The organism is Pseudoalteromonas luteoviolacea DSM 6061 (genome assembly GCF_001625655.1).
Lineage (GTDB): Bacteria > Pseudomonadota > Gammaproteobacteria > Enterobacterales > Alteromonadaceae > Pseudoalteromonas > Pseudoalteromonas luteoviolacea.
In genome coordinates, this window is the sequence record NZ_AUYB01000079.1 from 1 (window position 1) to 57671 (window position 57671).

The 57671-nt window shown below is 43.3% G+C and carries 58 protein-coding genes (1 of these 58 running past the window's edge); 12 read left to right on the top strand and 46 right to left on the bottom strand.

Translation table 11 applies throughout. The annotated features are described in order from the left end of the window. The first annotated feature begins 413 nt into the window (after positions 1–413). Positions 414–1007, top strand: a complete 594-nt coding sequence (locus tag N475_RS03460; RefSeq protein ID WP_063355765.1) for an outer membrane beta-barrel protein — start codon at positions 414–416, stop codon at positions 1005–1007. An 88-nt stretch (positions 1008–1095) separates the two neighbouring features. On the opposite strand, the gene rplQ is transcribed toward N475_RS03460, so the two are convergent. From rplQ to N475_RS03620, 32 genes are all read right to left on the bottom strand, one after another. After that, positions 1096–1497 (bottom strand): 50S ribosomal protein L17, encoded by a 402-nt coding sequence (gene rplQ, locus N475_RS03465; protein ID WP_010386932.1) that lies wholly within the window; start codon positions 1495–1497, stop codon positions 1096–1098. 38 nt (positions 1498–1535) lie between these two features. Next, on the bottom strand, positions 1536–2522 hold the full coding sequence (locus N475_RS03470; protein WP_063355766.1) for a DNA-directed RNA polymerase subunit alpha: 987 nt from the start codon (positions 2520–2522) through the stop codon (positions 1536–1538). A 24-nt stretch (positions 2523–2546) separates the two neighbouring features. Further along, complete coding sequence (rpsD, locus tag N475_RS03475) at positions 2547–3167, bottom strand: 30S ribosomal protein S4 (protein WP_039611418.1); 621 nt, start codon at positions 3165–3167, stop codon at positions 2547–2549. A gap of 22 nt (positions 3168–3189) precedes the next feature. Continuing rightward, positions 3190–3576: a 30S ribosomal protein S11 gene (gene rpsK, locus N475_RS03480; RefSeq protein ID WP_010386935.1), complete on the bottom strand. Its 387-nt coding sequence runs from the start codon at positions 3574–3576 to the stop codon at positions 3190–3192. Between the two features lie 13 nt (positions 3577–3589). Then, positions 3590–3946 carry a 30S ribosomal protein S13 gene (rpsM, locus tag N475_RS03485; RefSeq protein WP_010386936.1) on the bottom strand — a complete coding sequence of 119 codons (357 nt, stop codon included), beginning with the start codon at positions 3944–3946 and terminating at the stop codon, positions 3590–3592. Positions 3947–4075: 129 nt separating this feature from the next. Next, positions 4076–4189, bottom strand: a complete 114-nt coding sequence (gene rpmJ, locus N475_RS03490) for a 50S ribosomal protein L36 (protein ID WP_002959476.1) — start codon at positions 4187–4189, stop codon at positions 4076–4078. Between the two features lie 21 nt (positions 4190–4210). Beyond that, positions 4211–5539: a preprotein translocase subunit SecY gene (gene secY, locus N475_RS03495; RefSeq protein ID WP_063355767.1), complete on the bottom strand. Its 1329-nt coding sequence runs from the start codon at positions 5537–5539 to the stop codon at positions 4211–4213. Between the two features lie 11 nt (positions 5540–5550). Then, the gene (rplO, locus tag N475_RS03500) at positions 5551–5985 is read right to left on the bottom strand and encodes a 50S ribosomal protein L15 (RefSeq protein WP_063355768.1); all 435 of its coding nucleotides are present in this window, start codon (positions 5983–5985) and stop codon (positions 5551–5553) included. A gap of 4 nt (positions 5986–5989) precedes the next feature. After that, positions 5990–6169 (bottom strand): 50S ribosomal protein L30, encoded by a 180-nt coding sequence (gene rpmD, locus N475_RS03505; RefSeq protein WP_010378276.1) that lies wholly within the window; start codon positions 6167–6169, stop codon positions 5990–5992. Positions 6170–6175: 6 nt separating this feature from the next. Next, positions 6176–6682, bottom strand: coding sequence for a 30S ribosomal protein S5 (rpsE, locus tag N475_RS03510; RefSeq protein WP_063355769.1), 507 nt, complete (start codon positions 6680–6682; stop codon positions 6176–6178). Positions 6683–6691: 9 nt separating this feature from the next. Then, a complete protein-coding gene (gene rplR / locus N475_RS03515) occupies positions 6692–7042 on the bottom strand; it encodes a 50S ribosomal protein L18 (protein WP_063355770.1) in 351 nt (116 codons plus the stop codon). A gap of 9 nt (positions 7043–7051) precedes the next feature. Further along, a complete protein-coding gene (gene rplF / locus N475_RS03520; RefSeq protein ID WP_023401266.1) occupies positions 7052–7582 on the bottom strand; it encodes a 50S ribosomal protein L6 in 531 nt (176 codons plus the stop codon). Between the two features lie 13 nt (positions 7583–7595). Then, the gene (gene rpsH / locus N475_RS03525) at positions 7596–7988 is read right to left on the bottom strand and encodes a 30S ribosomal protein S8 (protein ID WP_063355771.1); all 393 of its coding nucleotides are present in this window, start codon (positions 7986–7988) and stop codon (positions 7596–7598) included. A gap of 20 nt (positions 7989–8008) precedes the next feature. Beyond that, the gene (gene rpsN / locus N475_RS03530; RefSeq protein WP_063355772.1) at positions 8009–8314 is read right to left on the bottom strand and encodes a 30S ribosomal protein S14; all 306 of its coding nucleotides are present in this window, start codon (positions 8312–8314) and stop codon (positions 8009–8011) included. Between the two features lie 10 nt (positions 8315–8324). Then, entirely contained in the window at positions 8325–8864 is a 540-nt protein-coding gene (rplE, locus tag N475_RS03535; RefSeq protein ID WP_063355773.1) for a 50S ribosomal protein L5, read from the bottom strand. Between the two features lie 15 nt (positions 8865–8879). Continuing rightward, positions 8880–9194: a 50S ribosomal protein L24 gene (rplX, locus tag N475_RS03540; protein ID WP_063355774.1), complete on the bottom strand. Its 315-nt coding sequence runs from the start codon at positions 9192–9194 to the stop codon at positions 8880–8882. Positions 9195–9204: 10 nt separating this feature from the next. Beyond that, the gene (gene rplN, locus N475_RS03545; protein WP_039611414.1) at positions 9205–9573 is read right to left on the bottom strand and encodes a 50S ribosomal protein L14; all 369 of its coding nucleotides are present in this window, start codon (positions 9571–9573) and stop codon (positions 9205–9207) included. Between the two features lie 270 nt (positions 9574–9843). Further along, a complete protein-coding gene (locus N475_RS03550) occupies positions 9844–10752 on the bottom strand; it encodes a polysaccharide deacetylase family protein (RefSeq protein ID WP_405127444.1) in 909 nt (302 codons plus the stop codon). Between the two features lie 75 nt (positions 10753–10827). Then, entirely contained in the window at positions 10828–14277 is a 3450-nt protein-coding gene (locus tag N475_RS03555; protein WP_063364698.1) for a glycosyltransferase, read from the bottom strand. After that, on the bottom strand, positions 14274–15356 hold the full coding sequence (locus tag N475_RS03560; protein WP_063355776.1) for a hypothetical protein: 1083 nt from the start codon (positions 15354–15356) through the stop codon (positions 14274–14276). Before N475_RS03560 ends, N475_RS03555 begins: the two co-directional genes overlap by 4 nt. Positions 15357–15469: 113 nt before the next feature. After that, positions 15470–18133, bottom strand: a complete 2664-nt coding sequence (locus tag N475_RS03565; protein WP_063355777.1) for a family 20 glycosylhydrolase — start codon at positions 18131–18133, stop codon at positions 15470–15472. Between the two features lie 148 nt (positions 18134–18281). After that, on the bottom strand, positions 18282–19208 hold the full coding sequence (locus N475_RS03570) for a glycosyltransferase (protein ID WP_063355778.1): 927 nt from the start codon (positions 19206–19208) through the stop codon (positions 18282–18284). A gap of 84 nt (positions 19209–19292) precedes the next feature. Then, positions 19293–20096: an ABC transporter permease gene (locus N475_RS03575; protein ID WP_081232366.1), complete on the bottom strand. Its 804-nt coding sequence runs from the start codon at positions 20094–20096 to the stop codon at positions 19293–19295. Between the two features lies 1 nt (position 20097). Next, positions 20098–20898: an ABC transporter permease gene (locus tag N475_RS03580; RefSeq protein WP_063355779.1), complete on the bottom strand. Its 801-nt coding sequence runs from the start codon at positions 20896–20898 to the stop codon at positions 20098–20100. Beyond that, positions 20895–21881: an ABC transporter ATP-binding protein gene (locus N475_RS03585; protein WP_063355780.1), complete on the bottom strand. Its 987-nt coding sequence runs from the start codon at positions 21879–21881 to the stop codon at positions 20895–20897. The genes N475_RS03580 and N475_RS03585 overlap by 4 nt, the downstream gene beginning before the upstream one ends. Before the next feature lie 9 nt (positions 21882–21890). Next, positions 21891–22973, bottom strand: a complete 1083-nt coding sequence (locus N475_RS03590; protein ID WP_081215836.1) for a radical SAM protein — start codon at positions 22971–22973, stop codon at positions 21891–21893. Positions 22974–22978: 5 nt separating this feature from the next. Next, positions 22979–24151: a radical SAM protein gene (locus tag N475_RS03595; protein ID WP_063355781.1), complete on the bottom strand. Its 1173-nt coding sequence runs from the start codon at positions 24149–24151 to the stop codon at positions 22979–22981. Further along, positions 24135–25226, bottom strand: a complete 1092-nt coding sequence (locus N475_RS03600) for a hypothetical protein (protein ID WP_063355782.1) — start codon at positions 25224–25226, stop codon at positions 24135–24137. Before N475_RS03600 ends, N475_RS03595 begins: the two co-directional genes overlap by 17 nt. After that, positions 25223–26524 carry an ATP-grasp domain-containing protein gene (locus N475_RS03605; protein ID WP_063355783.1) on the bottom strand — a complete coding sequence of 434 codons (1302 nt, stop codon included), beginning with the start codon at positions 26522–26524 and terminating at the stop codon, positions 25223–25225. The genes N475_RS03600 and N475_RS03605 overlap by 4 nt, the downstream gene beginning before the upstream one ends. A 4-nt stretch (positions 26525–26528) precedes the next feature. Further along, the gene (locus N475_RS03610) at positions 26529–26798 is read right to left on the bottom strand and encodes a phosphopantetheine-binding protein (protein WP_063355784.1); all 270 of its coding nucleotides are present in this window, start codon (positions 26796–26798) and stop codon (positions 26529–26531) included. A gap of 227 nt (positions 26799–27025) precedes the next feature. Continuing rightward, complete coding sequence (locus tag N475_RS03615) at positions 27026–27790, bottom strand: SDR family NAD(P)-dependent oxidoreductase (RefSeq protein ID WP_063355785.1); 765 nt, start codon at positions 27788–27790, stop codon at positions 27026–27028. Between the two features lie 212 nt (positions 27791–28002). Beyond that, positions 28003–29955, bottom strand: coding sequence for an AsmA family protein (locus N475_RS03620; RefSeq protein WP_063355786.1), 1953 nt, complete (start codon positions 29953–29955; stop codon positions 28003–28005). Between the two features lie 333 nt (positions 29956–30288). Here N475_RS03620 and N475_RS03625 point away from each other — a divergent pair, with 333 nt between their 5' ends. Then, entirely contained in the window at positions 30289–31455 is a 1167-nt protein-coding gene (locus N475_RS03625; protein WP_063355787.1) for a hypothetical protein, read from the top strand. 271 nt (positions 31456–31726) lie between these two features. Continuing rightward, positions 31727–32413: a TorF family putative porin gene (locus tag N475_RS03630; protein ID WP_063364699.1), complete on the top strand. Its 687-nt coding sequence runs from the start codon at positions 31727–31729 to the stop codon at positions 32411–32413. Positions 32414–32458: 45 nt separating this feature from the next. Here the strand turns inward: N475_RS03630 and purT are convergent, their stop codons facing one another. Continuing rightward, positions 32459–33646, bottom strand: a complete 1188-nt coding sequence (gene purT, locus N475_RS03635) for a formate-dependent phosphoribosylglycinamide formyltransferase (protein ID WP_063364700.1) — start codon at positions 33644–33646, stop codon at positions 32459–32461. Between the two features lie 91 nt (positions 33647–33737). Next, complete coding sequence (locus N475_RS03640) at positions 33738–34406, bottom strand: fumarylacetoacetate hydrolase family protein (RefSeq protein WP_063364701.1); 669 nt, start codon at positions 34404–34406, stop codon at positions 33738–33740. Between the two features lie 240 nt (positions 34407–34646). Between N475_RS03640 and N475_RS03645 the strand changes: the two genes are divergently transcribed. Further along, the gene (locus N475_RS03645) at positions 34647–35324 is read left to right on the top strand and encodes a nitroreductase family protein (protein WP_063355790.1); all 678 of its coding nucleotides are present in this window, start codon (positions 34647–34649) and stop codon (positions 35322–35324) included. 18 nt (positions 35325–35342) lie between these two features. On the opposite strand, the gene N475_RS03650 is transcribed toward N475_RS03645, so the two are convergent. The 3 genes from N475_RS03650 to N475_RS03660 are packed head-to-tail and all read right to left on the bottom strand — an operon-like array spanning position 35343 to position 39949. Further along, positions 35343–36386 (bottom strand): efflux RND transporter periplasmic adaptor subunit, encoded by a 1044-nt coding sequence (locus N475_RS03650; protein ID WP_063355791.1) that lies wholly within the window; start codon positions 36384–36386, stop codon positions 35343–35345. After that, the gene (locus N475_RS03655) at positions 36370–39651 is read right to left on the bottom strand and encodes an efflux RND transporter permease subunit (RefSeq protein WP_063364702.1); all 3282 of its coding nucleotides are present in this window, start codon (positions 39649–39651) and stop codon (positions 36370–36372) included. Before N475_RS03655 ends, N475_RS03650 begins: the two co-directional genes overlap by 17 nt. A gap of 16 nt (positions 39652–39667) precedes the next feature. Then, positions 39668–39949: an ArsR/SmtB family transcription factor gene (locus N475_RS03660; protein ID WP_081215839.1), complete on the bottom strand. Its 282-nt coding sequence runs from the start codon at positions 39947–39949 to the stop codon at positions 39668–39670. 113 nt (positions 39950–40062) lie between these two features. Here N475_RS03660 and N475_RS03665 point away from each other — a divergent pair, with 113 nt between their 5' ends. Further along, positions 40063–40413 (top strand): rhodanese-like domain-containing protein, encoded by a 351-nt coding sequence (locus N475_RS03665; protein WP_063355793.1) that lies wholly within the window; start codon positions 40063–40065, stop codon positions 40411–40413. A 1-nt stretch (position 40414) separates the two neighbouring features. On the opposite strand, the gene N475_RS03670 is transcribed toward N475_RS03665, so the two are convergent. Next, positions 40415–40897, bottom strand: coding sequence for a DUF6653 family protein (locus N475_RS03670; RefSeq protein ID WP_063364703.1), 483 nt, complete (start codon positions 40895–40897; stop codon positions 40415–40417). A gap of 194 nt (positions 40898–41091) precedes the next feature. On the opposite strand from N475_RS03670, the gene N475_RS03675 reads away from it, so the two are divergent. Then, positions 41092–43518, top strand: coding sequence for a serine hydrolase (locus N475_RS03675; protein ID WP_063364704.1), 2427 nt, complete (start codon positions 41092–41094; stop codon positions 43516–43518). Here the strand turns inward: N475_RS03675 and N475_RS03680 are convergent. The 5 genes from N475_RS03680 to speA form a co-directional block, all read right to left on the bottom strand. Beyond that, a complete protein-coding gene (locus N475_RS03680) occupies positions 43504–44325 on the bottom strand; it encodes a substrate-binding periplasmic protein (protein WP_081215840.1) in 822 nt (273 codons plus the stop codon). The two genes, N475_RS03675 and N475_RS03680, sit on opposite strands and share 15 nt — an antisense overlap. Before the next feature lie 243 nt (positions 44326–44568). Next, entirely contained in the window at positions 44569–45744 is a 1176-nt protein-coding gene (locus tag N475_RS03685; protein WP_063355796.1) for a mechanosensitive ion channel family protein, read from the bottom strand. Then, positions 45741–46658, bottom strand: a complete 918-nt coding sequence (locus tag N475_RS03690) for a 1-acylglycerol-3-phosphate O-acyltransferase, YihG family (protein ID WP_063355797.1) — start codon at positions 46656–46658, stop codon at positions 45741–45743. Before N475_RS03690 ends, N475_RS03685 begins: the two co-directional genes overlap by 4 nt. Positions 46659–46709: 51 nt before the next feature. Continuing rightward, positions 46710–47588, bottom strand: coding sequence for a 1-acylglycerol-3-phosphate O-acyltransferase, YihG family (locus N475_RS03695; RefSeq protein ID WP_063355798.1), 879 nt, complete (start codon positions 47586–47588; stop codon positions 46710–46712). Between the two features lie 119 nt (positions 47589–47707). Continuing rightward, positions 47708–49588, bottom strand: coding sequence for a biosynthetic arginine decarboxylase (speA, locus tag N475_RS03700; protein WP_063355799.1), 1881 nt, complete (start codon positions 49586–49588; stop codon positions 47708–47710). A 218-nt stretch (positions 49589–49806) separates the two neighbouring features. Here speA and speE point away from each other — a divergent pair, with 218 nt between their 5' ends. Next, positions 49807–50670, top strand: coding sequence for a polyamine aminopropyltransferase (speE, locus tag N475_RS03705; protein ID WP_063355800.1), 864 nt, complete (start codon positions 49807–49809; stop codon positions 50668–50670). A gap of 54 nt (positions 50671–50724) precedes the next feature. Here speE and hemE read toward each other — a convergent pair whose 3' ends face one another. Next, positions 50725–51792, bottom strand: a complete 1068-nt coding sequence (gene hemE / locus N475_RS03710) for a uroporphyrinogen decarboxylase (RefSeq protein WP_063355801.1) — start codon at positions 51790–51792, stop codon at positions 50725–50727. 677 nt (positions 51793–52469) lie between these two features. On the opposite strand from hemE, the gene N475_RS03715 reads away from it, so the two are divergent. Then, the gene (locus tag N475_RS03715; RefSeq protein ID WP_063355802.1) at positions 52470–52940 is read left to right on the top strand and encodes an Rsd/AlgQ family anti-sigma factor; all 471 of its coding nucleotides are present in this window, start codon (positions 52470–52472) and stop codon (positions 52938–52940) included. Between the two features lie 45 nt (positions 52941–52985). Here N475_RS03715 and fkpA read toward each other — a convergent pair whose 3' ends face one another. Beyond that, positions 52986–53741 (bottom strand): FKBP-type peptidyl-prolyl cis-trans isomerase, encoded by a 756-nt coding sequence (gene fkpA / locus N475_RS03720; RefSeq protein ID WP_063355803.1) that lies wholly within the window; start codon positions 53739–53741, stop codon positions 52986–52988. A 293-nt stretch (positions 53742–54034) separates the two neighbouring features. Between fkpA and N475_RS03725 the strand changes: the two genes are divergently transcribed. Both N475_RS03725 and N475_RS03730 read left to right on the top strand, forming a co-directional pair. Then, on the top strand, positions 54035–55015 hold the full coding sequence (locus tag N475_RS03725; RefSeq protein ID WP_063355827.1) for a WD40 repeat domain-containing protein: 981 nt from the start codon (positions 54035–54037) through the stop codon (positions 55013–55015). Next, positions 55015–55227, top strand: coding sequence for a SlyX family protein (locus tag N475_RS03730; protein ID WP_063355804.1), 213 nt, complete (start codon positions 55015–55017; stop codon positions 55225–55227). Before N475_RS03725 ends, N475_RS03730 begins: the two co-directional genes overlap by 1 nt. A gap of 39 nt (positions 55228–55266) precedes the next feature. On the opposite strand, the gene N475_RS03735 is transcribed toward N475_RS03730, so the two are convergent. Beyond that, positions 55267–55467 (bottom strand): YheV family putative zinc ribbon protein, encoded by a 201-nt coding sequence (locus N475_RS03735; RefSeq protein WP_063355805.1) that lies wholly within the window; start codon positions 55465–55467, stop codon positions 55267–55269. A 123-nt stretch (positions 55468–55590) separates the two neighbouring features. Between N475_RS03735 and N475_RS03740 the strand changes: the two genes are divergently transcribed. Beyond that, the gene (locus tag N475_RS03740; RefSeq protein WP_063364705.1) at positions 55591–57513 is read left to right on the top strand and encodes an ATP-binding cassette domain-containing protein; all 1923 of its coding nucleotides are present in this window, start codon (positions 55591–55593) and stop codon (positions 57511–57513) included. Beyond that, a protein-coding gene (locus N475_RS03745) for a TIGR02444 family protein (RefSeq protein WP_063355807.1) crosses the window boundary here: on the top strand, positions 57507–57671 show its beginning. The gene runs 282 nt beyond the window's last position; 165 of the gene's 447 nt are visible here — the first part of the coding sequence; its start codon is at positions 57507–57509; its stop codon lies off the right edge, out of view. The genes N475_RS03740 and N475_RS03745 overlap by 7 nt, the downstream gene beginning before the upstream one ends.

Genomic DNA, 57671 nt, shown 5'->3' on the forward strand with positions numbered 1-57671 from the left:
GCTTCATATTTTTAAAGAACAATGTAACTAACCTTGGTTAGTTACCGCAGCGTTGCTGCGAAGTGGAGCGCCATATTAACCGCTTCACTTTTAAAGTCAACTAGAAAATTTAATTTTCTTTCTTTCGAAAAAAGTTAAGCTTTCCGTTTGGCTTTACCCTTCACTTTGGTTTGCGCTTTTCGTTGCATCCCGCCGTGTCAGTGGGTGCGCATTATAGGGAGCTCCCAAAATAGTGCAAGTACTTTTTTAAGAAAGTTATAAAAAAACGCTCAACAGTACAATATACAATCAAAAACGTGTTTCCATTTACAAAATTGATCTTTATTTATACTTTCAACAGTTTTAATGATTCAAGTTTCATTCAATTAAGTCTAGAATACGGCGATTTTTTATATAATAGGAACATTGATTCAATGAAGAAATCAATCTTAGCACTTACCTTACTAACGAGCTTAAATGCTTTTGCAACGGAAGATGAACAAAGCAACGTAACCTTTTCTTTAACGGCAGGTTATGTGTTTGGTGGTGACACAGTTGGAGAACTGATATATGAAGATAATGACTCGGAAAGCATTAAAGCGGGTCAGGGTATCATTCTAGGTGGTGGGCTCTCATATGAGTTCAATTCAAAGTGGGCCGTTGACGTAAGCGCCAATTATCATACTGATACCGCTACAGCAAAGAATGGTGATTTGTCTTTCGAGCGACTTGCATTCAACGTAATTCCTTACTACGGCATTAACGATTCTTTTTCTGTTGGCTTGGGTCTTGGCCTACACACCAATGTTGAATTAAGCAATGACTTTGGCTCGGATGTTGAATTTAGTAATGAAACTGCATTTATCAGTAGTCTCCGCTATCACTTTGAAACCATCTCTGCAGACTTAGAATTAAGACATACACGTGTTGAATATTCTGTAGACCGTATTGGTAGTTCAAGCTTCTCGTCATACGATGTAACAGTAGACGGAAATAATACTGGTTTACTTTTCCATTGGAAATTCTAAGCAAATTGCGCTCACTCGTATCAATAAGTTACGATGTAAAAACAAAAAAGCCGAGCTAATGCTCGGCTTTTTCGTGTCTTATAAAGACTTACTCTGCAGACTGCGCGTCTTCTTGAACTTCTTCAGTCGCTACTGGGCGATCAAGTAGTTCAATGTAAGCCATTGGCGCATTGTCACCTGCACGGAAGCCACACTTAAGAATACGAGTGTAACCACCTGGACGATCCGCGAAACGAGGACCGATCTCAGAGAACAATTTACCAACTACTTCTTTATCACGCGTGCGAGCAAACGCTAAACGGCGGTTTGCTACGCTGTCAGTCTTAGCCAGTGTGATTAAAGGCTCAATTACACGGCGCAACTCTTTCGCTTTAGGCAAAGTTGTTTTGATGATTTCGTGCTTCACCAAAGAACCAGCCATGTTGCTGAACATCGCTTTGCGATGGCTGCTGTTACGGTTTAATTGACGACCACTCTTACGATGGCGCATGACCCTATCCTTCTAACTAAACTAATATAGTAATCTGATTATTCTGCTAAGCTTGCTGGCGGCCAGTTTTCTAGGCGCATGCCTAGAGATAGACCACGAGAAGCTAGCACGTCTTTAATCTCTGTTAGAGATTTCTTACCAAGGTTAGGCGTCTTAAGAAGCTCAACCTCAGTACGCTGTACCAGATCACCGATATATTGAATTTGCTCGGCTTTCAGACAGTTTGCAGAACGTACAGTTAGCTCTAAATCATCAACAGGACGAAGTAGAATCGGATCAAACTCCGGCTTCTCTTCTTTTTCTTCTGGCTCAGAAACATCACGCAAATCTACAAATGCTTCTAGCTGTTCAGCTAGGATTGTAGATGCACGACGGATCGCTTCTTCAGGATCTAGTGTGCCATTAGTTTCCATATCGATAATTAGTTTATCTAAATCTGTACGCTGCTCAACACGGGCTGATTCAACCGAGTACGCAATACGCTCAACTGGACTGAATGAAGCATCAAGCAACAGACGACCAATTGGGCGCTCATCGTCATCAGAGGATAAACGACTTGACGCCGGAACATAACCACGACCGCGTTCAACACGGATACGCATGCTGATTTCGCTATTGTCAGCAGTTAAGTGACAAATAACGTGCTCAGGATTAGCGATTGTTACATCGCCGTCGTGCTGGATGTCAGCCGCAGTCACAGGGCCTACACCAGACTTAGTCAGGGTAAGGAAAACTTCATCTTTACCTTCTAGAGACACTGCTAGACCTTTTAGGTTTAACAGAATTTCAATGATGTCTTCTTGTACGCCTTCTTTCGCGCTGTACTCATGTAATACACCGTCGATCTCTACCTCAGTCACTGCACAACCCGGCATAGACGAAAGAAGAATACGACGTAAAGCATTACCTAAAGTGTGACCAAAGCCACGCTCTAGAGGCTCTAAAACTACTTTAGAACGGGTTGAGTTGATAGCGTCGATATCGACTAATCTTGGTTTTAGGAATTCGGTTACAGAACCCTGCATTTTATCCTCTCTTAACTCTTAACTTTACTTCGAGTAAAGTTCGACGATTAGTTGTTCATTAATGTCCGCAGACAGATCAGAACGCTCAGGTAGGCGCTTAAAAGTACCTTCCATTTTCTTACCGTCAACTTCAATCCAAGTTGGCTTTTCGCGTTGCTCAGCCAACTCTAGAGCAGCGATGATACGCGCTTGCTTTTTAGACTTCTCACGGATTACTACTACATCTTCTGGAGTAATAACGAAAGAAGGGATATTTACAACACGACCATTAACCATAATCGCTTTGTGGCTAACTAGCTGACGTGCTTCAGCACGTGTGCTTGCAAAACCCATGCGATATACAACATTGTCTAGACGTTGCTCTAGAAGCTGTAACAAGTTTTCACCTGTGTTACCTTTAAGGCGAGCAGCTTCTTTGTAGTAGTTGCGGAATTGCTTTTCTAGCACACCGTAGATACGACGTACTTTTTGCTTTTCACGTAACTGTAAACCGTAGTCAGATAGACGACCTTTACGTGCGCCGTGCTGACCAGGTGCTGTTTCTAGTTTACACTTAGAGTCAATTGCTCTTACGCCGCTTTTAAGGAACAGGTCAGTACCTTCACGACGACTCAGCTTGAGCTTAGGGCCCAAATATCTTGCCATGTTCTTTCTCCTAACCTATTAATTATACGCGACGTTTCTTCGGTGGACGACAACCATTATGTGGGATTGGCGTCACGTCAGTGATGTTTGTGATACGGAAACCAGCAGCATTCAATGCACGTACAGCAGACTCACGGCCTGGACCTGGACCTTTGATGAATACTTCTAGGTTCTTAAGACCGTACTCTTGTGCAGCAGTACCTGCGCGCTCAGCAGCAACCTGTGCAGCGAACGGAGTAGACTTACGAGAACCACGGAAACCTGAACCACCCGCAGTCGCCCAAGAAAGAGCATTACCTTGACGGTCAGTGATGGTCACAATAGTGTTGTTGAAAGAAGCATGAACGTGAGCCATACCGTCAACAACTTGCTTTTTGACCTTTTTACGACGAATTGGTGCTTTTGCCATAACTTACCCCACCTTATTTCTTGATAGGCTTGCGAGGACCCTTACGAGTACGCGCGTTAGTCTTAGTACGTTGACCACGTAGTGGTAACGAACGACGGTGACGTAAGCCACGGAAACAACCAAGGTCCATAAGACGCTTGATGTTTAGTGTTACTTCACGACGAAGATCACCTTCAACAGTGTACTTGCCAACTTCTTCACGAAGGATGTCAAGAGTTTCGTCATTTAAATCGCCGATTTTAGTAGTTTCAGCGATACCTGTCGCAGCTAAGATCGCCTTAGCGCGAGTTTTACCTACACCATAGATGCTTGTTAAACCGATAACAGCATGCTTATGGTCAGGAACGTTAATGCCTGCGATACGGGCCACTAACATATCTCCTATAAATAAACCTGATTATCATCTTGCTGGAAAGCCCGTATAGGATACCCAACCGACACTCAAGTTTTACCAATGAAACAGGCTAAGTAAACTACTTAGCCTGCACGACTAGATTTCTTAGCCTTGCCTTTGCTTGTGCTTAGGCTCACTGCAAATCACACGTACTACACCAGCACGTTTGATAACTTTACAGTTACGGCAAATTTTCTTAACGGAAGCACGTACTTTCATAACTCAACTCCGTAACAGACCCTATCGGCCGTAGCCTTTAAGGTTTGCTTTTTTCAGCACAGAATCATATTGATGAGACATCAAATGAGTCTGTACTTGTGCCATAAAGTCCATGATAACAACAACGATAATCAAAATTGATGTACCGCCGAAGTAGAATGGCGTTTGCCATGCCATGGTCATAAACTCGGGCACCAGACAGATAAAGGTAATGTACATTGCACCTGCCAATGTCAGGCGTGTCATCACTTTATCAATGTATTTAGACGTCTGCTCACCTGGGCGAATGCCTGGAATAAATGCGCCTGATTTTTTCAAGTTATCTGCTGTCTCACGAGGGTTAAACACCAACGCTGTATAAAAGAAGCAGAAGAAAATAATCGCAGCTGCTAGTACCATTGCATATAGAGGTTGACCCGGGGTCAACACCGCTGAAACTGCTTGTAGAGCATCAGCTAATGGACCTTCACCTTGGCCGAACCAGCTTGCAATTGTACCAGGGAACAGAATGATGCTACTAGCAAATATTGGTGGAATAACCCCTGCCATGTTAACTTTTAATGGTAAATGCGTACTTTGCGCTGCAAACACCTGACGGCCTTGCTGACGTTTAGCATAGTTAACGACGATACGACGTTGACCACGCTCAAAGAATACTACCAAATAAGTTACCGCAACAACGATAAACGCAATAAGTGCTAAGATAAAGACATTCAAATCGCCTTGGCGCGCCATTTCTGCTGTCGAACCGATTGCAGACGGCAGGTTAGCTACAATACCAACAAATATCAGTACAGAGATACCGTTACCGATACCACGTTCTGTAATTTGTTCGCCCAGCCACATTAGGAACATGGTACCAGTTACTAAACTCACAACTGCGGTGAAATAGAAACCGAAACCAGGATTTACAACCAAGCCATCCATCATATTTGGAAGGTTAGTCGCAATACCTACTGACTGAATAGTAGCAAGCACGAGCGTACCGTAACGCGTGTACTGGCTAATTTTCTTACGCCCTTGTTCACCTTCTTTCTTAAGCTCTATCATCGCAGGATGTATGTGCGTTAATAGCTGCATAATAATTGAAGCTGAAATGTAAGGCATAATACCTAGCGCAAGTACAGATGCACGCTCAAGCGCACCACCACTGAACATGTTAAACATGGCAAAGATGGTGCCCTTTTGTTGCTCGAAGAACTCGGCAAGTACAGCGGCGTCAATCCCAGGGATAGGCACGAATGAACCTAAACGGTAAATAATGATGGCACCCAATACAAATAGTAAACGGCGCTTCAACTCCGCAAGCCCACTCTGTGCGCTTTGCATATCTTGACCTGGTTTAGCCATAGTGTACTTCCTTAGTCTTCTACCTTGCCTCCGGCAGCTTCGATAGCTTCGCGAGCACCTTTAGACACTTTAATGCCTTTAACAGTAACTGCGCGTGAAACTTCGCCAGATTTAACAACTTTAACGAACTGAACGTTCTTCTTAACGATACCAGCTGCTTGTAGTGTGCTTAGCTCTACCACGTCGCCTTCAACCTTCGCGATTTCGAAAAGGTTTACTTCAGCAGATACTAATGATTTGCGTGAAGTGAAGCCAAACTTTGGTAGACGGCGTTGCATAGGCATTTGACCGCCTTCAAAACCGACACGTACTTTACCGCCAGAACGCGACTTTTGACCTTTGTGACCACGGCCACCAGTCTTACCAAGACCAGAACCGATACCACGACCAACGCGCTTACCAGCAGTTTTTGAACCTGCAGCAGGAGAAAGTGTATTCAATTGCATCGAATTAGCCCTCAACCTTAACCATGTAAGAAACTTGGTTGATCATACCACGTACTGCTGGCGTATCTTCTAGCTCAACAGTATGGTTGATACGACGTAAACCAAGGCCACGTAATGTAGCTTTATGCTTCGGTAAACGACCGATTGAGCTACGTACTTGTGTTACTTTAACTGTGTTTGCCATGGTTTCTTACCCCAAGATTTCATCTACGCTAAGACCACGTTTCGCAGCGATTCCCTCTGGAGAATTCATGTTCTCTAGAGCAGAAATTGTTGCGCGAACGATGTTGATCGGGTTAGTAGAACCGTATGCTTTTGAAAGTACGTTCTGTACACCAGCAACTTCTAGTACTGCACGCATCGCACCACCGGCGATGATACCTGTACCTTCTGATGCAGGCTGCATGTATACTTTAGAACCCGCGTGGCGACCCTTGATAGGGTGCTGTAGCGTGTGACCGTTAAGGTCAACATTTACCATGTTACGACGCGCTTTTTCCATTGCTTTTTGAATAGCAGCTGGAACTTCACGTGCTTTACCGTAACCAAAACCTACTTTACCTGCGCCATCACCAACTACAGTTAGTGCAGTGAAGCTAAAGATACGACCACCTTTAACCACTTTAGACACACGGTTTACCGCGATTAGCTTTTCAGCCAAATCAGGCTGTTGTTGCTTTGCTTCTACGTTAGCCATTGTCTACTCCTAGAATTGCAGACCGGCTTCACGCGCTGCATCAGCAAGCGCCTTCACACGGCCGTGATATTTAAAGCCACTGCGGTCAAAAGCAAGTTTTTCAATGCCTTTGTCTGCCGCGCGTTCAGCAACTGCTTTACCAACTGCTTGAGCAGCTTCGATGTTGCCAGTGCCTTTAACTGTTTCAGCAATTGCTTTTTCAACAGTAGAAGCAGCAGCCAGTACATTACCCTCAACGTTTACGATTTGAGCGTAGATGTGACGTGGCGTGCGGTGGATAACAAGACGTGTTGTGCCTTGTTCGATAATATTTCTACGAGTGCGCTTAGCACGACGTAGACGAGCTGTTTTCTTATCCATCGTCTTACCTTACTTCTTCTTAGCCTCTTTACGACGCACGTGCTCATCAGCGTAACGTACACCTTTACCTTTATAAGGCTCTGGTTCACGGTATGAGCGGATGTTAGCAGCAGTTTGACCAACAAGCTGCTTGTCTGCGCCTTTAACAACGATTTCAGTTTGGCTTGGAGCTTCGATTGTGATACCCGCTGGGATCTCGAAGTTCACTGGGTGTGAGAAGCCAAGAGTTAAGTCTAATACTTTACCCTTAACTGCAGCACGGTAACCAACACCGACTAGTTGTAGTTTCTTTTCAAAACCTTCGTTAACGCCGATGATCATGTTGTTGATCAGAGCGCGTGCAGTACCAGCTTGAGCCCAAGCATTTGCTACTTCACGAGGTGCTGTAGTGATAACGTTGTCGTTAAGAACAACTTCAACTGCATCGTTAAGAACGCGAGTCAATTCACCGTTTTTACCTTTAACTTTGATTTCCTGGCCGTTAATTGCAACTTCAACACCGGCAGGAACAGCAATAGGAGCCTTCGCAATACGAGACATAGTTCCCCTCCGATTAAGCTACAAAGCCAATGATTTCACCACCAACACCAGCGGTACGCGCAGCGCGGTCTGTCATCAGGCCTTTAGAAGTTGATACGATAGCGATACCTAGACCACCCATTACCTTCGGTAATTCGTCACGTTTCTTGTAGATACGTAGACCAGGGCGGCTAACACGCTGGATGCTTTCGATAACAGCTTTGCCTTCGAAGTACTTAAGTTCGATAGTCAATTCTGCTTTTACGTCGCCTGATACTGAATAACCAGTGATGAAACCTTCGTTTTTCAGTACGTCAGCAACAGCTACTTTCAGCTTTGAAGTTGGCATAGTTACTGATACCTTCTTCGCAGACTGACCGTTACGGATGCGTGTAAACAAATCCGCGATTGGATCTTGCAAGCTCATGTCTTACTCCCGTGATTCTATTACCAAGAAGCCTTTTTAAGGCCAGGAATTTCACCGCGCATAGCTGCTTCGCGAACTTTGATACGGCTTAAGCCGAACTTGCGAAGGTAACCATGTGGGCGGCCCGTAATGTTACAACGATTACGTTGACGTGAAGGGCTAGAATCACGCGGTAAAGACTGAAGCTTTAATACCGCGTCCCAACGCTCATCATCAGATGTGTTAACATCGCTGATGATAGCTTTAAGTGCAGCACGCTTTTCTGCGTACTGTGCAACTAATTTAGCACGTTTTACGTCACGCGCTTTCATTGAATTCTTTGCCATAACCCTACCCTTACTTTTTGAATGGGAAGTTGAACGCTTCTAATAACGCACGGCCTTCATCATCTGTTTTCGCAGAAGTAGTGATTGTGATATCCATACCGCGAACACGGTCTACTTTATCATAATCAATTTCTGGGAAGATGATTTGCTCACGTACGCCCATAGAGTAGTTACCGCGACCGTCAAAAGACTTTGCGCTAACACCGCGGAAGTCACGAATACGTGGCATCGCGATTGAGACTAAACGCTCAAGGAAATCCCACATACGCTCGCCGCGTAGGGTTACTTTACAGCCAATTGGGTAACCTTCACGGATCTTAAAGCCAGCAACTGATTTGCGTGCTTTAGTCACTAGAGGCTTTTGACCAGAGATAGCTTCTAGATCTGCAACAGCATTTTCTAGAATCTTCTTGTCATTTAGGGCTTCGCCCACACCCATGTTAAGTGTGATCTTTTCGATCTGAGGGACTTGCATGACAGAGCTGTAACCGAACTTTTCAAAAAGCTCTTTTACTACTTTGTCTTTGTACACTTCATGCAGTTTCGCCATCGTCTACTCCAACTATTAAATAGTTTTGCCAGTAGACTTGAAGAAACGGACTTTTTTACCGTCTTCAAATCTAAAACCAACACGATCTGCTTTGCCAGTTTCGGCATTGAAAATCGCAATGTTTGATACGTCTACTGACGCTTCTTTCTCAACAATACCGCCAGCTTGCTGTAATTGTGGTACAGGCTTCTGGTGCTTCTTGATGATATTAACGCCTTCAACAAATACACGACCAGTTTCAGTTACAACTGAAAGCACTTTACCGCGCTTACCTTTGTCTTTACCGGCTAGTACGATTACTTCGTCATCACGACGGATTTTTGCTGCCATGATCGACTCCTTATAGTACTTCTGGTGCTAGTGAAACGATCTTCATGAACTTTTCGTTACGAAGTTCACGAGTCACAGGGCCGAAGATACGAGTACCAATTGGCTGATGGCTATCATTTAAGATAACAGCCGCATTGCTATCGAAACGGATTAAAGAGCCGTCTGGACGACGAACGCCTTTCTTAGTACGCACTACTACAGCGTTTTTAACATCACCTTTCTTCACTTTACCGCGAGGAATTGCTTCTTTAACAGAAACTTTAATGATGTCACCAACACGCGCATAGCGACGGTGCGAACCACCAAGGACTTTAATACACTGCACTTTGCGAGCGCCGCTGTTATCAGCAACGTCCAGCTGAGTTTGCATTTGGATCATTGTATATGCTCCGGTGTAGTTAAAATTTACCTAGATTTTGTATAAAACCTAAGCATTTAGATTAATTTCCACTCAAAAAACGAAGCTTTCGTCTTTCAAGGGCGGGGAATTGTAACAGCAAAATCCAGCCAAAGATAGTTCAATTTTTAATTAATTTTATCTACCCAAAGCACTGGGCTTGTTCCCCATACTTCATATGGGGGCAGCTAAATCCAATTCAAGTACGACGTTTAAATCCAACTGCATGACAGCGTTCAAAAAACAGCCAGCTTATTTTTCTCTCTGTGTTTCAATATAGCTAGCAACCTCATTCACGGTGGCCAACCAAAATCCATTTTTAGGGTCTTTCAAATACGCAATAAGCGTATCTAAAGCGTCTTTATCTACTGTATATAGGCCCTTTTCACCAACATCATGACCTGCCAAAATTATCCACTTATTGTCTTCTCTGAGCATTTCTAACAGCGTTTTTATCTCATCGAAGGTCATTCCATCCATTCTGTTCCCGGCCAACTGAGCAAAATCTGTATATGTCGGGTTATTTCCCGTTTCATCTAACCAAGTGCGACCCGTTTTAAACATTTTTGCGACTAAGGGTACATAGCTTTTAACTTGTTCGCCGCGTCCAACAAACGTATTTCCACAGGGGTAAGCAAAAGATTGTGGCGTAATGCCAAACTCAGCCTGCATAAACTTTGTGGTTGATTCAATATCACTGCGTAACCAAGCTAAATCGACCTGCTCAAGCCCCAAGCCTTGTTTGCGCAACCACGCGAAATTGCCAGTACACAGATGGGAGCTCGTGTGATTACCCAATTCATGACCTTGCTTTACTGCCTTTTTCCATCCTTCTAAACGCTTCTTCGCAAACTGAGGGTTCACGTAAAACGTACCTTTAACCCCATGCTTATTTAAAAGTGGTATGGCAATATCTACTTGGCTCTCTCGTGCGTCGTCAAAGCTCAGGGAAATAGCGTTTCGAGCATTATTAGGGTAACTAAACTTGTCATTCGTGCGCCCACTCTCACCCGTATCGCTTAAACTAGCAAATGATAAAGTCATAAATATTGCAGCCACGATCCGACTGCTTAGTTTCATTGTCCACATATTCACTCCGTATTGCTTAGCATCAATATTACTTGGCAAAACAGTTTGCAAGGCACCAGTTTTTTTCGCCATGATTAAACTATGAAGGAAATCTTATTTTCTCTAGAATCAGCATAAATAGCTGATTTAATAGCTTTTTATCATTGTTTAAAAGCGATACCAGACAGACAAACGGTATTCTGCCTTGTGCGTTCTATCAGCTATTTCATGACCCGATTGCAGTCCATCTTGGTAAAATGTTCTCGTACGGATGAAGCGCCCAGTGTTCATATGCGTCACCTCAAATCTCATTTTAATATTGTTGATTAAAGAAGACTCAATGAATCCCTTAACTCTTTTATTCCCTTGAACCAATAAGGTTTCGTGCGCGAAGTAAAATGGCTCAGTATAATCCCCCCAATATTCCACTCCCCAAGAGCTTTTATATTTTGGAATATCATGGCGAAAGTTCATCCAAATCCAATCTGGAATATAGTTACTTAAGCGCTCAGTACGACCATTAGGATTTGTAAAGTCTGAGTTTTTATGTTCATAAGATACTTCAAATAGTGCATTTTCTAAGATAGGTTCAAGTTCAAACGCCACTTCCACATGGCTTCCCCAGAACTTTGCATCCCCGACATTTGCCAGCCCGCCAGCAGAATCAGAAAATGCAATGTGTTCTAAAACATCTTTGCGCCATTGATAGTACAGCTTTACTTTAAAGTTGCCTCGCTTTGAAAAGTACCACTGGTATTGGGTCGATAATTCTGTCGTTTGCTCTGGCTTAAGCTCCGTATTTCCCGATTGATTGCGCCCATCTCCAGCATCCACGCTACGTGCAAAATCTGAAAAATTAAGCTGACTTATCCGATGCTCAGCAAGCCAGTTCAAATTAGTGCTTTTACTAGGGCTCCAACTAGTTTGCCAACGAGGCTTCCAAAATGACAATGATTGACTTGCTCTATTTAACCCTTCCACATCAATTTGAGACGCTTCATAGGTCAAACCAAACTCACTAGATAAGTTTTGAGTATGCGTATAGTTAATGTCTGCAAACACCTCAGCTCTGAGCTCATTGACATCCGTTACCTCTTTGTTCACGGAAGAAGGTATACTGACTGAAGATTGCATTCTATTTTCTGTCATTTCGATACCAAATCGAGGAGTAATATCACCCTCTTGCATCATCTCTATTGTGCTACGCAGTATTAATTCTGTTTTCAATTCCTGTTGTCGCCACAGAGCTACATTGGCAGCTTTATCCACTGTATTAAAGGTCATGTCATCGTTGGCATATTGCTTGTCTTCAACGACAAAAATTCCCATATTTTGCCAACGATAGTCATCTAGATTGCGTGTCCAATCCACGCCCAACTCTGCATTTTTGGTATCATTGTCTACTTTGAGCTCTCGTGTTAGTGCACCCAATTGCATGTCGCTTTCGGACACATTGTAACGAGTGGTATCACCAAGGTAGTTTTCACTACTCAATTTCCCGGTCAGTACAATCTCATTTTGACCTTTTATTTGTTTAAGTTGGCCAGTAAGTTTCAGATTGTCTGTCTTTTCATCAAGTGCCTCGAACTCTTGACTGGAAACGACTTCTTCATTATTTAGCTGTCTGATTTTCGCCGTTCTATAACCTGGAGTGCCATTCGCCTCCAGCCCCACCGATGTAGCCCAACCTTGCCAATGTGTACTTAGTTGTAGTGCAAGCTTTGGTAACACGCTGCCATCATCAAATTGGGTAAGTTGACCTTCTAATACCCCCGTGGTTTTAGACTCAATCAAAATTACATCCGCAACCATAACTTTACCTGATGTCACCAATGGAATTTTACTACCTCGATACACATTAACTTTATGGACTTGTGACGCCCCTATTCGAGATAGGACCTTAGCCAAGGATTCTGATTTTACAGCCGGCCTCGCCCCATTTATCAATACGTTGCCAACATTGCTTCCAAACCCACGCGCCGAATCAGTATTCTCAAACGAGAACCCCGGCAATCGATAAATCATATCTAAAGCATTTTGAGGGTTGTACTGACTAAAAAAGTCAGCTGGAAAAGCTTGTTGTTCCGCCCCTTCTACAACTTGGCTAGCTTCTGTCTGCCAACTCGGAATTAACAACAAACAGGTTGTGACAAAAAATATCATGGCCATAGACACATTTTTTATAAGCTCACCTATGTCCAACTCACTATATAGCTCTCTAATGGCTTTGCTCTGGTAAGGAAACCACTTTGGATCTTTCTCGGTATTAGGAACTGGCTCTTGAGCGTCAGCAAAAGCCAAAAAGTGTTCTAAATGTTGGTGAGGTTGAATATTAAACCCGAGCGCTCGGTTAAAACCCCGATGTTTCTGCAAATAGAACTCTTTTGTACAACATAAAGATTCTGCATGTAACCATGCTGTGATTTGATTATCTGATGCGATGTATTGCCAAAACTCTTGTTGGCTAGGAAAAAAGAAAAAGGGTTGAGACAAACCTGTTGCATCTAGCTGGTGCCTTCTAAGGTAAGCATACTGTATTTCCAACCAACTCCTAGATACCCATGCCTGTGAATTCGGCCAACACATGACGTAGTCGCAGTTAATCTGAGCAGCTAGCTTATCTTCGAACCATTGCGTTGACTGTGTACCTTGCTCATACGCAACAAAAGTAACCCCCTCTAAATCAGTGTTTAAGTATTTAAGTGTTAACTCATCTGGGTGAGAAACTATGACTTCTACTGGTTTAACGGTTTGTTTTTCAAGTAACTCATATGCACGTTTTAACTGGGCCCGATGCGTGACGTGCAGCACACAGCTTATATCCGCTAATTGTTGCAAAACACCATGAGATGATGGTGCATCATCATAATGTGAAAAATGAGTCTCTTTTAAATCAAGATAAAACGGTAGATCATGACCAAACCAGTTGGGCGTAGATACTTTTTGCCACGCACTTGCTTGAATCAATTTGCCACTCACAAAGCTCCAAGTGTTATTTAGATGTCTTAAGTATACAAAATGGAATTGACCATCCACGGCAACTAAATTAGCTCCCGCAGCGATCATACTCTCCATAAAGTCAGCATCTTCTCGCAACGAGCTATCACGATAGTCCAGTGTCCCCTCAGACCAGTATTTACGACTAAACACCAAAGTACCTCCCGCAATACCTCGACGAAACATCGCATCAAATAAGGCCTTTTCAGCCGCCCAGAACTGACCACGCCAAACATCAAAAAACAAGTGATTTTTAAGGCCCGTAATATCTGCTTCATCCTTTAAAAGAGGGGCTAGTTGCACCGCTAAACGTTCACTAGAGTACCAGTCATCGTCATCCCATTGGGCAATGTAAACGCCTTTTGACCATTTGGTGCCTATACTTCGCTTATATCCAATAGATGCATTCACTGGCACTTTGACTAACTTAATGTTGTCTTGTGTCGGCAATAGTTTTGGCAGATCCTCTGCCCGTTCATACACTATCACCAATTCTTTATTGGGATAGCTTTGGCGATTAAAGTACTCAATACTTTGAATAAGGTAATGTGCCCGCCGACAAGTCGGCATGACACAGCTCACTAAAGGCGTGGCTGCAAACTTTTTTGTCAGCGCTGTCATGACGCTCGCCTCTTGGCCAGTAACCACTCTTGGAGATCAAGCCAAACTTGAATGAGTGCTTGTTCAACCTCACATAAATGTAAAATACGCTGATAAACTTGGTGTCCAGTTACGGACTTTGAGCGACAAGATAAACGCATGAGTAATTCAACTTCTTTCCACCCTTTAGAAAGATCGGGTAAAGCCTCTATCATAGGGGCGCAAATACGCTTTAGCTTAGGGTCCGAAAAGTCCTGCTGTAAAGCCATCAGCCAATTCAGTGCGCTTGCACGCTGTAGCGAAAATACCCACACTCCAGGAATAACAAAGGGACGCTCAATTTCATTTAAACAAGAGATGTATTCCAAAAATTCAGATATCGCAGAAGTGCCTATATGGGGTGAATCAGATACAAGACCCGCTATATTTTGCTCAACTTGCTTCAATGCCCATTCAAGGGTCAATGGGCTTTCAGTACCCACTTTCTTTATATGATAAACACGCACACTACCTTCATGCGCCAAAACATCCTCAAAAGAGGATTGGTAGTCTTGCCAACTGATACTCACATCACGTTTGAGCGCATCATCCACCATAAATGCATTGTGTGCTTTGTCGTAGGATTTAAATGTTACTATGTGGTAACCATAATATTTGTGGTAGTCCTCTACACGGTAAGGCACATATTTGCCACTGTATTCACAGATCACACGCTCATTCTTCGCCAGCATGGTAAATAGATATTGATCGAGAGCATTACGATCTGGAAAAGAAAGTGCACTTACTTGCAAACCATATAATGCTTGCAGTTTGTCACCTAAATAGCCGGAAATGGTCTCTTGTTCAAAGCGAAAGTATTGTTTGTCTTCATAGCGACTGAAAATAATGTCTAACCCTTGCTTCTGCTTACAGTCGAAGTGATATGAATGTTCTCCAAACAACCGATCCATGTTTGCAATCGCAAACTTATCTCTCGCTTCAAGCTCAAGCGCCATAAATAAACAGTCAGGTAAACAGGACTGCCAGGTATTTGTAGATTTGTTGACGCCAACTCCCATGGCATCTCTAGTTGTTACTCCTTGCCCCTCTAATTGTTTCATAACTCACCATTTCCTTATTACTCTATTACCTTCTATTTAACCCTCATGCTGATCCGTAATTCATGACTTTAAATTGAGGTGGCACAATTGAGAGCTACCACCTCTGTAACACCTTATAGATTATTAGTACCGCTCACATCAGCCAACTCAGCTCGTCCTGGACGACGCCTGTCTGGAGAAAGCGCGCGCAACTCGATATTTTTACCAGCTTGCACTTCCACTGGTACCGTATAATCTTGCCAGCTTCCATTGCTCACTCGGTACTGAATTGGTAAACCAGGAATAAGGGTTGAAGCATGTAGCTTATTATCTATTACTTTGCTCACAACATTCGGAATGCGGTAAAACACGCCTAGCTTGTCAAATTTTTCCAGCTCTTTGTGACCAACTGCATGGATAAAGTCCTGCCACTGCTTATCACGGAGTGCTTTTTTATCAGCGGTTAAGAAATTAGTGGTGTGGTCATATTTTTCGCCCGCATAGTTATATGGCACTTCCCAACTCGCTTTGTGCCACGCTTTCTCTGCCAGCGCTAGTAGGCGCGGGAATAGCATGTACTCAGCTAAGTGGTCTTTACGGATCACTTCCGACCATAAATGACCTTGGATACCCGTTACACGGAACCCTTCTGGCAATGGTTGATGCACAAACTTCCCATTGTCATCTACTTGTGTGCGATCGTCTGCAACATAGCTTCGGCCAATTGTGTCTTTTTTGAACTCAGCATTAGCGGGTAAGTTATCAGGCATGAATTCGAAGATAGTTTGGCTGTTGGTACGTCTTGATCCCCACTTGTAACCACTTTCTTTCGGGTCTAGCTCATAGGGGAAGTCTAAGTAGGTAACGTCAGGAGTTGCTAAAATGATGTCCCAACCGCGACGAGCATGCGCACTTACTACCTTATGCGCGTTTTGTGGCAAGGTTGCCCATACATAAGAAGCAACTTTATTGGGCATTTTTTCTTGCCTTGTTTCTGATAGACCGTCATTCCAGCCAGCTACTTCAATCCCTTTAGATGCAATCATTCTTGATACTCGCTCGATAAAGTATCCAGTCAATTCTTCAACTTCATGTACATCGTTTGATTGATCGGCAATAAATTGCTTACATGCGGGTGACTCCACCCAAGCACCTGCAGTTTCATCAGCCCCAATGTGATAAATGTTCAGTGGTGAACCAGCTTTTTTGTGCTGGCTAGCTACTTCTGAAATCACCTTTTCCACAAACGTGTAAGTTGACTCCATGCATACATTTAAAGTGTTGTCATTATAGTGCTGAATTGAACGATATTCAGTCGCATCACTTGGGTCGCTAACTAGGTACTGTTTTGCAGCATCATGTTTGCCCTGCTTACTCAATGTATAGTAGCGTTTCTCCATCGCTTTGACAGCTGCGCGAGAATGCCCGGGCATATCCAAAGATGGGATCACTTCAATGTGGTGTTGCTTAGCAAAGTTGAGAATTTCTTGATAGTCAGCCAAAGAGTAATAGCCATCTCGACCTGCATTCAATGCTGAACCTAACTGCGGCTGTAAACAGTCTTTGTCATCTAGGTCTATACAACGATGTGAAGAGAGTTCTGTAAGCTCTGGAAGCCCCGGAATTTCAATACGCCAACCTTCGTCATCAGCTAAATGGAAATGGAGTTTATTAAGTTTATACGCAGACATTTTGCTTAATAAACGCAACACAAATTCTTTTGAGCGGAAATTACGTGCAACATCGAGGTGTAAACCACGGTATTCATACCTTGGCTCATCAACCACTTTGACTGCTGGTACTTCCATTGTGTCTAATGACAGCAAACTCGCCAATGATTGCAGCCCATAAAATGCACCTTCGCTATCATGCGCTTCTATAAAGATCTTGCCTTTTCGTGTATCAAGTACATAGCTGCCTGCCATACCGGTGGCCTTACCAGCAACCTTTACAATCACTTTGACACCATCATGACTTTGCTTTGCACCAAGTTCAGCTAAACGGGTAAATGCCGCTGCAACTTGGCCATACTCAACACCAACAAGATGCACATCGATACCTTTATTAAGGTTCAATGGTGCTGTACGCTCATATACTTCCATTGCATTCGGGGTTGGGACAATGGCATGGCGTACCGAATCAACAGGGTAATTTTCAATAGTGTACTTTTCGAATAGTGCCGCCGAAGTAAACTGTCCATATTGATCTTCTGGGTGCGATTTCATCACACTTTCTTTACTGCTGAGTGCAGCATAAGGTTTTATCTCTAAACCCGTGTCAGCTTCAATATATGACTGCGTGCTTTTGATCACCTTCGGATCTAAACCCTCAGCGGTCAAAATGTAATTTGGCATTAACTCGCCTTCATTTAATAGCGAACTGCCAACCCAAAGCTCTATGACTTGACTCTCTCCCGCCTTAAAACCTGAGAACGAATTATTTGGCGCTATGTGATTTAGGTCACCATTAAAGTGGCGTAACGAGAGCCCGTGGCTCTTGGTTTCTGACGACGGATATACTTGGCTATAGAGAATCTTCCAACCATCAACGTTAGCCGTAAACGGGCTCGTTAACTCTATTTGAGCATGATAACAAAACTCTGCTGTTGAACCAGGACATTGCTCTGGCATGTTGCTAAGCAAGCGATACTTTACATCCAATGTATCGGCTAGCCGGTTTAATTCCTGTTGATTAATTTTGGTCAAGCTGTCGCTTGCCCATACTGGGCTTGCCAACATAATTGAAGGCAACAACATCGCTACAACACGTCCTGTTAATGCTCTTTTCTGTACACGCATAAGTCAGATCCTGCTTTATCATTTTAATTTAAAACATTAAATTGGCTAAAAAATAGCTAAACCAAATCAATCTAGTGCTTTTGTTAGCTTGTTTCAATTTCAAAACATTCAAGTTACTCGGAATAATTTAGTTATTAACAACAGTAAGTTAAGTTACCTCAATCAGAGTGTCTTTCTGGTCTTGTGAATGGCAGGACTTTATTGAATGCGCGCAAATTTCAGACCAGCTCTTGGTCGCCAACATGTTTATCCATTGATCTGAATATTTGTTCATTAAGTAGGCAACATTACCTTTTGCCTGTTGCTCTTTGTTTTCAATGTCTTTTTCGTGAGGATAATGAACAGTTAAAAGTGATTGATGTAAAACGAATTTACACCCTAAATGAAAGAGTCGATAGCCAAGGTCAACGTCTTCCCCTCCCCATGCACAAAAGTTCTCATCAAACTCGCCCGCACGCATAACATCTGAGCGTGAAACACTGATGCAACTGGTCCAAAAAATCACCCAAGGAGCATTTAATAACCCTAAATCAAAGTTCAAGTCGGCGAAAAAGCGTCCTCGACAATCCATCAATTGATGATTTTTTGAGAATAATTCAAACGCTACTTCTATCTCGTTTTCTGCCATAGTGTTTTTGATGAGATCGCAGGCGCTTAACTCAACTGCTTCAATACCATAAGACATGCCAATCAATACCAGATTGTCCGTTTTGCTGTGACATTGAAAGTGACTCGACAACAGTTGAGGATGGGCAACCATGCCGCAATCTAAAAAAAGTATTGTCTCGAAATGTGCTCTGGACAGCCCTTTGTTCCTCGCTTTGGCCACTTGGAAACCATCATCAGGCTGAAAAATATAGTGGATGGCTACGGTACTTTGGTAGTTAGCTACCATCTCTTGAGTGCCATCATTGGAGCCATCATCCACAATAATCACTTCATAGTTTTTGTGCTCTAAAGTTTGTTCACAAAGTGAATCCAGCGTCCTTTTTAGCAGTGCGCAACGATTATAAGTGGGGATAATGACTGATACACCTGTCCCACTTTTAATAGAGCAAATATGATTTTTATTCATTTTTGTACCTACTTCCTTCAAAATTGGTTCAGTTACTTGTTTCTATATCAACCACAAAAACACTCTTTTTAAACTATACATACGCTACCCCCCACCACTTTCATAGGCTCGAATAGCCCTTTTCCAGCCCCAGCAAGTCATCATAAACAGTAAAATTGGCGCAATGCCTCCCCACACCATTTCAACGTTGCTAAGCTCTCCCATTACCGCCAATGGAGAAAAGTTAGTGATCAAAAAAATAGGTAAAAATACTGTGCCGATAATTTGTATTGGTGATGGAAATATCCGATGAGGTAAATTATTAAAATCCCAAACTGCCCAAATAAGGCTATGTAAAGCGGAAATATTGTGTAGCTTAAATGTGAGTAAAAGAGGCAACGTAAAGACACAGTACATAGTGACTATACCCAAAACGCCGTATGCCAAGTAAAGTCCAATGTTTGCAATATTGAAGGCAATACCTGACTCATACCAGCCATAACCCACTAAACCTAGACCAACAACTATATTGGGGATCACCATCCAAGTTTCTACATATTTCAATGTTGCCAAAAACTGGGCCGACACCGGTTTAGTCAGAATAAGGTCGAATTCACCTTCAATAATCTGTCGATCAAAAGCCATGATATTGAACTGCAACATCGCAACAAAAAATACGGTCATCAGAATAAAGGTTCCAATAAAGAGGAAGAGGCTTTGCGGCGCAAACCCAGAAATATGCACACCGGTATCATGGATAATATAGGCATAGAGCAATTTAATTCCCAGATACCCGAGCTCAACAAGTAACCCAAGCGCGATATTCACTCGATACTCCAATTGCCGAATAGCGTTCAGCTTAATCAGCAGCCCATAAATCTTCAGGTGCTTAATAAATTGTCGCCACATATTAACCACCGAGCGCCAAGTATGATCGACTACCACGTCGCCATATTGTGCTGATCACTAACATCAACCCGCCAATCCAGAAAAACTGTAAAAGTAATCCAAAGAAAATTTGCTCGAAACTGAGCACTCCTGTTAGCGTTTGCAATGGAAAGTAAATAAGATATTGGAATGGTAAAAGGCTAAGCCACCACTCTAGCGACTCGCCAAATACACTCAAAGGCACAACCCCACCAGATAAGACCAAGCTTATTACTCGAACAGACTCAAATAGAGCCCATACTTCATGAAGCCAAAATGCAGTCAAACTAAGTAAGTAGAAAAGCATGAACTGCAAAAAAAAAGCACCAATAGCAGAGAGGACAAATAATGCAATATGGGCTAATTCAATCGATAACGTCCAGTACTCAACGGCAACCCATAAGGCCACAGCCATCACAGCGAGAGTCGCAACAAAGTAACCTAAATTCGTGCCAATAAAAACGCTTAAACGGAAGCCAAAGTAAGATAATGGCTGAACGATAAAGCGATTTAACCCGCCACTTTTTATATCTTCTGCCATTTCATACTCAAAGCCTGTACGCAGTGCCTGGGCCATCAAAGCAGCCAACACGACATAACTGAGCATTTCAGAGTATGACAAACCGTATAATTGGTCTGCTTCGGTATAGTTGAAAATTGCTTGCCAAAGTACCCATTGTAGTGCAATTGGAAAGACAGCCGCCATAATGGTGACGGCATAATTAATACGGTAAGCCAACGCTTTTTGTAGCCCCATCCCTAGTAACCACTTGTACTTGCTCACGCAACTTGTCCTTGGTGTGAATATAAACGCTCTAAGCTGTCTTCAAGAGGTGGCGCGCTCACTCTGATATCTTTAATCATAATCTCGTTGAGTAATTGCTGTAATACTTGATTGGCAGCACCATCAGCGACCTCAAGTTCGGCACGATGAATATCGTTATTGATCACTTTTCCATAGCGCCGCAAAAGGTCTGAATGTAATGGTGTTTCACTTTCAATATGAATACGGCGCAAACCACCTAGGGAATTTTGTAAACTGGCTATTCCATCATCAAAAATCAGCTGGCCATTCTGGATAACCAACACGCGCTCGCATAGCGCTGAAATATCTGCCATGTTATGGCTGGTGAGTAAGATAGTGAGGTTGTCCTCTTTGACTAACTGCTGAAGAAACCTCATCACCGCTCGCTGAGACAAAAAATCTAGTCCTATCGTAGGTTCATCTAAAAACAATAGCTCGGGCCCATGTAGCAGCGCAGCAATCAACTCCATTTTCATTCGCTCACCCAAAGACAACCTACGCACTTGAATATCGAGTAAATGGGAGACACTTAAAACTTCGGACAAACGAGCCAATCGTTGCTTGTATAGTGATGTTGGAATTTCATAGATGCGCTGACAGAGCGTAAAGCTATCAATGGCGGGTAAATCTGGCCATAACTGATGTTTTTGACCCATTAAAATGGAGAATCGTTTTTTAAACCGCTCCTCTCTTTCACTCGGCGTATGCCCGAGCACTTTTATTTTCCCTTGTGTCGGGTGCAGGATCCCTGACAACATTTTCATGGTTGTTGTTTTACCCGCCCCGTTTGAACCTAAGAATGCAACAACTTGACCTTGTTCAATACTAAACGACACATCTTTGACAGCTTCTTTGTATTCTATTTGACGCCGCCACAAGTTTTTCAGCGATGCCGATAACCCCTGTGGCTTACGATAAAATTTAAAAGTCTTGCTCAGTCCTTCGACTTCAATTACGTTCACAGCTAGCCCCTAGCGTTTATTTGGATCAGCGTAATAACGCGCACATGAACCACAAATGGGGAACAGACCACCTTCGCCCCTTAAGCCTCGACGCAACTCCTGCATTTTATAGCCTCGCCAAATCTCTTGAACTGATTGCTCGTTCACGTTACCAATCGAGTAATCATAAAATGTATGGCATGGAGTAACGTCACCATTGGCTGCCACTTCCATATAAATCCAAGGGAAATGGCACTTATCTCTGCGGTCTTCTAGGTTTTGATAATCTTTGTTGAAGTAAGCTCGGTAATTATTTGCAGAGATAGTTTTTGGGTAACACACAAAGTAAATCCCACGCTTTTGGCACTCTTTTTCTACCCAAGCAATTTGCGACTCAATGGCTTTAAAATCCATCATCGAGAATTGATGTAACGGCGCAACCATGCCCTCAGCGCAGGCCGTATCAGGTACATCGAATAAGCGTTTAAATAAACGGCGATGTCGCTCATGTTCATCCTCGGTAGCAAACGTTTGAAATTCGATACTGATATGATCCACTTTATCCAGATCTAAACACTGCTCGAAAAAGCCCTGTATATATAAATGTGTTAAAGGCGTGACAATAAATGTATAGCCAATTTTAGGCTCTTTTAATCCACGACTTTCACGCAGTTCAAACAACGTCTCTACACCTTCTTGAACCGCTTCATAAACACCTTCCCCACGTTGCTCATCATTAATGTGCTGTGGCCCATCTAATGACACCCAAATACGGTTTGGTGCTGACTCTAATAGCTTCTCGGCTTTTCGTTTTAAAAACATACCATTGGTTGGTATATCAACCCGCGCTCCCCCTTTTCGAATACGGTGTACCACCTCATCGAACCACGGATACATCATTGGCTCACCACCAAATAGAGCAAAGTAAGGCTTAACAGGCAAGCATTCATCAATCACTCTAAATACAACTTCTTTTTCCAACCTATCGAGTTTTTTGCCGTGGTAGGCGCCATTTTCCCCCCATTCATAGCACATCTTGCAGCGGAGGTTGCACGCATCTGTCAACTGTAAGGTTACCCACAGTGGCAATTGGTTTTGCAGTATATTCGTCATCTTGATCACCCAGTGCTATACAACAGAGTACATTTAGAACAAACAGGCATCAGACCACACTGAACCTTACCCCTAAATGCGTTAAACGCTCGCCCTTGCCATATATCTTTAAGGGGTAGAGCTTGAAGATTACCCACCTCTAATTCAGGAAAAAATTTACAGCTAGAGACCGTACCTCCGGGCAATACGTCGATACGATGCGTAATCGCCGCACAATTATTTTTCCCCTCCGCAGGCTGAGTATCACCCAGTACAAATGGTTCGACCTCATCCATAGTCAGATCTGGATGAAAGCGCACTCGACAAGCCCATGTTTGACCAGTGATCTCCGCCAACTCCTGCTTTAAGAGCGTAATATTTTCTGGAGCAATACGATGGGTGTAGCCGTGCCAGCTCGCTTTACTAAAGTCGTCAATATATTTGGCTCGATAAGGTAGGTTCGTTTGTACCCAAGTATCCATTTGCTCTGCGACGTGTTCTGGCATATACCAAGGGAAAACAATGTAGATGCTGTCTATGCCGAGATCAGAAAAGTATTCGATAAATTGCGCTAATTTACCCACCACGGCGTCGTGCAAAGTTAAACAGATAGAAACTTTTCCCTGATATTCACCGGTTTTTCTCAGATCTAATAAAGTACTCATTCCTCTAACAACTTTTTCAAACACGCCTTTTCCGCGAATTGCATCATTTTCAGCCTCTAAGCCATCCAAGCTTACGAGCATTGCTAACTGCTTAGAAACTTTGAGCAAATGAGGTAAATGTTTTTTAATCAACATGCCATTTGTACATATGGTTAGCCATCTAGGATACTGAGTGAATAAATCTGCCAACTCCGCCATTTTGGTATACATCAATGGCTCTCCCCCCCACAAATAAAATGCGCTTTGACTTGATTCTGTTTGCTTAAGTAGCTTTTCAATGAGTCCGATGTCCACTTCATCACGCACTTGCTGCTTACCCATATGATGATGGTACCCTTCGTCATTCCACTCGAAGCAATGTGCACAGCGCAAGTTGCAAGTGTTATTCATTTTAATGCCAACTTGATCAGGCACCGGCTCAGACAAAAAAACACCGCTGTCATTTTGTCGCTTTAAACGTGCTATATTTTTTGCCCGAAGCTTGAGTCTGGCAAACTCTTCACGGGTAATTTTTTGCTCAGTTGCGGGTCTCATTGGACACTCCAAAAATAGGACTGGCTGACGATTGATTAAGTAAGTTGTTGTGTAATGTATGAAGCAACTCAAGCGAATAGTTACTGCTTTGCCATTGCTCGAATGTCACCGCAAACCCCAGAGATTGCCAAGTCTGTGCATTGTGTACTTCATACTCACCAAAAGCAGGCAATAGGATCAGAGGAGTGGCAAAGTTAAAGCTATCTAGCAAGCTTGCACCACCAGGCTTGGTGATAATCGCGACAGCGCTTGCCGCCAGTTGATCAAAGTCTAAATCAGGCCCTGGGTCGATAAGGTTTTTTGCTGCACACAATTTTAGTTCGGGCAATGCATCAGCACGACTCCATGGCTTAAAATCTGGGTCGGTTTTAAACACCCGCTGGTGTATTGAAGACGATATTGTGGCGTCTGCTGACACTATCATGTCACTACAAATAGCTGCACACTTAAGTGACTCACTCAAGGCTGATAAATTGCCCATTTGCCACCCGCCACCATGGCAAAGTACACGCCCAGATCTTGCCTCCCATTCAATAGGTTTGGCGATAGGAAACAAAGGAAATACATCGTTTCGATTTTCCTTAAACAAATATATATCTCGTACAGAGATCGCCAGTTTTTGCTTTACTCCCTGCGCGTGTAACCAAGAACTTGAAGGCACTGCATCCATATGAATGGCATCAATAGTCGTCACAGGCACAAACTGTGACTGCACTTCAAACAAGACCGACAACCAAAACCCACTGAACACAATACAGCGCGTAAACTTTATTTGTTGCCATAAATGTATCATGGTCGCCAATTTATCTGGGTCAATAACTTGGTTTAAATCCGCCCCCCCATTCTCCACGACTTTTTGCAACAATAAAGCTGTGCGAAAACTTTCTCTGCAGCGACTTTGCGTTACTTGATGTCTGTTAAGCGCATCCTCACAAAATAGCTGCTCCAAACAATAGAGGTGCGTTTCCCCACCTTGAGCACGTAAAAAGGCACTTAATCTCAATGCTGGTGCAAATGACCCTAGCCCGCTTGATGCAGTTAAGATCAATACCTTTTCTCCCCGCCAGCTCATCATTGTAAAGACGCTCCCATTTCTAACAAACAGGATTGCAATATAGTGCGATAGTAGTCGCTACTACGTGAAGCACATTCAAGCTGGATCCATCTCCCTTTTGCCAGACTACTTTGTGGTGAAAGCGCCAAACTAGAGGCTGTCAGAGGAACTATCCCACCTAATTGGCCGCTCTTTAACAATGCGCCTCTCGCCGCCAATTTATTGAGCATAACCTCAAGCTTTAACGGAGACTGATAGTGCACATCATACTGACGAAGGCGAACGGCATTACTTAGTGACAACTTCTCCTGCCAACGCAGTGCGATACTCCCCATTGATTCACGCGCATTAACTTCTATCACCGCATACACAGTACCGTCTTGCAGCAACGCAGAATCAACACAAACGGGTCCAAAGTAACCCCGCTTAAACAACTCAGACAGCAATCTTCGTACATGTGTATCATAGTTTGACTGAGCCACGACATCACACAGCGCTTGGCAGCACAAGTCTATACCGCTGAATCGAAAGCCTTTATTTTCGACTTGGCATAAACCAATAAAAGTGATCTCTCCTTGCTTATCTATATGCCATTGACTGGAAAAATCGATCTCAATATCAAGCCAAGGCTGCGCTACCAGCCCCCCGTACTTGCCACTGGCACTTTGTTTTTGAAAATGACGAACTAAGCGCTCGGTGATACGCTGCTCTTTAACTAAATATGCCCCTTTGCCCGATACCCCAAATGCCTCTTTCAGCACAAATGGACAATCCAATTCGAGCAGTCGATTAATATCATCTTGCTGCTCAATCACAACGCCTAAACCGGGTATTTCTAACTGGTGGCAAAGTTGTGTAATGGTAGACTTGCTATTTGCGTACCTTATGGCACTGAGTTCGGGGGTAGGATGCTCACCAGATGCAGGTGCTCCCGCCAAGTACGCGTAAGATGATTGAATGCTAGAAGATAAAATATCTTGCACGGCAGAAAAAGCGACAGCTTCTTCTCCTGAAGTTTGCATAGATGCAAAAATATCAGGCCAAGCAGGCGTACCTGCCAATTGCCACGCATCCAAACTCTCAAAAACTGACCGTGTAAGATAACGAGCGCCTAGACTGGCATGATAGTCATGTAATGCCGGGCATTTAGGGACTATTGTAAGTGCAATATCATAGTCATTTGCTGGTACGAACATGTCATCCAACAACGCTAATTGCAATGTACTTTTTGCGCCTAGAGGCGTTGGCAATGACAAATTGTTACTGTCACACCAACTGGCTTCAGGATCTAAATGCGCCCAGTATACACAAGTATGCACAGCTTTAAGCCTCGGTGGTGCTGTGAGCCAAGATGTACGCCAGCAAACGCTTAGCGGATGTCAAATTGTCAAAGTCAAAGGCGTCAAAATCCACCTCGATATCAAATTGACTCTCAAGCCCAAGCATAAAGTCAACGATATCCAATGAATCAATACCAAAGTCTTCTATAAAGTTACTTTGCTCTGTCACCTTTCCTGCAAGGCTAGGATCATTTTTTATACTGCACAGTAACTCATTAATTTCAGTGAGATAATTTTCTTTTTGCGCTTCCATCGTTTTTTTCTATTTTCGGTAGACTATTTAATAGACTTAAACGACTACTGCGCAATTTTCAATCAAAAATATTACATGTAGAACACACTGTTTACAATTATAGGACTTCGTTTAGTTTTTAACCTACCAAAACGGGAACTTAAGAATATTCAAAGCCTAAAAAATGCAAAAAAAACAATAAAAAAAATACCGATTAGTGCCATTGGAATACAATTTCAAACCGAATATCAACCAATATGATAGCCGCCATCAATGCGCAACGTATCGCCGGTGTGGTAACTGCCAGCTCCAGACATTAAGTATACAGCTGAGCCAACCATCTCTTCTGCTGATGCCCAACGTTTTAAAGGCACTCTTAGTCTTTTGATCGATTCAAATAGCCTTTTATCCTGCTTTACATCCGCATTCATATCAGTATCCACCCACCCTGGCATGACACAGTTTACTGTGATGTTGTGTGGCGCGAGCTCAATAGCCAGTGCGCGACATAATCCCTCAATACCAGCTTTTGCACTGCTATAGTCAGTGAAAAGGGCGTTTCCATGCAATGCGGCTAGGCTTGATACTGCAATAAGTCGTCCTTCCCCATAGGCCTTTAAGGGCCGAATCGCCGCTTGGAAAGTATTCATTGTCCCTTCTAAATTTGCAGTTAATGTGGCACGCCACGCCATTGCATTAACTTCATCTAGTGCACATCCAGCTCCGCGTACACCAGCGTTAGCAATGCAGCCATATAACCCTCCAGCCCAATTTTCTGCTTGTTCAAATGCATATTCCACACTTTTCGCACAAGTCACATCACATTGAACCGCAAATACTCGCTCAGAATTTGCAGAAATTGCGTCGCACGCCTGCTGATTACGCTGTTGATCTCGCGCTGCAATAATCACTTTTGCACCGAACTGATGGAGCCCTTTTGCCAATGCGAATCCTATGCCACGATTTCCTCCCGTGACCACGACTGCTTTATCATTCAGATCAAATAGTTTCATTTCCTTGGACCTTTTTAATCAAAACTAATGCTATTAGTTCACAGATTAAGCGAATGAGAAAGTGAGAAAATATACATTTTGAACAAATACTTTGAGTATTTCGAAAGTGGGGAAGTGCACTAGACAATGTCAGTTATCGTCGGTCTCTTATTAGGAGCTGAGATGCATTGCCAGCAATTGCAATGCATCTCAGCTCCCTTTCAATGAACAGATTATCCGCCAAACAAACCTTTAAACTTGTCTTTTAACTTATCTTTTATAGCATCTTTAGCTTTGTCTTTTGCAGCGCCGCTAAAGTCAAGACTCGTTTCAACTTGATGGAATGGACCTTTTATACGTGCAGGAATTTTAAAGCCAGTACTCTTATCCTGACTACTTTGCCCTTCAATCGTATCGACTATGCCGGTGACCAGTCGGTAATCAATAAAAGTCTTGGGTAGGTCAACAGTGCCCGAACCCGTTACTCGAATAAGTGGACTGGCCAATAACAAATTCGAATTGGTACCGACACCATTGGTGAAATTAAAACTTCCCGTTAATGCAGAGAAGTCCGTCTTCTGCTCTGGATCAAAGTCTGCATTGATGCCCTCCGATAATCCCGAGAAATTCCCTTTGAGCATTTCTTGGCCTTTGCGCACCATTTCAGCTAAATTTGCACCTTTTACTCCACCATCTTTGAACTCGAACGCCAGCTTGCCACCCAATTTAGAGATAAACTGCTTCTGGCTCATTCCTTGTGTCTGTAGGCTCCAATTAATACTGCCTTTACCCAATACTTTGTCAAAATCAATCGCATCAGATAGCAGTGGTTGGGCATTGATGCCTCGCAGCTTGAAGTTTGTTTCAATTCGATAAGGTTTCGCTACCGCATTTACTGTGATGACACCATTTCCATCACCTTCATAGGCATTAAATTTATCTAATGAAACACGAGCTTTGCCCTGCTGGAGACGAACTGACAATTGGTTTTCACCCAATGTGATTTTGCGTGCTTTAAAGCCAGTCGATCGCACAACCAAGTTCGCATCGAGTTGATTTAAGGCTGAAAGGTCTATTTCACTATCATCCCATACTATCGGCTGGGGTGGTGCATTGTCCTCTGGCACGGGTGGTTGTTCGGTCGTAGTTGCTGGCTCTGGGAGGTATGGATTCACATCTAGCATACCCAAATCTACATCCGCAGAAATCGCGATGCGGCTTTTCAGGTCCACTGTTGCATTGCCCGTAATCTGTAATTCATCTAACGAAGCACTAAAACTATCTAACCTAAATACATTGTCAGCAAATTGCATCGAGCCTTTAACCTCGAATTGATTAAATGCATTCTCTTGTGCTTCCAGCGGCACATTTTGCCACTGCGTCAGCGCTTTCACAGAATCCCCCGCTAGCAGCAAATCACCTTTAAAGCGCTTTGCGCCGTCAACAACTTCACCATTGAAGTCAATATTTACAAGTTGATTTCGAAGTACCTTGGAAAATTTAAAGTCCTCACTTTGAATCGCTTTGGCAGGGTTATCTACTTTCATCTCTATCTCAAACCGCTGAGCTTGATAGGTGATGGCACCATCGATGGTGAGTGCCTGATATAAAGAAGGCAACATAACACTCAGATCTAAATCTGTGATCTCTTCAGTAGTTCCAGATTGTGCATCTTGATAGATAACCGAACCGCCATAAATGGCGACTTCGCCCAATGCAATATCAAACCCTGATGGGAGTTGTGTCGAGCCGCTTGATTTGTCAGTTGAGCTTTGTTCAGCAGGTTGCACCGGCGTGGTCGGGAATAACTGCCAGTTTGGTTTTCCGGCGACATCCACTTCTAGTAGCACTCGGGGGTTGTTAATAACAAATCGCTCTAGCTTAAATTCACCGGACAGTAATGATACCCAAGGAATATTCACCGCCAGTTGTTCCATCGTCAACATATTCGATTGACTACCCGAAGGCATGTTGGCAAATTCAACATTATTTAGCGTGATATTGAGCTTCGGAAACACTGATAACTCGCTGTCGCCCGCTATTCTAAGTGTTCGGCCCGTTGTTTTTTCTACTTGTGATGTGATTTGGGACACTATAGTGTCTGTTGGGATCAGTAGCGGTGCAAGTATTAGTAGAGCAACTAACAGCACTACAATACCTACAACACCTTTCAAAATTGCCTTCATTGACCGTCCTTCCACTGAAATAAACCTATATGCATTATCATAGCGAGGTGAATAAAAAACCACAAAAAAGTCGCCTGTTTGCGTTCAATTTCCCCTTCGCACCGCATCAGCCCTGTACTATATAAGTATGGCAAAAAAGAGTGGCAAAATGACGAAACAGAATAAAACAATAAATTAGATCCCCTGTTTGCGTAGTAAACACAAAAAAGAACCTAAAAAGCACATTGCAACTACGCTGGATCTAGGTATGATCCTCGCCCTTGCCAGTTTAATGATCAGTTCGCTAAACTGAACAGTCTAGATTTTAACCTAACGTTGGAGAACCCCCGCAGCATGAAAAAGTTGCTCATTTCACCGTCAAATATGGCTTTGGGCGAACAAGAAAGTCAGATTTATCAAAATATTTTAAAGCAATCGACTGAGATCAGTCTCAACTTGATGGCTGTAAAGGTAGAAAATCATCCAGATGACTTTCTGGGTTGGTGTTATGAGTTACTCGATGTAGCCAAAAACCGTATCAACTTTGACTTACTGGACGACCACCAGCTACCAACTGTGAAAAAGCTACAGGATTTACTGATTTCAGCTATCAGCTTTTTACAAGTCAAAACATTAAGAATCGCACCGTGGCCAGTGATCAGTGAGTTTATTGCAGACCGTCAAGAGATACTTGCCTTAGAAGAGCAATTTAAACTCATGGACTACATTGCCACGCTACGCGAAACAACACTACAAGAGATGATTGTTGAAGACCGCTTAGCTTTTGCTGGTAAGCACACCGCAAAACACGATGTCAGCGTTTATCAGTTCGATACCGAGTGGTTTGGCTCTACAAAAAGTGCCAAAGGATTCCATCAACAGTTGGCTGACTTGCCTGCTTTATTCGATCAAGCTTTAGCACATATTCCTCTAGAAGGTCCTGTCACTGAAGCTCACTATCAAGCGTTTATGATAGCGTATTTAGGCGCTTTTAACGGCAGTGACGAAAAACCTACTTTAGCCCCTGCAACTCGATTGCTTGCGATGCGTCGCCCCGACGTATTCACACCAATTTCAAACAATCGTTTGGATGCATTGTGCCAAGCTTTTGGCATCGCACGCTTAAATAATCGCGATTTCGAAAGGTATTGGGTCGACATTGTGCAAACAATTGCCAAAATGCCATGGTTTGCAATGGCCACTGAAACCAATGAGCTTGAAGGTCATTTAGTTAAAATAAAAGCTTTGATCCCAACATTTTTCTATTATGCGGATAAAGATACACCGACCTCTTCTAACTACTATAAACTGTTGCATAAACCAAAGCGTGCTAGCACCTCTTCAGGCAGTAGAACCGTCAAACGCAGCAAAGAGTCTGCGGCTACCTTGGTAGATCGAGCACTCAATGATGAGGCAATTCCAGAGCACATCAAAGCCAAACGAGATTCAATTATCTCTGAAGTAGAGAAAGGCCGTAGCGTTGACGAGACTATTCAATTAATGCGTACAATTTTCGGCTAATTGAACTGGGATAACCTGCATGAAAACAGTGCAGGTTATCTATTCACGCACCACCTGAGTGCAGCAATTTCTCCCAAACCACTTGCACCTAGCTATACCCTGCTATAATTATCGTTTTCAATTTCAACTAGATATTAAAATTCTCACGCAGCTTTTTTGTACTGGCGTAAAGATTGCGTTTGCAAGGTACTGTTGACCTTTTTGCTGCGCCTGAAAGTTCAATGGCCCTAAGTTCAAATTACAAATTTTTCTGTGCCACATAGGAACCATTATGACAAATAAAGCTCCACTTATTGCTTGCACCTGCTTTGCTTTACTTAGCTTCGATTTACTTGCAGCCAGCGGACACAGCGTCACAGCTAACGTCGCAGCGAGTTCAAACTACTTTTGGCGAGGTATTACCCAATCAGATGACAGTGCTGCTGTCTCAGGAGGGATTGATTACAGTAACGAATCTGGCTTTTATATAGGGACTTGGGCCTCAAATGTCGATTTTGGTGATGCCGCAAGTACAAGCTATGAATTAGACTTATATTTGGGGTTTAGCGGCGAAATTAAAAAAGTACGCTATGACCTTGGATATATCCATTACGCCTATCCTGATGCCGCGGGAGACATAGATTTTGGTGAAGTATATGCATCACTTGGATGGCGCAATGTTGATTTCAAGGTCAGCTATATGACCCATGCCCAAGATGGCAGTAGTACCGAGGAGGACATGCTATATATTGAGCTAAATGCCAGTTTCCCCGTGTTTAAAGATTCGGAATTAGGAGTGCATATCGGCAATTCTCGTGGAGATACTGTCATGGAGTGGACGGGCGAAGACGATAGCTACATGGATTATGGTGTTAGCTTGAGCAAAGACGGTTATACATTTGGACTTGTAAAAACAGATTTAGATGCTGATGACGATGTCAAAGTGTACGTCAGTTACGCCTTAGATTTTGACCTATAGAGTTAGGTTGCTGCAATACAAAGGGCCGAACGGCCCTTTTTATCTTTATAGGTTAACGCCAATTGTTGAGCTCACCTTTTTAGCTAACTCCACAGCAGTATCAACCTGCTCTGCACGAGCAAGCGCAACCCCCATTCGACGCATACCCTGTACTTCAGGTTTGCCAAACAAACGCAGATCTGTGTTTGGCATTGATAATGCTTCAGCTACTTGAGTAAATTGTAGTTCTTTCGAATCCCCTTCAACCAAAATTACACTAGATGCTGAAGGCCCATTAAAGTGAATATTGGGAATGGGTAAGCCTAAAACTGCACGTGCGTGTAAAGCAAACTCACTTAAGTGCTGTGAGATTAGTGTCACCATTCCCGTATCATGAGGTCTCGGAGAGACTTCACTGAAATAGACATCATCACCTTTGATAAACAACTCAACACCAAACAATCCTCGGCCACCTAATGCATCGGTTATCTTACGTGCAATGTCTTGGCTAAGTTCCAAAGCCTTAGCACTCATCGCCTGTGGTTGCCAGCTTTGTTGATAATCACCATTGGCTTGAACATGTCCGATAGGCTCACAGAAGCTGGTTCCCGCAATATGTCGTATGGTCAGCAAAGTAATTTCATAATCAAAATCTACAAACCCTTCAACAATTACACAACCTTCGCCTGCTCGGCCCCCTTGTTGCGCATACTCCCACGCTGCATCAATATCTTCCGCGTGCTTTATGACACTTTGGCCTTTACCAGAGGAGCTCATAATTGGCTTAACCACACAGGGCATACCTATCTCTGCGATGGCAGCTTTAAAGCCGCTCAGATTATCAACAAATTGATAGGGGGATGTCGCTAGCTCCAGTTCCTCAGCTGCAAGCCGGCGGATACCCTCTCTATTCATTGTCAATTGTGTGGCTTTTGCGGTAGGCACTACCGTAAACCCCTGCGCTTCTAGTTCAACCAATTTATCGGTCGCAATTGCTTCAATCTCAGGCACTATGTAATCTGGCTGCTCTTTTTGAATGACCTCTGCAAGCCTCTCACCATCAAGCATAGATAAAGTGTAACTGCGATCAGCGACCTGCATTGCTGGCGCGTGCTCATATCTGTCGAGCACCACAACTTCGGCACCGAGACGTTTAAATTCAATTACCGTTTCTTTACCCAGCTCCCCGCCACCACAAAATAAGATTTTGCATGCAGTTTTGCTAAATGGTGTCCCCAGCAACTTTGTTTTCATAACTTTTCCTGATAAGCGTAAATTCACTGCAATATAGCCTACTTGCAGCTTCCCTATTCAGTCCAGCACTAATCACTAATCTTTAAATGTGCTAACTAGCTTTGCCATGTACCGAGCTGTGAAATATTTCTCCTGCCCCTAGCTGCAGCTTCAATTGATCGCCAGCACCGAGCGGACCTACACCCTCTGGCGTACCAGTCATTACGATATCTCCTGGATACAAGGTAAAAAACTGCGTGATTTCCTTAAGTAGAGTTTCTAAATTAAAGATCATATTTGCGCTTTTACCTTGCTGCTTAAGTACCTCATTTTGCCAAAATTGATAGGTCATCTCAGTACTCAACATGTCTTCTGAGACAGGAAGAAATGGCGTAATACAACCACTGCCATCAAAGGCTTTCGCAGTCTCCCAAGGATGGCCTTTTTCCTTCAATTGTGTTTGCAATTCCCTGAGTGTTAAGTCTAACCCTAAGCCAACTCCACATACATGACGAAGAGGCTCGGCGCTATCACTGTCAATTAGGTTCCCCACTAGAAGTACTAATTCTGCCTCGTAGTGGTGCTCCCCCTTGCTCTGGTCAATACAGATTTCAGGACCAAAATCACACAGCGCGCTGGCTGGTTTCATAAACAATAATGGGTTGCTTGGAATAGGGTTATTTAGCTCTTTAGCATGGGCAACGTAATTGCGACCAATGCAAACTGCTTTACCCACAGGCAGGGCAATTTCCTCTCCTGATATCCATTTATGTTGGTACATATACACTCCTCAAAACACCATTGACTATGGGAATTCTACGTCAATTCCAATATAAAACAGAGCGTTGTAGTTGCATATTCAATATACATTTCATTTATTGTGCCGTGCTCTCAATTACACAAGTAAAGTTTTTTTGCCACTCCTAGCCATGTCAGATGTTAATTAAACTAGCGTAAAAGTTGAAACCTTTATAATCACAAGTTATAAAAAGCGGATTGCAAGTAACTAGGAATCACAACCATGAAAGCCCATGACAATATCCCGTTAACGGATTTTATAGAATATTCTCCACAAGAAATGCAACAGCGTGCAGATGATAATCTCGCACTGATGAAACGACGCCACACTATTCGTAGTTTTAGCGATAAACCGGTGCCAAGAGAAGTGATAGAGACTTGTATTAAAACCGCAGGACTTGCACCCAGTGGTGCCAACCACCAGCCTTGGCACTTTGTTGCCATTCACAGTAGCGACGTTAAAAAACAAATAAGAGAAGCAGCAGAGCAACTGGAGCGTTCATTTTATGAAGGCCGTGCTGGCGATGAATGGTTAGATGCGCTAAAACCGTTGGGTACTGATGCACAAAAACCGTACCTTGAGCATGCACCATGGCTCATTGCGATTTTTACGCAAAAAAAAGGTGGGATCCATGCAGAGGATAAAAATACTAACTACTATGTACACGAATCAGTGGGCATCGCGACTGGCTTTCTTATTCAGTCTCTTCACAATGCTGGGCTAGCGACACTGACACATACTCCCAAACCTATGAGCTTTTTAACAGAGATTTGTCAGCGAGACAAAGATAACGAACGGCCTTATATGTTGCTGATTGCCGGTTACCCTGCAGATGATGCCACTGTGCCAGAACATGCTATCGTCAAAAAATCACTTGATGAAATCGCTTCATTCATTTGATTTCAATCAGGTATTGGCTTAAATAGCCAATACCTCCCCTGCGCTAAGCCCAGATATGACCATGACGCTATCACCATAGCGGCTTCCCAGACGTATTAACCTGCGAGATCTCACCCCATTTTCAATGACATCTACCATGGTAAGCTGCCCTGCACGCTTGACCAATTTGCTAGGGATCAGCACCCGATTCACTGTCTGTGACGGTAAATACACTTCGGCATACATACCTGGTTTGATACCAGCGGGGGTCACAACATCTAACTTGATCAAAAATTGCCTAGCCAAATTATCTGCGACAGGTACTATCTCACTAATTTGGCCCTGTAACATACGCTCTAAAGCACCAATTTTTACAGCTAACTCAGCTCCCACTTGCAGCTTACTCACTAGACTAGCGCCTACCGACGCGGAAATCTGCAGGCTAGCGGGATTAAACAAATCTAGCACCGCCATGCCAGGTGTAACCATATCACCCGGCTCGACTAGTCGCTCCACTACAACACCTGAAATAGGCGCTACAATTTGTGTATAACCCAGTGCAACTTTTGCACCTTTGAGCTGCTCAATCAATGCGGTGCGTCTTGCACTTAACTCATCCACACTACTTTGCCATTTATCCACCTGATCTCTAGCAACTAAGCCTCTGTCTAACAGTGCATTAACGCGATTTAATTGTTTTTGAGCTTGTGCTAATTGAACATCATTTGCTTCACTTTGCGCACTCACTTGTTTCACCGTAGTTTGCAATTGTTCATCTGCAAGTGTTGCAATTATTTGACCTTGTTTAACGGCTTGTCCCGCTCGAACTTCTATTGATTCAATTTGTGCCAGAATGCGGCTTGCCACTCTTGTATTCTCTTGCGCCGAAACGCTAGCACTAATGGTATCTTGTAATTCTATTGCCTGTACAGTAACTAAGTAGCGCTCTCCTTTATGCAATTGAGATGGGCTCAAGTTTATTGGGCTAAGTTTCGTCTCAAAGGCGCCTGTAAAAATAGCAAGCGTCAAAACAAGAGTACACAACGCAACAGTAGCCACCAATTTTTTACGAACCCGCAGCATGCTTACTCTCCTCGATAGCTTCGTCATTAAACACTAGGTAATACACAACAGGCACCACAACCAAAGACAGTAGTGTGGATGCCAAAGTACCAAAAATAATTGCCAATGCCAGTCCACTGAACACCGGATCAAAAATGATCACAATATTACCCAACATGGTGGTTCCAGCGGCAAGTAATACGGGTCTCATGCGTACCTCTCCTGCACGATATAAGGCCTCTTTAATCATTACGCCCTGCGCCCTTTGCTGATTAACAAACTCAATCAGAATTAAGCTGTTTCGTACCACAATACCAGCCAACGCAATCATACCAATCATAGCGGTTGCACTGAACAACACTGGCTCTGGTGCCCCCGCAATACCGCGCTCACCAAATTGATTCAACAACCAAAAGCCCGGCATAATGCCAATCATGGTCAACGGGATGGACGACATAATAATGCCAGCCAGAGCGCTGGAAGCTGTCTGCACGCGCAAAATTAAAAAGATCGCACTTAAGGCAAAAGCAAAGGCAATCCCCATATCACGAAACACATCGACAGTAATTCGCCACTCCCCTTCTCCAGAAAAGGTATAATAGGTTCCTTCTGGCATTTGCCATGCGATCCCTGCACCACTCGTTATAAAGGTGCGCTTATGCCACTCTCTAGCCTGAGCTTGAGCTCCACCCTCATCACTCACTATATCGGCAATGACTGCTGCAGGAACCCGACCATTCAATTCAGCGGTGACATAAATCACTTCAGCCAAATCCTTTCTGTATATTGGTTGCTGCGCCGTTCCTTGTTGCCATTGACCAAGCTCATAAATAGGCACCAAAGGGCGAGCAGCATCTTCTAACGCGCTGTTTGCAGCCGTTTTTGATAGCTCATACCGACCACGTACTTGAAGTGCATTCAATTCAGACCAACGGTTTCGATCCTCATAGGACATTTGCAGCTCTATTGATAACGGTTCAGCTTCATTGGGTGCATGTAGCAAGCCTGCGTCAACTCCGCCACTGGCAATCTGTAGTGTATTGTTCACATCTTGTGTACTAATCCCTGATAATGCCGCCTTTCGCTTATCCAAGACGAAGCGATGCACCTGTGACTGTGAGGCAATACTGGTATCAACATCTATGACATGCGCTTCTTGTTGAAGGCGCTGGGCTAATGCCACGGCAGCTTGTTGATGTAGGGAGTCATCGGCAAAGATATCTTCTTTATATACTTCGGCCACTAATGTGGACATCACGGGCGGCCCAGGAGGTACCTCGACGACTTTAATATGCACACCATCCTGTGCAAGAGATGCCAGCAAATCTCTCATTCGCAACACCACTTCATGAGATTGATGTGCTCGCAAGTTTTTATCAATCAACAGCACTCTTAGATCAGCCAAATGATTACCGTGACGCTGATAGTAGCCTCGTACCATACCATTAAAGTCCATGCTAGATGGCGAACCGACATATGCCGCAACTGAACTGACTTCCGGTAGCTGCCAAAGTCGATTTTGCACCTTTTGCGCGACACTGGCTGTGTATTCGAGACTACTTCCCTCTGGTAAATCAATCAGTACCTGAACCTCATTTTTATTATCAAAAGGCAACAATTTTAAGGGTACTGCGCGCATCACTGGTAAACTGACACTCAATATAAAAGCTCCGAGCACCAGCCATAAAAGCCACTTTGTTTGCCGCGGTTTCATTAATAAAGCAGCCAGTAGGCGACGATAGCTACCTGTGCTTTCTCGCTGCGCCTGTTCTTCTTCTGTTATCTGACCACTGAGCAATTTCATCGCAAGCCACGGCGTGATAAAAAGTGCAACTAGTGTCGATACAACGACACTCAATGGAATATTAAATGCCATTGGGGCCATATAAGGTCCCATCATCCCAGTGATGAACCCAAGTGGAACAAAAGCAACGATAATGGTCAGCGTCGAAATTAATAGCGGTGTTTTTACCTCAAGCATAGCAAGGGTTACGACTCTCGGTTTGTTGCCTCTGCGACTAACAAAACGGGTAATATTATCCATGCCTGTTATGGGATCATCCACCAGTAAGCCCAATGCCAATATCAACGCAAATAGTGTGACACGGTTAATGGTGTATCCAAATACATAACCCACAATCAAAGTGATCCCATAGCAAATCGGAATCGCCAACCCAATCACAATCGCCGGACGCCATCCCAAAAAGACACCGACAAAAATAATCACACTGAGCACAGCAAAAGCCAAGCTAGCCGTAAGATGATCAACTTTGTCATCGGCCGTTTGACCATAGTTACGCAATACTTGATAGCTTACACCGTCTGGTAACAGTTGTGACTCAAGCTCTGCCATACGAGCCAAAACTTGTCGCGATACCATAACCGCATTACTACCGCGTTGCTTTGCCACACTAATGGTCACCATTGGTAGGCTCTCACTGCTCCTATCTCTGGAAAGCCACTGATATCGCGTCGGTTCGCTCGGGCCATCTGTCACTTTAGCCACATCCGTCAGATAAATCTGTTTGCCGTTGATCACATTTACCACAAGCTTTTTAAGTTCTGCATCACTGCGCAGCACATCACCAGTTTGCAGCTGCCACTGCGCTTTGCCCGCAACAAAGGCTCCCACCTGCTTAAGCTGATTCGCATATTGAATTGCATTGAACACATCTAAAGGAGTGGTGTGATGCGCTGCTAATGATGTTGCATCCAACTCGACTTGCACCTGGCGAGTACGGCCTGCCAATACGTTTACTTCATTAGTGTTGGTGATGGTTTGAAGCTGAGTCGAAACTTCCTGCGCTATGCGTGTTAACTCATAATCACTGTAACGATCAGGCTCTTGACTGTAGATACCGAGCATTAGAATAGCAACATCGTCCACTTCAACTGGCTTAATTTGCCAGTTCGAAACCACATTGGCTTTACGATCTTCATTCGCATAAAGTTTAGTATAAGTATTCAAAATGGCGCGCTCCCGGTCCTCACCAACTTCAAAGCGCAATGTCACTCTCGTTTTTCCAGTTACAGTCGTAGAGTACACATGCTCTACTCCTGGAATTTGCATCAACAATTTCTCTAAGGGTTCAGTAACCAGCCTTGTAACCTCTGGTGCATCAACATTAGGCACCTCCACATGAATATCTAGCATCGGCACAACAATTTGTGGTTCTTCTTCTCTCGGGGTGTATTGAAGCGCAAAAAAACCCAATACAAAACTGATAAGAAGGATATAAAGCGGCACTCGACTTAATAACATTCGCCGACTCACGGATGAAAACATCACTGCTCCTCACTCACTACGCTTGGCAAAATAGTTCGTATAACTTTTCAAGCATTGCGGCAGCATTGTTATCTACGACACGGTAATAAATAGTCTGCCCTTCTCGACGCGTTGTAACCACGTTCGCCTTTCTTAAACCGGCTAAATGTTGTGACAACGCAGATTGAGCTAAAGGCACTTGTGCATTTAACTCAGTGACGCTCATTTCGGATTGCTGCAAACAGCATAAAATCATCAAACGATTTTTATTGGCCATAATTTTCAACAGCGCTTCGGCTTTTTCCGCAGCATCCGCCATATTTTGTGGGGTCAATTGAATACTCCCTACCATCATCATGGGAGCGAGTATAGATATTTACATTAGAAAAGTCTAATATTAGAAAAGTCTAATATTAATTTGAGGAATTCTTTATGCTTGTGTCGACACAATCTTTAATCCAATCGATAAAAAAATCACTCAGATGCATTGATGCTATTCAAGCAAAGCAAGCGCTAGTAACCGGTGAGGGAATACTCATTGATGTACGTGAGCCCCATGAACATCAGCAGCAAGCTCCTAAAAGCGCTATCAATATCCCGAGAGGCATGATTGAGTTCATGTTGCCACAAAAAGTACCAAACCCTGATACTCAGATTTTTATCCACTGTGCAATGGGCGGTAGAGCAATGTTTGCAGCTGAACAACTAAACAGAATTGGTTATACCAATGTGACTGTCATTGAGGCCCCCGTCGCAACGATTTGTAAGTGTTTTGACGACTAAATCAATACTTACAACCCATGACCTCTTGATGTAACCAAACCATGCGGTCCAAAAACCAAGTTTTTGTTAAGATCAACCCAAGGGCACCTGCACATGTGCTGATAGGTTCTTTGAAAAACAGCCCAGCGAAACATAGTAAGGTAAAAAATGATAGTAATCCGATGATCATATTTATAACTAGGATATGATGCGTGGGTACTTTTTCTCGTTGGTAAATTAAAATGCGCTCACCCAACACACTTCTTGACGCCCAGTTGTCAGTGTTGGCGGGTTTCTTAAAACATCTAGGGTTTAGCCAGACCCAAGATAGGAGCACAACCAATATCGGCCAAAACCATAGCTGTAAAGCGTCGCGCCACCACAGGCAAGCGAGCAGCAGAGGAAAGCAGCTATATCTTGTCCACACACTCCAAGGATTAGTATGCCGAGCCCATACCTCTTCGCTCATGGCAAAATACTTGGCTGCGAAGTTTTCAAATTTCATCTCTATTTCCCTCAGTGCCTCTGTGTATTAGAGCGTAACGCTAAAGTTCACACTAGACTGTATAAAAATGTATTGAATACACAACATTTGCTGACGCTTTTTGAAAACTCACTAACAGTACTCAGTTTCCTTACTTTGTAGACTCTAACTCACTTTTAAAAGCGCTATATCCACACTGCAAGGGATTGACAACAATGAGGCTGATTTCAGGGTACACATCAATTTTGACGGCAGCACTTTTACTGCTCAGCGGATGCCAAGACAATCAGGATCATCGCTCTGATTTGCAGCGCTCAGCAGGTTTTTGGCAAAAACCCGCGTATGGTGAAGCACTTAATATCACGATGAATCGAGTGGTACGATATCAATACAATCGCTATGGATGTATTCAAGTATCCGAGCAGCAACACTCAGGCATGACAGCACAGCTGGATTCAGTAGCACTTTCAAATACAAGGCGTCTACGTGTGGCTCCAAAAGGGCAGGTGTACCCAAGTTACTACACCCAACTCGATACATTGCCAGATCACTGTAATAACCCCATAGCCATTTCAGACTCCGCTGCACCAGATGTGATATTTGACTATTTTTGGCATACTTTTAATGATTACTACGCCTTTTTCTCACTTCGTGATGTTGATTGGCAGGCACAGTACGATTTATATCGCCCAATGGTCCATAACTCTATGTCTGATGAAGCCCTCTTTAGCCTGCTTTCCGACATGGTTGCGCCATTACAAGATATGCATGTCACTCTTTCATCACATCAGCAGGACTATTTCTCAAGCAAGCCTACGCCTATTCTTCAGGCCATTCAAAACGAACTAGACTTTCGTATATATCAAGGACAAGATTCTGATTTACAAAGCCTATATCAACATTATCAAAAACAAATGCAACGTGTAAGCTCGCATTACATTGCGCCTGATTCACTCAATACGTTGCCACAGGGCAGTGATAACGCCACCGCAATTTGGGGAGTAACAGCCTCGAATGTTGGAATATTGGTAATCAATAACATGAACTTCTTTGACTCAGATAAAGCAGCTGACGAAACGCAGCATCTAGAAGCCGCACACAAGATGATGGCTGATGCGATGGCCGATTTGAAAGACAGCGAAGCAATGATCATTGATATTCGCCACAATACCGGAGGAGATGATGCCATTTCGTTAGCAGTCGCTAGCTATTTCGCTGATCGCGAATTACTTGCCTTCAATAAGCAGGCTATCAACCAAGTAGGCAGAGGTATCCCTTTACGACAAAAGTTATCAGCCCGCCAAACTGCTTATACAAAACCTGTTTATTTGCTTACCAGCCAGCTTACAGTCAGCGCCGCTGAAGTATTTACTATGGCCATGGATCAGCTCGATCACGTCACTAAAGTAGGAGAAGAAACTGCGGGAGCACTGTCAGATGCATTAAGGTTTTCACTGCCAAATGGCTGGCAATTCAGTTTATCTAATGAGGTTTACCGAAATGCGCAGGGCAACTCGTTTGAGCATATTGGATTTATACCCGATCATCACGTACCAGCATTCAGTCTTCATGATATCGAAATGAAACGCTTCTCAACCTATGATTTCGTTTTGAATAAGCTCAATAAGCCGCCCAAGCCCAACATGACGATTGATGAATTCGAACATCAAGTACGTGAATTGCAAACACATGGGAACATCACCAAGGTTGCCGTCAGTATTATTTCACAAGGACAGACCGTATATAGCCATGGTTTTACGACCGAAGCGCAGCATCCAGTAAACGCAGATACTCCATTTTACCTAGCTTCCTTAGATGAAACGCTAATAGGTGCTACAATCGCAGCGGCAAGTAGCGAAAGTCATCTCGCTCTTGACCAACCTATCGAGCATTTACTGCCCTTCCCTTTGGCATACCCAAGTGGCCAGAGCAATGCTTTAACTCTAATACAGCTACTCACTCATACCAGTGGTATCGTTGATAACCGAGCCATATTCGATTGCATACTTACACTCTCTCAGATAAACACACGCCAAGCAGTAACCTGCGCGGATACAAAACTCAGCAGGGGGGATTTTTTAGCAGCATATTTAAGTGCAGAGGGAGAGCTGTATCATACTGGGAATTTCTCGAGCCAATATGGACTTGAGCCGGGGACATCAGCGATTTATTCGCAAGTTGGGGTGGAGCTCGCGACCTTCGTCATAGAACAAGCCAGTCAATCTTCCATATCAGAACTCGCACAAAGACATTTATTTGAGCCACTTAATATGCACAATACCCGTTTTCAAACTTTGTCTACCAAAGCACAGGCAAAAAGTGAGCTCATTTCAACAGCCAATGACCTGAGTTATTTTTTAGCCGCCAGTATGCAACCTACGTATGCTTTGCCTACTCCATTGTCACGTTATTTTTGGCTCACTGACAACAAACAGTCATATCAACGCGGCAGTGGTGCAGCTTCGAGGACACACCTTTATGCTGATGTTTATAGCCAAACTGGGTTTGTATTATTAACAGATGCAAACCCAGATTCAGAGGCGTCCAATGAAGCTTACAAGCAGCTTGAACAGCTGGTGTTCAATATGGCGGAGCAACTGAATCGCGAGTTTCAGCAACGCATATCATTAAGGGGAAAATGAATCCGAAGGCACCTTTGGAGAATCAATCAAATGGGATGGTATTTTAGGTAATTGGTATGGTGCGACTAGTTTATCTAACGTTTTATTTTTGGCCATTTCATACATTTGTTGTGCGATAAGAGTGCCGAGTTCAGACTCCGCAAAGTCCGTACTCATGGCCATATAGCCATAAATTTCTTGAGTATGGCGGTATGTCATTTTTTTAAGTTTATGTGTAGGTTGCTCGAGCACTCCCATCGCAACATCAGCGGTATCTTCCACGGCGATTACAAGGTCGACGCGACCCTTTAAAACCAGATCAACCGCAACACGCTCCGATGGTACAGCCACTTTATTTAAGCTTTGATCTTTATCGAACCTCGGAAAAAATGCACCGCCACGCATTACCGCAATGCGTTTACCTTGCAAATCCTCGTAGCTGTTTACTTCAATACCGCTACTTTCCGTGCCGTAAAACACAAAAGATGATGAGAGCACCATATAAGGCGGTTCAACAAAAGACATAATTTTCTGACGTTCAGGGGTTTTGATCAAACCTCCCATAACATCCACTTTCCCCTTGCTGAGCAGTCTCACGCAACGAGAAAATGGACAAGGCACCGCATTGATTTTGTATTTTTTTTCACTTGTTAGTTGTGCATAGCGTAAGATATCAAGTATCAAGCCTTGAGAGCGGCTATCATCGCTAAGGCGACTATAAGGAGGGGCATGGTCAACGGCAACATGCACTACTTTTTCAACCGCTTGGCTTTGTGCGCTATATATTAATACCAAAAAGCTCAGTATGAGCACGGTATAAAACTTCATTCAATCACCTACTCAAAAACCACGCGCATAAAAATGCAAAATACTCAGCTCCCCTGCAAAACCACTGAATTATTCCAAAACATAAAGAACTATAACATATATTATTGTCACAGAAACGCCACAATAAAATACATTCTCTGTCATTACCATACCATAAGCATAGAACAGAGACTCATCATTTTTCATCAATTGTCAGCAAGTGTAGAAGACACAACAATGCGCCTTTTGGATCTGAAGTTCGAATTACCGATTAAAAGCACTAACGACTTGATAAGGGCGGAGTTCAAATTCGGTCAGTAATATCAGCATTTGATCTAAGATATCAGCCTGAATATGCTCATAGTTGACCCAGCTTTTATCTTTGCTAAAACAGTAAAACTCAACGGGTAAACCGTGCTCTGTTGGGGGCAGCTCTCTAACCATACAGGTACAAAGTGTATTTATTTCTGGCCGTTGCTTTAACAACCATTCAGCATAGTTTCTGAAGAGCGTTAAATTACTGCATTGATCAGGCAAAGTTAAGGTATCGAGCGCTGTAAATTTACTTTTGAAGTGAGCAAGCTTCTGTGCATCTAGCAGCTCAATACTGTTCATATCAATGGGGATTGCACGCTTAATGCGACGACCTGGTGACTCCTGCATCGCCCGCCAATTCTTGAAAGAGTCCGAGATCAGAGCATAAGTTGGGATCGTAGTCACTGTATTGTCCCAATTGCGCACACGCACGGTGTTTAGGCCTAAATCAATCACTTCACCATCCGCGCCAAAAGTGTCTACTTGGATCCAATCTCCTGTTGCCACTAGGCGGTTAGCAGCGATCTGAATACTTGCGACTAAACCTAAAATCGTATCTTTGAATACCAACAAGGTAACCGCGGCAATGGCACCAAAGCCTGACAAAATATAGGTTGGTGATTTATCAACCATTGTGCTAACCACCAGCACGCTGGTGACAATGAAAATCACTAACTTAGTTACCTGTACAATGCCTTTGATGGGCACATCTTTTGCAAATTTTTGCTGTTGATAAATGGCATGTGCAATATTGATAAATGAACTAACCAAAAAACCAAACGCGATTATCAGGATTACTTGCGCTGCTACCTTAAGCTGGATCATGGCCCATTCAGGTGCAATAAACATGTGCTTGTAAATCACAACAAATAAAATACTGCAAACCAGTAATGCAACACGGCCACTCAATTTGCTCAATTGTGGCGCTAAGAATGCGATTTTGGCTTGCGAAAAACTCGAGAGTATTTGTTTAACTTTGGGCACCAATGCCAACTTAATCCCAGCAAAAATAATGACCAAAAAACCAAATGAAACGGCATTAGTAAGGACAGCTAAAATATAAGGGTGCACATGCGCACTTCCAAATAAAGGTAGGATAAAATCTTGCACATGCCCCGTATTCATAGCTGCCCCACTTCCTGTTCGTAGTCGCTGTTCGCGGCACGATAATTTTCTTCAATTGCGGCTATACGCCTCGATTTCTCTAACCACAATTGATTCATATAAGCCTGAAACTGAATACGATATTGCTTATCTATTTGGTAATCACCCGTCGGCAGCAATGCAAGCGGTGTAAATTCAATTTCAACGGTAATGGCGGTCAATTTACCCATCATAAATGCTCTACAGATATGCGCGTCTACACAGTGATATACCAGTGTAGTGTTAAGCAAACCGTCAATTTGAGCGTTTAAGACATCCAACGCAAAAGCTGTCCCACCCGCTTTTGGTTTCAATAAGTTAGGATATGGACTCGATTGGCGGCGTTGCTTACTTGGAGTGTACCGGGTGCCCTCAGCAAAATTGATCACCGTCGTAGGATGGTGCCTAAAGTTTTGGCAACTTTGCTTAGTACGCTCAACATCCATACGTTTCAGCTTTGGGTTTTTAGCGACCTCTGATTTGCTGGCCCGCTTCATAAACGGCATATCGAGCGCCCACGCACCAGTACCAATTAGAGGCACATACTTCAATTCATCTTTAAGGAAAAACTTAGGAGCAGGTAACACTTCTTGCGCACTGAGAACAACAATATCTAGCCAACTAATATGATTAGATATCAAAAGATACCACCCATTTATAGATACTTCTTGGGGCATAGTTACATGCAATGTTACACCGCCAAGCTTGAGCCCTAAACGATTGCCAGCGCACCACTTGCGATACGCCCAATGCAGACAAGAGGACAGCAGCTGGATGCGTAGACTCCATTTTAGGAGACCAAGAATGAGTATAATCAAGCCCCACAAAACAGTATTGAGAACTAAATAAAGTGCACCAATAGCACCACAAATCCAATTAGGTAGCATATTTTTCATTGTCTTGTTTCCTTTGCATTGGCGTCTATAAACCACCTTACTTGGTGACTGCTACTCTGCGGTTTGAGTAATGCGCTTGATATGTTCATCTTTCTCCAACCACAAACGGTTGAGTTCTCCTTGAAATTGGACCCGAAATTCGTTGTCGCCACTATAGTCTCCGACGAGCTTGTCACTAACAGGCATCAGCTCCACTTGAACGTTTATTTCACCTACTTTGCCAGCGACAAAATCCATAAATGTAGGAACGCCATTTGGGTAGTGGATCGTGACATTAACAACTTGGTTGATTTGCTCTCCCATCGCTTGCATAACAAATGCAATACCACCCGCTTTTGGTTTTAACAAATGCTTGAATGGGCTATTTTGCCTCTGATGTTTTTCATCAGTAAATCGAGTGCCCTCGACAAAATTCACTATGCTCACAGGCATAGTTTTAAACTTCTCACACGCTTTTCGGGTCGTTTCGATATCCTTCCCTTTGAGCTTAGGGTTTTTCTTAATTTGACTTTTACTCGTACGCGTCATAAACGGAAAGTCCAGTGCCCACCATGCTAAACCAAGAAACGGAACGTATAGCAGCTCTTTTTTCAAGAAAAAATTCAAAAATGGAATTTTACGATGAAGCACACGTTGCAGCACTAAAATATCGACCCAACTTTGATGATTCGCGATCACCAAATACCAATCTTTCTCGGTGAGAGACTCCGCACCAGTTACTTTCAATTGGTATGGTGAAATGCATTGTTGATTTATGTTATTGCCCGCAACCCACATACTGGCACATGCTTTGGCCAATTTGCTCAAGAGCCTCTGAAGCACTGGAATGGGGATCAGTTTCAGTAATCCACAAACAAAAATTGGCACAAACCAAAATAATGTATTGAGAACATACAAAATCAACCCTAGGATTTGACGGACTAACGACATGCGAAGTTCCTTTACTACTGTTATTCTACTTAACTACAAACAGCGACAGTGCAATGATACCCATCGCTGTATATATCATACGCGCTTTCCTACTCAGAAAAAATCAGAGCAGTGCTTATTTAATCTTCAAAATAGGTATACCCAGCAAGACCTGACTGAAGTTCTTGCAAGTAGGCGTCTTTTGTTATTTGTGCTGCACTGAGTCCCTGAACAATATGGCTAAAATTATCCAGTAAGTGCTGTTTATCATAATGAACGAAGCGTAATACGTCCTCTACACAGTCGCCCTTAAGCGCATTTGTGAGCTTAAAGCCATTCTCGCTTAGCTCTACATGTACTGAGTCAGTATCTCCAAATAAGTTATGTAAGTCTCCTAGTATTTCTTGGTATGCACCTACCATGAACATAGCCAAGTGATACTGCTGACCATGTTGATATGGCGGCATAGGCAGGCTAGATTCGATACCAGCACCCTCTACATAGTCTCGGATCTGACCATCTGAGTCACATGTAATATCTTGAATAATCGCTCTTTGTGTAAGCGGTTTGTCCAAATCACTAATGGGCATCACAGGAAACAATTGATCAATTCCCCACACGTCCGGCAATGATTGAAACAATGAAAAGTTCACAAACAATTTGTCTGCTAGTTTCTCATTTAAATCATCTAGCACTTCTCTATGCGCTCTTGATTGCCCATTTAAGCAGTCTCGTACACTGCGCAAAATGGTAAAATATAAGCGCTCTATTTGCGCCCATTGCTGCATACTAATCAAACCGTGAACATACTGATCATGTGCGTCACCAAACAGGTGCATTGCATCATGATAAGTTTCTAAAGCTAATCTCGGTGTTAAACGTGACAATGCCCCTTTTAGCTCATGAACGAGATGATGTTCGTCATCACTCATCTGGCAATTAACTTCATTACTCGGTGCTGTCTCAATATCAATTACATCAGTGATCAAAACCGCGTGGTGCGCTGTCAGTGCACGACCAGACTCGGTAATAATGTCGGGGTGGGGCAAATCGTGTTGTTCCGCCACCTCGGCAAATGCATTGACGACATTCCTCGCATACTCATTCACCGTATAATTCATCGAACATGCACTACGAGAGCCAGAGCCTTCATAGTCCACGCCCAAACCACCACCGACATCGACCGTTTTAAGTGGCACACCAAGCTGGGTCAACTCTGCATAATGTCGTGCACATTCTCGCAAAGCACGCTGAATGTCTCTGATATTGGCAATTTGTGAGCCAATGTGAAAGTGTACCAATTGCATAAGATGCAACTTACCTTGCTTGCGCAGCGTTTCCACCGCATCTAGCACCTGACCAGCAGTTAATCCAAATTTTCCTTTTTCACCGCCTGTATTTTGCCATTTACCTTTGCCAATTGAATTGAGTCGAATACGAATACCAATTGACGGCTCAATTTTTAGGTCATCGATTTCATTGAGGAGTGCATCTAATTCAGATAACTTTTCAACCACAATATGGACCTGATGTCCCATAGCTTGGCCAATTAATGCAAGACGCAAAAACTCTCGGTCTTTATAACCATTGCATACAATGGTGATCGGCGCACTTGCTAGGCCTAATATGGCCATTAACTCCGGCTTGGAGCCTGCTTCCAATCCCACCAAACCACTCGGGTGGCTCAGTAACTTACTTACAACAGAGCGTTGCTGATTTACTTTGATTGGATACACGCAAGTATATTTACCTTGGTAACTTTTTTGCTCACGCGCTTGGGTGAATGCATCCGTTAGGGTATCCACTCGATTTTGTAGGATGTCCGTGAAACGCACTAATACAGGTAAGGTCAAGCCCTGCTCTTTAAAGCGCTCTGTTAGCTCCGATAATGAGATCGGCGCTTTGTTACGGTCGCCATCAGGATAAGCGACCAATGCACCATTGTCGTCAATATCAAAATAACCATCACTCCAATGTGTTACATTGTAAGTCTCACGTGCGGTTTCAACTCCCCACTTCATCTTTATCTCAACTATAAAAACCCAATATTCTGCTCATTTTAATACGCATATCCCTGTTTAGCGATAGACAATTACCGCTTTTATTCGCGACTGGGCCTCTCGTAATCGGTAACGATTTTACGCACAGACAAACTGACGGCTTTCTACTAAAATAGATTGAGCAAATTAGTCGGCGCTGGCAAAATTGCGCCAAGTAATAACTCAATGTGAAGGCAAAAATGTCTAAATTAGAAGCAAACCGTTGGTTTACAGAGATAAGTGACCGCGATGGCAGTGCTTTTTCCCTGCGAATAAACAAAAAGCTCGACGAAGTGCAGTCTCCATTTCAAAAAGTCGAAATGTACGAGACCACTGATTTTGGCAACCTCATGATTATTGATGGTTGCACGATGGTGAGTACACGTGAAAACTTTTTCTATCACGAAATGATGAGTCACCCAGCCTTATTTGCACACCCTGCACCTAAAAATGTCGTCATCATCGGTGGTGGAGATTGCGGTACTTTGCGTGAAGTACTTAAGCACCCAGATGTTGAGTCTGTAACACAAATCGATATCGATGAAGTGGTTACACAAATGTCTTTAAAATACTTTCCAGAGCTTTGTGCTTCGAATGATGACCCACGTGCTACGGTTATGTTTGATGATGGGATCAAATATATGCGTGAAGCGACAGCAGACTCTATTGATGTCATCATTGTAGATGGCACTGATCCTGTTGGCCCAGGTGAAGGGCTGTTTAACCATGCATTTTATACAAGTTGCTTAGCGGCACTTCGCGAAGGTGGAATTTTAATACAACAGAGTGAGTCACCGCTGATGCATATGTCGTTGCTAAAAGACATACGCTGCGCAATGAAAGAGGTTGGATTTGCCGACTTACAAACTTTACCATTCCCACAGCCAATCTACCCAAGCGGCTTATGGTCAGCGACACTTGCACGTAAAGGCAGTGCGTTTGCGGGCTTTAGAGAGCAAGATGTGGATAACGCGAAATTCGACACAGAGTACTACAATAAAGGGATTCACTACGGCGCTTTGGCAACACCTAACTTTATGCGTCGTGCTTTTGACGATAACTAATATCTCAGAAAAAACCCCAAGCATTGCTTGGGGTTTTTAACTATCTTCTCAAAATCACTTTTGATGATACTGACGACTAAATTCATGAACTGAATTTATAAAAACGCCTGCATTCTCTGGGTCCACCTCAGGTGTAATACCATGACCTAAGTTAAATACGTGACCACTTCCTTCTCCAAATCCTGCCAAAATTGATTGTACCTCTTCACGAATACGCTCAGGTGTACCGTGTAGCATGGCTGGATCCATATTGCCTTGTAATGCAACTTTGTCGCCCACACGGCGCTTTGCATCAGCGATATCAATAGTCCAATCTAATCCAATTGCGTCACACCCCGTCGCAGCAATTGACTCAATCCACTGCCCACCATTTTTGGTAAACAAGGTCACAGGAACTTTGCGGCCATCATGGTCACGAATTAAGCCATCGACAATTTTGTGCATATATTGCAATGAGAATTCTTTGTAGTCTCTTGGGCTTAACACACCGCCCCAAGAATCAAAAATCATTAGTGACTGCGCACCAGCTTTTACCTGAGCATTTAAGTAATCGATAACTGAGTCAGCAACTTTATCTAGCAGCAAGTGTAAAGTTTGTGGCTCCGCAAATGCCATTTTCTTAATCTTGCCAAAGGTTTTACTGCTACCACCCTCAATCATATAAGTCGCCAATGTCCATGGAGACCCAGAAAAGCCAATAAGAGGAACTTCACCTTTCAACTCGCGACGAATAGTACTTACCGCATTCATCACATAACCAAGGTCATCATTTGGGTCAAGCTTTGGTAATTTTTGTACATCGGCTAACGACGTGATTGGACGTTCAAATTTTGGACCTTCGCCAGTTTCGAAATAAAGACCTAATCCCATAGCGTCTGGGATTGTCAAAATATCACTGAACAGAATCGCTGCATCAAGCGGGTAGCGGCGCAATGGCTGTAGTGTCACTTCACAGGCTAACTCTGCATTTTTGCATAGACTCATAAAGTCACCTGCTTGAGCTCGCGTAGCTCTGTATTCTGGGAGATATCGACCAGCTTGGCGCATCATCCATACAGGTGTAACATCAACCGGCTGCTTCTGCAACGCGCGTAAGTAACGATCATTTTTCAACTCGCTCATAGCGTTATTCAATTCCAGTGCTGTAAAAATTGCTCGAATTGTATCACCTTATGGCCATGGTCCCTAGTTGTTCACTCGTGAAAATAGCCGCTATATGATCCAGATTAACATTCACTATCTTTGATTATGCAACACTCGTTGGGCGACAACGTAAATTTCTTCACACAAGCTCAAATTTAAATACCTTACTAATCATGCTCGTATACTCTCATTTACAAAAAACTCGACGAGAGTATTTGCACCTTTTTGGAAACCTTGCTATAAAATGGCTGCGCAAAACAACAACAATAAACACCTTCTAATAAGAACAAGCGAATAGCTAAACTGCATTCGACCACCCTAGGGTGGTTTTTTTGTTTGTGCCTTTCACAACACTTTTTCAAAGCCTTTGTTAGTTAATACTTAATTAGAATTATTAACAACCACACTCAGTAAACCCAGCAAGGGTACAAATGAAAGAAATTCTCTCCTTTTTGCAAAAAGTGGTTGATCTTTTCATCAGTTTTCCTTTTCATAGAAGGCAAGATAACGTATTCGGTAGTACCAAATTGTGGTCTTTATTTGGGTCCATACCTGAGTCAGGTTTACGCGTCCCATAAACACAATGTGTTCTTTGCAAACATGCAATTTGGTCATTGCAGGGCCTAATAACAAAACGACCCGCTAAGGAGATAACTATGCTTTCACGGTTAGAACAAGCCCAACAAAAATGGGGAGGGAGCCATAGTGTAATCGACAATTGGCTTATGGAACGTCAAGAGCTTTTGCTACTTTACTATAAAGTCGCAGGCCTATCTCCTTTTGAAAACAGCGATAATGCACTGCCTGAGCAGGTCCAGATCCAATCCTTTTGTCAAATTCTGATGGATTACCTTTCGGCTGGGCACTTTGAAATTTATGACAATATTGTCGCTGCTTGCAAAGAAAAAGGTCCCGAAAGTCTAAAGTTAGCGCGCTCTATCTACCCTAAGATAACCGCCTCTACAGATTTAGCGCTGGACTTTAATGACAAGTACGCTGAAGCGAATACTGACAATGGTTTAGAAGATTTTGACAAAGATCTCTCTATATTAGGCGAAGCACTAGAGCAGCGTTTTGCATTAGAAGATGAGTTGATAGATAACCTCTTTTCAAACCACAGCGAATAAACCATTAAAAAAGGGCCCCAAGGGGCCCTTTTTTAATGCTGCGAATTACTCCGCAGGCTTTTCTTTATCTTCTTGGATCTCAAGCAATTCAACTTCGAAAACAAGCGTTGAATTTGCAGGGATCTTACCAAGGTTACGCTCGCCGTAGCCTAGGTCTGAAGGAATAGTGAATTTGAACTTAGAGCCAACAGGCATTAACTGTAAACCTTCAGTCCAACCAGCGATAACTTGGTTAAGCGGGAAAGTCGCAGGCTGGTTACGTGAATACGAACTATCAAACTCAGAACCATCTAGTAAAGTACCTTTGTAGTGAACTTTTACAATGTCTGTTGCAACTGGCTTTTTACCTTCGCCTGTAGAGATAACTTCATACTGAAGGCCTGACTCAGTTACTGTTACGCCATCTTTCTTAGCGTTTTCAGCAAGGTACTTTTCACCATCTGCTTTATTCTTTTTCGCATCAGCTTCTGCTTTAGCAGTTTGCTTTTCACGTACAGAAGTATCTAATGCTGTTAACACTTCACGAATTTTCTCTTCGTCTAGCTTTGCATTACCTGCTAGCGCGTCTTTAAAGCCACGCATTAATAGTTCTTGGTCAAGCTCAATACCTAACTCTTTTTTGTCAGCAAGATCTTTTTGCAAGAAATTACCCACTGAAGCACCAATGCCATAAGCTTGTTGCTGAACTTCAGTCTCTAGTTTTACTTCTTCGACCTTTGCAGTTTCCTGCGCTTTTTGGTTACAAGCAGTTAATGCAAGTACAGACGCTGCAATTAAAGACAGCTTAATAGTTTGTTTCATTTTATTCTCTCCGACATCCGAGCAGCTAGAAACCAATGTTGCTCTCTAACCTCATTGTCTTGTTAAATAATTATTAATATAAAAAAGGTGATGTCACATTATCACTCATTGCCGCCAATGCCAAGATTCTCACCATGACAACCTGTCCACCGGAAATATCGGTGTGATAGACGACATTAGTTTCCTGATACGCTAATATCAGGTTTGTGGGCCAATCAATTTTACCACTAGTCTACTCGGTGAAAATCATAGAGTTAAGGGGAAATACCGAATTTATGGCCAAATTTTTTAAAATGCACCTACTACTCATATACGGTGCGTCACTCATCGCACTCTTTGGGTGTTCACCAGACAGCTCAAAAGCCCATCTGACCGTGGAACACGCCGCGAGGGGTGCATTTGCAGCTGCTATTTCACACGATGGTCGTTACAGTTTAGTGTCATCCGTAGAGCATGGTGTGGTTTTATGGGATAACCAAGCCCATGGGCTCCAATATCAATGGACACATTCAGATCAACCAGACGACTTGGTCCACTCTCTCGCCATCGCCCATGATAACTCAACAGCCGTGACCGCTGCCAATAATCGCTTTGCCCTATGGCGTCTATCTGATGGCAACAATATTGGTTATTATCAAATAGACACAGGCACAATTAGAGACATCGCTGTCAGCAACAACGGTCGCTACGTATTATATGGCCGCAGTGACAATGTAGTTGTGCATCTGGACTTAGATAGCGGAAGACGCTTAGAGTTCCTTGGACACCAAGAAAAAATTAACAGTATTGCCTTATCGCCAAATGGCCACTTTGCTTTGACTGGGGCAAATGACTACAGTGCCTACTTTTGGGATACTAGAACAGGTCAGGTTTTACATCGTTTCAATCACCCAAGTCGCGTAACAAAAGTAGCGCTCGATCCGCAAGGCCGATATGCATTTACGGCTGACAGCATGAAAAAAGCCAGTATATGGCAGCTCACCTCTGGTGATCTTGTCGCTCAATTGCAGTATATTGCTCGCCAGAAGATATTTAGTGCAGTGCGTTTTAATCAGCAAGGTGATTTACTTGCAACGGGCTCACCAAATCGCCAACTCACATTGTGGCGAGTCAGTGATGGTGCCAAGTTAGATACATGGCTCGTCAAACCCCGCGAAGGAAGCAGACCAAAATCAGCTGTTGTGTTCGATGTGGCGTTTGCCAAACGAGATGCACTGCTTGTGACAGAAAGCTCCAGTGGCTTAATGGAACAATTCGAAAGAGTAAAAGAGTAATGACAGAATTAGAAAACAGGGTGACTGAACTTGAAGCCAAAGTTGCATTTCAAGAAGACACCATAGAGACGCTCAATGATGAGCTCAAAGTCCATCAGTCTCGCCTAGCGACAATGCAACATCAAATAAAGCTGTTGGCGCAAAAAATTAGCGAAGGGAAAGACAGCAACATGATGCCCATTGAGCAGGAGCCACCTCCACCGCATTATTAATCAGTATGCCTGGATGCGCTTTTGCGCATCACAACTCAGCTACTGTGGCTTAAATACACCAATAACCTGTTCAAATTGACGGGTTGAAGCCTGTACCGCCTCTTCAGGTTGTGTCATTGAGTGGCCACACGATACACACTCAACTTTTTCCACATCGTGCTCTTTGTACAACATCATGACATCCATTTTGTTGCATGCTGGGCACGACGCGCCCGCGATAAAACGCTTTTTCGTTCTCACAATACTACCCCGCCTTCTCTGTGAAAGGGTTATTTTATATTAGTTCATCGCGCTTTGATACGCTTGTCGTCGACTATTAGATCCATGTTATCATGCGGGCAGAAGATTTAAGCTGAGCATATTATGATCCAACTTTCTGATATTGAATTGTTACGTGGTGGCAAAACGCTACTAAAAAATGCCAATGCAACCTTATTCGCCCAACATAAAGTAGGCTTAGTTGGCGCTAATGGTTGTGGTAAGTCCTCTTTGTTTGCCCTACTAAAGTCACAGTTGCATGCTGATGCCGGTGATTTTCAAATCCCGAAAGATTGGTCGATTGCCTCTGTAAAGCAAGAAACTCCGGCCCTATCCATTTCTGCTCTTGAATATGTTCTGCAAGGCCATGAACAATATTACAAGCTGCGTGATGCATTGCGCGTAGCAGAAGCTAAAGGAGATGGTGAGTCACAAGCTAAAATCCACCAGCAACTAGAGCTAGTGGGCGGATATGGCATTGAGGCCAAAGCGGGTGAGCTACTGCATGGATTAGGCTTCAGCAACGAACAACTCGACTTTGCTGTTAGTGAATTTTCTGGTGGTTGGCGTATGCGTCTCAACTTGGCACAAGCTCTCATCAGAGATGCGGATCTCCTGTTGCTGGATGAACCGACGAACCACTTGGATCTGGACGCTGTCTACTGGCTAGAGCGATTTTTGAAAGCATATCAAGGCACACTGGTGTTGATCTCTCACGACAGAGAGTTTTTGGATGCCGTGATCGATCAAATATGGCATATTGATCAACAGTGTATCAATGTCTACAAAGGCCACTACTCACAATTCGAGCGTCAAAAAGCAGAACGTATGGCGCAGCAGCAAGCAATGTATGAAAAACAGCAAGAAACCATTGCTCATTTAGAAAAGTTCATCACCCGCTTCAAGGCCAAAGCAAGTAAAGCTAAACAGGCACAAAGCCGTGTGAAAGCCCTAGAAAGAATGGAGAAGCTCGCACCTGCTCACGCCGATTCTCCTTTTAGCTTTGAGTTTGAAAACCCCGAAAATATCCCGAATCCGCTCATGACCTTAGATCAAGCTCAAGCAGGATATGGTGATATCACGATTCTACACCAAATCAAATTAAACCTAGTCCCAGGCAGCAGAATTGCCCTTTTAGGTAGAAACGGTGCAGGTAAATCGACCCTAATCAAACTGCTTGCGGGTGATATAAAACCGCAAGCAGGTGAAGTATTTCAGCACCAAGGCTTAAAAGTCGGCTACTTTGCTCAACATCAATTAGAGTCACTAGATCTAAATGCAAGTGCTGTCACGCACTTACAGCGTTTAGACCCACAAGCAACAGAACAATCTCTGAGAGATTTTCTCGGCGGGTTTGCGTTCCATGGTGACAAAGCATTAGAGCCAGTAGCCCCATTTTCGGGTGGTGAAAAAGCACGCCTGGTGCTTGCCATGTTGGTATACCAACAGCCCAACTTACTGTTACTGGATGAGCCAACTAACCACTTAGATCTAGAGATGCGCCATGCTTTGGTCATGGCCTTGCAAGGTTTTGAAGGCGCAATGGTGACCGTATCGCACGACCGCCATATGCTGAAAAATACCGCCGATGAGTATTATCTGGTTGATAACGGTACGGTGAGTGCATTTGGCTATGACTTGGATGAGTACTACCAATGGCTTCTAAATGCGAATAAAGAAGCGAAACAAAAACCAGGTGTCGAAGAAAAAGCCCACTCCAGTGTCAATCGCAAAGAACAAAAGCGCTTAGAAGCAGAGTTTAGAAAGTCTGTGCAACCGCTCAAGAAATCCATAGAAAAATTGGAGAAATCACTGGATAAACTCACCAGTGCGCTCTCTGAAGTAGAGGTCCAACTTGGCGATAACTCACTGTATGAGGCTGAAAATAAAGCCAAACTGACCGAGTTATTGGCTCAGCAGGCGAAACTAACACCAGAGCTAAACGACACCGAAGAAGCTTTACTCTTGGCACTCGAAGAGTTAGAAGAGAAAGAAAGTCAATTCGCAGAAAATGGCACTGTATGCTAAAGCACGATCAGTTCTGGCATTACGCATGCCAACTATATAGCAATAAGCAAATGGAGGAAGTGCTTTTGCACTTCCAAAATGCACATAATAAAAACGTCAATTTATGTCTGCTATTGGACTACTTGACTGAATTAGATAAGCAACTGTCTCAAGCAGAT

Coding starts and splice junctions, on each gene's coding strand:
- N475_RS03615 (WP_063355785.1), bottom strand. CDS start 27,790: ATGAAACTATTTGATCTGAATGATAAAGCAGTCGTGGTCACGGGAGGA.
- N475_RS03460 (WP_063355765.1), top strand. CDS start 414: ATGAAGAAATCAATCTTAGCACTTACCTTACTAACGAGCTTAAATGCT.
- N475_RS03625 (WP_063355787.1), top strand. CDS start 30,289: ATGAAAAAGTTGCTCATTTCACCGTCAAATATGGCTTTGGGCGAACAA.
- rpsH (WP_063355771.1), bottom strand. CDS start 7,988: ATGAGCTTGCAAGATCCAATCGCGGATTTGTTTACACGCATCCGTAAC.
- rplQ (WP_010386932.1), bottom strand. CDS start 1,497: ATGCGCCATCGTAAGAGTGGTCGTCAATTAAACCGTAACAGCAGCCAT.
- N475_RS03715 (WP_063355802.1), top strand. CDS start 52,470: ATGCTTTCACGGTTAGAACAAGCCCAACAAAAATGGGGAGGGAGCCAT.
- purT (WP_063364700.1), bottom strand. CDS start 33,646: ATGAAAACAAAGTTGCTGGGGACACCATTTAGCAAAACTGCATGCAAA.
- rplO (WP_063355768.1), bottom strand. CDS start 5,985: ATGCAATTGAATACACTTTCTCCTGCTGCAGGTTCAAAAACTGCTGGT.
- N475_RS03730 (WP_063355804.1), top strand. CDS start 55,015: ATGACAGAATTAGAAAACAGGGTGACTGAACTTGAAGCCAAAGTTGCA.
- N475_RS03590 (WP_081215836.1), bottom strand. CDS start 22,973: ATGACGAATATACTGCAAAACCAATTGCCACTGTGGGTAACCTTACAG.
- rpsD (WP_039611418.1), bottom strand. CDS start 3,167: ATGGCAAGATATTTGGGCCCTAAGCTCAAGCTGAGTCGTCGTGAAGGT.
- N475_RS03565 (WP_063355777.1), bottom strand. CDS start 18,133: ATGCGTGTACAGAAAAGAGCATTAACAGGACGTGTTGTAGCGATGTTG.
- N475_RS03575 (WP_081232366.1), bottom strand. CDS start 20,096: ATGTGGCGACAATTTATTAAGCACCTGAAGATTTATGGGCTGCTGATT.
- speA (WP_063355799.1), bottom strand. CDS start 49,588: ATGAAGTGGGGAGTTGAAACCGCACGTGAGACTTACAATGTAACACAT.
- rpsE (WP_063355769.1), bottom strand. CDS start 6,682: ATGGCTAACGTAGAAGCAAAGCAACAACAGCCTGATTTGGCTGAAAAG.
- rplX (WP_063355774.1), bottom strand. CDS start 9,194: ATGGCAGCAAAAATCCGTCGTGATGACGAAGTAATCGTACTAGCCGGT.
- rpsN (WP_063355772.1), bottom strand. CDS start 8,314: ATGGCAAAGAATTCAATGAAAGCGCGTGACGTAAAACGTGCTAAATTA.
- rplE (WP_063355773.1), bottom strand. CDS start 8,864: ATGGCGAAACTGCATGAAGTGTACAAAGACAAAGTAGTAAAAGAGCTT.
- N475_RS03640 (WP_063364701.1), bottom strand. CDS start 34,406: ATGTACCAACATAAATGGATATCAGGAGAGGAAATTGCCCTGCCTGTG.
- N475_RS03555 (WP_063364698.1), bottom strand. CDS start 14,277: ATGACAGCGCTGACAAAAAAGTTTGCAGCCACGCCTTTAGTGAGCTGT.
- secY (WP_063355767.1), bottom strand. CDS start 5,539: ATGGCTAAACCAGGTCAAGATATGCAAAGCGCACAGAGTGGGCTTGCG.
- fkpA (WP_063355803.1), bottom strand. CDS start 53,741: ATGAAACAAACTATTAAGCTGTCTTTAATTGCAGCGTCTGTACTTGCA.
- rpmD (WP_010378276.1), bottom strand. CDS start 6,169: ATGGCAAACACAGTTAAAGTAACACAAGTACGTAGCTCAATCGGTCGT.
- N475_RS03675 (WP_063364704.1), top strand. CDS start 41,092: ATGAGGCTGATTTCAGGGTACACATCAATTTTGACGGCAGCACTTTTA.
- N475_RS03470 (WP_063355766.1), bottom strand. CDS start 2,522: ATGCAGGGTTCTGTAACCGAATTCCTAAAACCAAGATTAGTCGATATC.
- hemE (WP_063355801.1), bottom strand. CDS start 51,792: ATGAGCGAGTTGAAAAATGATCGTTACTTACGCGCGTTGCAGAAGCAG.
- N475_RS03610 (WP_063355784.1), bottom strand. CDS start 26,798: ATGGAAGCGCAAAAAGAAAATTATCTCACTGAAATTAATGAGTTACTG.
- N475_RS03695 (WP_063355798.1), bottom strand. CDS start 47,588: ATGTCGTTAGTCCGTCAAATCCTAGGGTTGATTTTGTATGTTCTCAAT.
- N475_RS03550 (WP_405127444.1), bottom strand. CDS start 10,752: ATGGCGAAAAAAACTGGTGCCTTGCAAACTGTTTTGCCAAGTAATATT.
- rplF (WP_023401266.1), bottom strand. CDS start 7,582: ATGTCTCGTATTGCGAAGGCTCCTATTGCTGTTCCTGCCGGTGTTGAA.
- N475_RS03655 (WP_063364702.1), bottom strand. CDS start 39,651: ATGTTTTCATCCGTGAGTCGGCGAATGTTATTAAGTCGAGTGCCGCTT.
- N475_RS03570 (WP_063355778.1), bottom strand. CDS start 19,208: ATGAATAAAAATCATATTTGCTCTATTAAAAGTGGGACAGGTGTATCA.
- N475_RS03690 (WP_063355797.1), bottom strand. CDS start 46,658: ATGAAAAATATGCTACCTAATTGGATTTGTGGTGCTATTGGTGCACTT.
- N475_RS03680 (WP_081215840.1), bottom strand. CDS start 44,325: ATGAAGTTTTATACCGTGCTCATACTGAGCTTTTTGGTATTAATATAT.
- N475_RS03660 (WP_081215839.1), bottom strand. CDS start 39,949: ATGGCGGATGCTGCGGAAAAAGCCGAAGCGCTGTTGAAAATTATGGCC.
- N475_RS03645 (WP_063355790.1), top strand. CDS start 34,647: ATGAAAGCCCATGACAATATCCCGTTAACGGATTTTATAGAATATTCT.
- rpsK (WP_010386935.1), bottom strand. CDS start 3,576: ATGGCAAAAGCACCAATTCGTCGTAAAAAGGTCAAAAAGCAAGTTGTT.
- N475_RS03620 (WP_063355786.1), bottom strand. CDS start 29,955: ATGAAGGCAATTTTGAAAGGTGTTGTAGGTATTGTAGTGCTGTTAGTT.
- N475_RS03560 (WP_063355776.1), bottom strand. CDS start 15,356: ATGAAACAATTAGAGGGGCAAGGAGTAACAACTAGAGATGCCATGGGA.
- rplR (WP_063355770.1), bottom strand. CDS start 7,042: ATGGATAAGAAAACAGCTCGTCTACGTCGTGCTAAGCGCACTCGTAGA.
- N475_RS03725 (WP_063355827.1), top strand. CDS start 54,035: ATGCACCTACTACTCATATACGGTGCGTCACTCATCGCACTCTTTGGG.
- N475_RS03650 (WP_063355791.1), bottom strand. CDS start 36,386: ATGCTGCGGGTTCGTAAAAAATTGGTGGCTACTGTTGCGTTGTGTACT.
- N475_RS03685 (WP_063355796.1), bottom strand. CDS start 45,744: ATGAATACGGGGCATGTGCAAGATTTTATCCTACCTTTATTTGGAAGT.
- N475_RS03595 (WP_063355781.1), bottom strand. CDS start 24,151: ATGAGACCCGCAACTGAGCAAAAAATTACCCGTGAAGAGTTTGCCAGA.
- N475_RS03670 (WP_063364703.1), bottom strand. CDS start 40,897: ATGAAATTTGAAAACTTCGCAGCCAAGTATTTTGCCATGAGCGAAGAG.
- N475_RS03600 (WP_063355782.1), bottom strand. CDS start 25,226: ATGATGAGCTGGCGGGGAGAAAAGGTATTGATCTTAACTGCATCAAGC.
- rpmJ (WP_002959476.1), bottom strand. CDS start 4,189: ATGAAAGTACGTGCTTCCGTTAAGAAAATTTGCCGTAACTGTAAAGTT.
- rplN (WP_039611414.1), bottom strand. CDS start 9,573: ATGATCCAAATGCAAACTCAGCTGGACGTTGCTGATAACAGCGGCGCT.
- N475_RS03665 (WP_063355793.1), top strand. CDS start 40,063: ATGCTTGTGTCGACACAATCTTTAATCCAATCGATAAAAAAATCACTC.
- speE (WP_063355800.1), top strand. CDS start 49,807: ATGTCTAAATTAGAAGCAAACCGTTGGTTTACAGAGATAAGTGACCGC.
- N475_RS03740 (WP_063364705.1), top strand. CDS start 55,591: ATGATCCAACTTTCTGATATTGAATTGTTACGTGGTGGCAAAACGCTA.
- N475_RS03630 (WP_063364699.1), top strand. CDS start 31,727: ATGACAAATAAAGCTCCACTTATTGCTTGCACCTGCTTTGCTTTACTT.